Annotated in this window: 35 protein-coding genes (1 of these 35 only partly in view); 10 read left to right on the top strand and 25 right to left on the bottom strand. The window is 31.8% G+C overall.

The window, feature by feature from the left end; all coding sequences use genetic code 11:
* The 6 genes from RBH29_RS01250 to cas6 all read right to left on the bottom strand — a co-directional run.
* A protein-coding gene (locus RBH29_RS01250; RefSeq protein WP_306694556.1) for a coiled-coil domain-containing protein crosses the window boundary here: on the bottom strand, window positions 1-1,184 show its 5' portion. 3,196 nt of this gene lie to the left of the window's left edge; only the first 1,184 of its 4,380 coding nucleotides appear in the window; it begins with the start codon at window positions 1,182-1,184; its stop codon lies off the left edge, out of view.
* A 57-nt stretch (window positions 1,185-1,241) separates the two neighbouring features.
* Window positions 1,242-1,928: a DUF6063 family protein gene (locus tag RBH29_RS01245; RefSeq protein ID WP_306694554.1), complete on the bottom strand. Its 687-nt coding sequence runs from the start codon at window positions 1,926-1,928 to the stop codon at window positions 1,242-1,244.
* Window positions 1,925-3,589, bottom strand: coding sequence for a hypothetical protein (locus RBH29_RS01240; RefSeq protein WP_306694552.1), 1,665 nt, complete (start codon window positions 3,587-3,589; stop codon window positions 1,925-1,927). Before RBH29_RS01240 ends, RBH29_RS01245 begins: the two co-directional genes overlap by 4 nt.
* A 200-nt stretch (window positions 3,590-3,789) precedes the next feature.
* Complete coding sequence (locus tag RBH29_RS01235; RefSeq protein WP_306694551.1) at window positions 3,790-4,044, bottom strand: hypothetical protein; 255 nt, start codon at window positions 4,042-4,044, stop codon at window positions 3,790-3,792.
* Window positions 4,045-4,417: 373 nt separating this feature from the next.
* Window positions 4,418-4,873 (bottom strand): ferritin family protein, encoded by a 456-nt coding sequence (locus RBH29_RS01230; protein ID WP_306694549.1) that lies wholly within the window; start codon window positions 4,871-4,873, stop codon window positions 4,418-4,420.
* A gap of 354 nt (window positions 4,874-5,227) precedes the next feature.
* Window positions 5,228-5,359, bottom strand: a complete 132-nt coding sequence (gene cas6 / locus RBH29_RS01225; protein ID WP_306694547.1) for a CRISPR system precrRNA processing endoribonuclease RAMP protein Cas6 — start codon at window positions 5,357-5,359, stop codon at window positions 5,228-5,230.
* Window positions 5,360-5,514: 155 nt separating this feature from the next.
* Here cas6 and RBH29_RS01220 point away from each other — a divergent pair, with 155 nt between their 5' ends.
* The 3 genes from RBH29_RS01220 (at window position 5,515) to RBH29_RS01210 (ending at window position 7,818) form a co-directional block, all read left to right on the top strand.
* Window positions 5,515-6,024, top strand: coding sequence for a DUF6036 family nucleotidyltransferase (locus RBH29_RS01220; protein ID WP_306694545.1), 510 nt, complete (start codon window positions 5,515-5,517; stop codon window positions 6,022-6,024).
* Entirely contained in the window at window positions 6,017-6,358 is a 342-nt protein-coding gene (locus tag RBH29_RS01215; RefSeq protein ID WP_306694544.1) for a hypothetical protein, read from the top strand. The genes RBH29_RS01220 and RBH29_RS01215 overlap by 8 nt, the downstream gene beginning before the upstream one ends.
* Window positions 6,359-6,717: 359 nt before the next feature.
* Window positions 6,718-7,818 (top strand): GGDEF domain-containing protein, encoded by a 1,101-nt coding sequence (locus RBH29_RS01210; protein ID WP_306694543.1) that lies wholly within the window; start codon window positions 6,718-6,720, stop codon window positions 7,816-7,818.
* Between the two features lie 224 nt (window positions 7,819-8,042).
* On the opposite strand, the gene RBH29_RS01205 is transcribed toward RBH29_RS01210, so the two are convergent.
* From RBH29_RS01205 to RBH29_RS01195, 3 genes are all read right to left on the bottom strand, one after another.
* Window positions 8,043-8,279: a hypothetical protein gene (locus RBH29_RS01205; RefSeq protein WP_306694542.1), complete on the bottom strand. Its 237-nt coding sequence runs from the start codon at window positions 8,277-8,279 to the stop codon at window positions 8,043-8,045.
* A 174-nt stretch (window positions 8,280-8,453) separates the two neighbouring features.
* On the bottom strand, window positions 8,454-9,644 hold the full coding sequence (locus RBH29_RS01200; protein ID WP_306694541.1) for a M24 family metallopeptidase: 1,191 nt from the start codon (window positions 9,642-9,644) through the stop codon (window positions 8,454-8,456).
* Window positions 9,645-9,839: 195 nt separating this feature from the next.
* Complete coding sequence (locus RBH29_RS01195) at window positions 9,840-11,474, bottom strand: class I adenylate-forming enzyme family protein (protein WP_306694540.1); 1,635 nt, start codon at window positions 11,472-11,474, stop codon at window positions 9,840-9,842.
* A 522-nt stretch (window positions 11,475-11,996) separates the two neighbouring features.
* Between RBH29_RS01195 and RBH29_RS01190 the strand changes: the two genes are divergently transcribed.
* On the top strand, window positions 11,997-12,776 hold the full coding sequence (locus RBH29_RS01190; RefSeq protein ID WP_306694593.1) for an aldo/keto reductase: 780 nt from the start codon (window positions 11,997-11,999) through the stop codon (window positions 12,774-12,776).
* 162 nt (window positions 12,777-12,938) lie between these two features.
* Here RBH29_RS01190 and RBH29_RS01185 read toward each other — a convergent pair whose 3' ends face one another.
* From RBH29_RS01185 to RBH29_RS01130, 12 genes are all read right to left on the bottom strand, one after another.
* Window positions 12,939-17,021: a PKD domain-containing protein gene (locus RBH29_RS01185; protein ID WP_306694539.1), complete on the bottom strand. Its 4,083-nt coding sequence runs from the start codon at window positions 17,019-17,021 to the stop codon at window positions 12,939-12,941.
* A 117-nt stretch (window positions 17,022-17,138) separates the two neighbouring features.
* On the bottom strand, window positions 17,139-18,992 hold the full coding sequence (locus RBH29_RS01180; protein ID WP_373463283.1) for a fibronectin type III domain-containing protein: 1,854 nt from the start codon (window positions 18,990-18,992) through the stop codon (window positions 17,139-17,141).
* Window positions 18,993-19,092: 100 nt separating this feature from the next.
* Entirely contained in the window at window positions 19,093-19,251 is a 159-nt protein-coding gene (locus RBH29_RS01175; RefSeq protein ID WP_306694536.1) for a hypothetical protein, read from the bottom strand.
* On the bottom strand, window positions 19,248-19,481 hold the full coding sequence (locus RBH29_RS01170) for a hypothetical protein (RefSeq protein WP_306694535.1): 234 nt from the start codon (window positions 19,479-19,481) through the stop codon (window positions 19,248-19,250). The genes RBH29_RS01175 and RBH29_RS01170 overlap by 4 nt, the downstream gene beginning before the upstream one ends.
* A 308-nt stretch (window positions 19,482-19,789) precedes the next feature.
* Entirely contained in the window at window positions 19,790-38,221 is an 18,432-nt protein-coding gene (locus tag RBH29_RS01165; protein ID WP_306694533.1) for a fibronectin type III domain-containing protein, read from the bottom strand.
* Between the two features lie 673 nt (window positions 38,222-38,894).
* Window positions 38,895-39,398: a GNAT family N-acetyltransferase gene (locus RBH29_RS01160; RefSeq protein ID WP_306694532.1), complete on the bottom strand. Its 504-nt coding sequence runs from the start codon at window positions 39,396-39,398 to the stop codon at window positions 38,895-38,897.
* Between the two features lie 172 nt (window positions 39,399-39,570).
* Entirely contained in the window at window positions 39,571-40,419 is an 849-nt protein-coding gene (locus tag RBH29_RS01155; RefSeq protein ID WP_306694531.1) for a stalk domain-containing protein, read from the bottom strand.
* A gap of 126 nt (window positions 40,420-40,545) precedes the next feature.
* On the bottom strand, window positions 40,546-41,715 hold the full coding sequence (locus RBH29_RS01150; protein ID WP_306694530.1) for an iron-containing alcohol dehydrogenase: 1,170 nt from the start codon (window positions 41,713-41,715) through the stop codon (window positions 40,546-40,548).
* A gap of 144 nt (window positions 41,716-41,859) precedes the next feature.
* Window positions 41,860-46,278 (bottom strand): chromosome partitioning protein ParA, encoded by a 4,419-nt coding sequence (locus tag RBH29_RS01145; protein WP_306694529.1) that lies wholly within the window; start codon window positions 46,276-46,278, stop codon window positions 41,860-41,862.
* Between the two features lie 4 nt (window positions 46,279-46,282).
* Complete coding sequence (locus tag RBH29_RS01140) at window positions 46,283-46,996, bottom strand: DUF6063 family protein (RefSeq protein ID WP_306694528.1); 714 nt, start codon at window positions 46,994-46,996, stop codon at window positions 46,283-46,285.
* Window positions 46,996-48,564, bottom strand: a complete 1,569-nt coding sequence (locus tag RBH29_RS01135; RefSeq protein WP_306694525.1) for a hypothetical protein — start codon at window positions 48,562-48,564, stop codon at window positions 46,996-46,998. Before RBH29_RS01135 ends, RBH29_RS01140 begins: the two co-directional genes overlap by 1 nt.
* A complete protein-coding gene (locus tag RBH29_RS01130; protein ID WP_306694524.1) occupies window positions 48,545-49,582 on the bottom strand; it encodes a Wadjet anti-phage system protein JetD domain-containing protein in 1,038 nt (345 codons plus the stop codon). Before RBH29_RS01130 ends, RBH29_RS01135 begins: the two co-directional genes overlap by 20 nt.
* An 803-nt stretch (window positions 49,583-50,385) precedes the next feature.
* Between RBH29_RS01130 and RBH29_RS01125 the strand changes: the two genes are divergently transcribed.
* The 5 genes from RBH29_RS01125 to RBH29_RS01105 all read left to right on the top strand — a co-directional run bounded on the left by RBH29_RS01125 (window position 50,386) and on the right by RBH29_RS01105 (window position 54,772).
* On the top strand, window positions 50,386-51,168 hold the full coding sequence (locus RBH29_RS01125; RefSeq protein WP_306694522.1) for a sensor histidine kinase: 783 nt from the start codon (window positions 50,386-50,388) through the stop codon (window positions 51,166-51,168).
* Window positions 51,169-51,191: 23 nt separating this feature from the next.
* A complete protein-coding gene (locus RBH29_RS01120) occupies window positions 51,192-51,839 on the top strand; it encodes a response regulator transcription factor (protein WP_306694521.1) in 648 nt (215 codons plus the stop codon).
* Between the two features lie 150 nt (window positions 51,840-51,989).
* Entirely contained in the window at window positions 51,990-52,925 is a 936-nt protein-coding gene (locus RBH29_RS01115; RefSeq protein ID WP_306694518.1) for an ABC transporter ATP-binding protein, read from the top strand.
* Window positions 52,926-52,947: 22 nt separating this feature from the next.
* The gene (locus RBH29_RS01110) at window positions 52,948-53,721 is read left to right on the top strand and encodes an ABC transporter permease (protein ID WP_306694516.1); all 774 of its coding nucleotides are present in this window, start codon (window positions 52,948-52,950) and stop codon (window positions 53,719-53,721) included.
* Window positions 53,711-54,772 (top strand): ABC transporter permease, encoded by a 1,062-nt coding sequence (locus tag RBH29_RS01105; RefSeq protein WP_306694512.1) that lies wholly within the window; start codon window positions 53,711-53,713, stop codon window positions 54,770-54,772. Before RBH29_RS01110 ends, RBH29_RS01105 begins: the two co-directional genes overlap by 11 nt.
* Window positions 54,773-54,783: 11 nt before the next feature.
* Here the strand turns inward: RBH29_RS01105 and RBH29_RS01100 are convergent, their stop codons facing one another.
* Entirely contained in the window at window positions 54,784-55,284 is a 501-nt protein-coding gene (locus RBH29_RS01100) for a nitroreductase family protein (RefSeq protein ID WP_306694509.1), read from the bottom strand.
* A gap of 223 nt (window positions 55,285-55,507) precedes the next feature.
* On the opposite strand from RBH29_RS01100, the gene RBH29_RS01095 reads away from it, so the two are divergent.
* Window positions 55,508-56,026: a hypothetical protein gene (locus RBH29_RS01095; RefSeq protein WP_306694506.1), complete on the top strand. Its 519-nt coding sequence runs from the start codon at window positions 55,508-55,510 to the stop codon at window positions 56,024-56,026.
* Window positions 56,027-56,058: 32 nt separating this feature from the next.
* Here the strand turns inward: RBH29_RS01095 and RBH29_RS01090 are convergent, their stop codons facing one another.
* The 3 genes from RBH29_RS01090 to rsmD are packed head-to-tail and all read right to left on the bottom strand — an operon-like array spanning window position 56,059 to window position 57,606.
* The gene (locus tag RBH29_RS01090; RefSeq protein ID WP_306694503.1) at window positions 56,059-56,496 is read right to left on the bottom strand and encodes an ATPase; all 438 of its coding nucleotides are present in this window, start codon (window positions 56,494-56,496) and stop codon (window positions 56,059-56,061) included.
* A gap of 24 nt (window positions 56,497-56,520) precedes the next feature.
* A complete protein-coding gene (gene coaD, locus RBH29_RS01085) occupies window positions 56,521-57,000 on the bottom strand; it encodes a pantetheine-phosphate adenylyltransferase (protein WP_306694501.1) in 480 nt (159 codons plus the stop codon).
* A 39-nt stretch (window positions 57,001-57,039) separates the two neighbouring features.
* Window positions 57,040-57,606 carry a 16S rRNA (guanine(966)-N(2))-methyltransferase RsmD gene (gene rsmD, locus RBH29_RS01080; protein ID WP_306694500.1) on the bottom strand — a complete coding sequence of 189 codons (567 nt, stop codon included), beginning with the start codon at window positions 57,604-57,606 and terminating at the stop codon, window positions 57,040-57,042.
* Window positions 57,607-57,671: the final 65 nt, after the last annotated feature.

Below are 57,671 nucleotides of genomic sequence, written 5' to 3'. Positions count from 1 at the left end.
ATCTTTTTATTTATATTTTTAAGTTCACCATCAACTTTAACACATAAAAGCTGTTTTCTTTTGTACTCCAAATCGTCCATCTGTTTTTTTAGATTATCTATCTCAATATCAAAACCCTCTAAATCATCTTTTAATTCCTTTAAAAACCCTTCTATTTTATGATACTCTAAAGAAATCTTTTGGTATTCAAGTTCTTTTATATGCTCTTCTATATTTTTTATACTCTCTAAAAGCTCTTCTCTTTTTACATGAAACTCTTTAATGCTCTGATTTACAAATATATAAGCATTTCCAAGCTGGTACTTGTTGTCTTCAAGCCTGTCCATTATATCTTTATACTCTTTAAGTTTTTCTAAAAGATTAGATGACTTTTCCTTAAAGCTTTCAAAAATTTCTCTTTCCCTTATCATACTTTCATTTTTCACAATTTGTTCTGCATGATTTTTTATAAGCTCTTTTATGTTTTCTATAGAGTTTCCATTTCTATTAAGCTGCTCTTCTATTGTAGGTATAAACCACTTTTTAATTAAAGAACTTGTAGTTTTACAATCATTGAAAAAAGAAGTTAGACCTGCCTCTGACTCATTAATTTTTACCATAAGGTTTTTCCATTCTGACTGATTAATCTTATATGATAAGAGTCTTTTTGAATACTCTTTTTTGTCATCTGGTAAATTCCATCTAAACAGCCATACATTTTCCCCTTCTTTTTCTGCGTTAGATAAATCTCTTATAACCTTCTCAAAGTCAATTAACTTTACAATACCTCTCTCTTCTTGTAAAAGTTCAATGTTATTTATATCAAAATCACTTTCTTTTTCATACTCCGAAATAAAGGTAATGACTTTGATATTTTCTTTATCTGTACCCTCTCTTTGACTTATTATTTTCTTAATTCCAATGCCTGTCATAACTCTTTTAGAACTGCCGTCTAAAATCCACTCAATCATTATATACACAGGCGCTTTAGAATTTTTAAAATAATTTTTAAGTGGCCTGTCCTTAAGCTTTTGCTTTGGTACTATGGGCTGGAGCATCATCTGCACTAATACCGTCTTACCCCCACCATTTTGAAGGTTTAGCAAGGTATTTTCTCCATTATAGAAATCAAATGTCTCATCATAAATATGACGATTGTCATTGTATGTGAAATTTATAATTCTTATTTTTCCTATCTTAGCCATCTCAAACTCCTCATTTCTAGTTTACAAATAATAACTACTTACCTTCAAAATCAGGTTTTATCCTAGAATTTCTTCTATAATTTCCAGTCTTGAATTATCTAAAAAGTTATACGTCATAAAGTTTGTAAATTTAGCAGAAGGCCTAATATCTTCCTCCACTGTGTCGAAAATTAAAAGTCCATGCTTTGCTAAAAATGTACAAACACTTCTTATATATCCATACTTGGTTTTCCTCTTGCCCTCTTCGTCTATTTGAAGAGCACTCCAATGCTCATACATTCCGGTTATATTAAATGCAGCCTCCTGTTGCTCACTTTCTATATCCTTTTTAGAATTTGCATATTCAAGCCTTGATGTAATAATTTCTTCAAGCTCACCTACTCTTATGAAATCCCTTGATTTTACAAAACTTCCTTTCCCACTATAAAAAACCGTTATAATAACTATTATTATATACTGTGATAAATAAAAGTCAATTTTACGGGCATCATAACTTAAAACTTTCTGCAAATCCATATCTTTGATGCCTAAAACATCATTATCTTCATTTGGAATAAGGTACACTACCTGATTATATTTTTCTATTAAAACATTACTCTCTTTTGCTAAAATCTCTAAAATGTCTCTCACTTCACTGTCAGAGTAATCTAAATACAATTCTTTATTGTTGTCAAAAGTAAGCTCTCCCTCTTTTAATAGAAAATAATAAATTCTCATTGCCTTTTGCAAGTTTATCTCATTCAAATTTCACTCACCTCAATTTTAAACAATATATCAGGACAATTTAGCCCAGCTACTTTTTCAAAGCTAGAATTTACTGTGTCTTGCTCCTCTTCAAAACCTTCATGTTCACTTTCGTCTATGGACTTTTCAGGTATAAACACCTTATTATTTCTTGATAGAAGAATTTTTAATTTAGATATTTTATTAAAACTTTTGTCTTTGTCTAACAAGCTAACAACACAGTATTTTACGTCAAATGCCTCTGAAGGATTAAATACAGTCTTTGCACTTTGAGCACTTATTTTTGAAAAATCCACTTCCTTAATGCTGCTAAGTTTAATAAGTACATTTGTTAAAACTTTTATATCAGGTACAAACTTACTATATTCATCTTTAGAATCAGAAATAAGATTTGACAAAAGTATCTCTTTTTTAGAACTCTCTAAAGCCCTCTGGCATATTGTCTCAAATATATTGAGATACATTTTATTTGCTTTTCTAATCATTATATCCTTTTCACTTTCACCTCTAACAAAATATTTGTTAGACATGAGTATATTACTTCCCTCAGTCTCAGCTTCCCCTCCTGCTATTCTCTGTTCTTTTAACACTTTGCTTAAATTAAACATTTTATTTAAGTCAGGTTTAAATAGAGGTCTTAAAAGCTTAATAAGAGGATATGCCAGCTGGGGGTTCTTTTCCATTTTCTTTGTTACAGTTTCCTCAAAATTCAGCCTGTTTTCAAAACCAATATAAAGTATATTATCAACTGCTTCATTATATATTTTTTGAAGTTCCTGCTGTTTTAAAAGAAGGTTTGCCTGCTCGCTTATAATAAATTTAAGCTTCCCCTTGATATACGATATGTTTTCAATTTCTTTTTCTAAAGTCTCTTTATCTATTCTTGTATAGTCACTTTCTAAAATTGAATTTTCTACTTTACCTATTAATTCATACAAGTTGTCATAGCCTTCCTTTTGTTCATCAATAGATGAAAAAGTAGCATTATATATTTTTTCATATTCTTCAGTACCAGTGCTACTAATATCTTCTTTAACTTTTTTTATAAAGTAATTTATTCTCTGTATTTGGGTTTTGCTTATATTAAAAAGGCTGTCCACATTATTTTTGGCAGCATTAAAATTTCTTTTCTTTATAGAAAGGCTCAATTTAAACTGTTCAATTGAAACCTTTAAGGAATCTTCTATTTCTAAAGTGTTGAACATAAATTTATAGCCCTGGGGAGTCATATAATATGAATAGGTGCCTTCATTTCCTAAAGGCACTCTTCTATCGTCTATAAGTTTTACATTAATTTTTTCTTCTTTATCAGTCTCAAAATTATAGGTTTTAAAATAGTGAGGAATACCACTATTTTGAAGACAGTCCTTTATTACAAAATCAGCTATTTCAAAATACCTATCATCATCTATGTTCTTTTTAAAATATTCAATGTCTAATCTTCTTATAAACCCTGCCACATCATCTTTAGTACAAGTCTCTTCTACCAATGATTTTTCCATAATAAAACATAGTACAAGCATCACAAGGTTAATTGACTCTGCACTGTCAAAACCATAATCTCTAAGTTTTAATTTTCTAGAAGTTCTTGTTGTTATATAGTCCACTATTGCAACTATTTCAGCCCGCCTGTGAAAGTCTTTTAAAAAGTCATATATCAAGTTACATCCCTCTTTAATATTTCTATTTTATACAAACAGCATTATATCATTTTGATAAAAATATTAAAACCCCTTTTTAGCTTTAGCTAAACAAGCTCACTTAGGAATGCCTTAGAAATAACTTCATATTCTAAAGTACAAAAAAACCCGATGTTTTTACGAGTTTTGGACGATGAGAATTGGATGTTATTTCTTAGCCATTACTTAGCTTTTTTTAACTCCACTATGTCACTCCAATTTTTAGCAGTCACTCCTTCTATGGTCAAAATATCTCTTCTTAATTTATCTATTTCAGTAACTATTTCAATGTGTCGGTTAGCTTTTTTTGCTTCATGTTCTTCAAATTGACTTTTGAAAGTATTCAAAGTATCTTCAATTGTGTCAAGTTTCTCTAGTTTAGATTGCATTTTTGAAAACTCAGCAAGTACTTTTTTTTGGAAATCAGTATTATCCATAATCAACATCCCTTCAAAAATTATCTTCTATATAATAATATACGTTTTCAGATAAAAATATCAATACATATAAATCTTCTCTTCTTCATAATATTTATAGATATATACCATTCTTCTTGAAAGGATTGCTTCTTTTACTCTGATCAGATTTCACCTAAATATCCACTCATTGGTATCTTGTTTCCTGTCCTGCCAGAAATCCTGACCCATTCATATATTTAAAAATTGTATTTTATTGTTTAATTTTTTTGAACTTTCCATGATTTGGTCAAGCTTTAATCTGGCATCTATTTTATAATGATAAAAAAGCATTAACTTTTGAAACAATTTAAATGGCATTTTTTGTTGCTTCATTATGCTTATGTAGTAAATTCTAGATAAATTTTTTTAAATTTTCAGCATGCGTGTCTTCAATTTTGATTAGCAGAGTTAGTAGTTCAATCAAATTAACATTACTTTCGGGAGTAATTTCTAAAATTGATTTTAACACTTCAGAATTTTTTTCTTCATAGTAAATAGCTAATTCAATTAATTCTTTTTCATTTTTAAATGCGTCTAACTGGAGAGTTTTTTTAAATTCATTAACTATATCTCGAGCTTTTTCGTATATTCTATCTTCTATTATGACTTCATTAAGATATTGATATTTTTGCAAAAAATCCCTATATAATTGAGCATGTCCTTTTTCTTCCCTTGATAAAACCAACGCAACTGTTTTTATTTTAGAAATATTTTTACCACTAAACACAGAAATATTTTTATAAAAATTACTAAAGTTATCTTCTAATTTTATAAGAAGATAAAAAACCTCTTTAATATTTCTATCCAACGTTTAACACCTTCTTTACAAATCTGAAATCTCAATTTTTAAATACAATGTAATGATAAATAAATTCAACCATTTACTCTACATATAATGTTTTTAGTCGTGATATGTCATCAGCATTTATTAATTTAAATAATCTAATATAACTTTTGAAAACTCAGATTGCATTTTTCAAAAATTATCTTCTATATAATAATATATCGTTTTCAGATAAACATATCAATACATATAAATTTTTTCATCTTCATAATATTTATAGATATATACTATTTTTCTTGAAAAGATTGCTTTTGAGCAACCTTTTTTACTCTAATTAAATTATACCAAAGGTTTTTATGAAAATTCCAAATCCTTACATTATCTTAATATATACTTACCCATTCCAAGGCTGCCCCCATTACCTCTATGAAGAATTTCGCCTGTCCTCAACAAAGACATAAAAGATGTCAGTTCTCCTACAAATGAAATCTTGCCTACATATCCGCTCATTGATATCTTGTTTCCTGTCCCGCTCGAAACTCTGACTTCGTAATATATTTTAAATTATCTTTTATTGTTTAATTTTTTTAAAGACAGCAATAATAGGCTGTTTTTTCACTAATACATAATGTATAATATAGATACAATAAAGTTAGGTGATGAATATGAGTAATTACACAGAATTGTATGAAATAATTAAAAATATGAGTATTATTGCTAAAGCACTTGGAGTTGAACCTTTTCCAATATATTTTCTAGGTGGCTCAGCCTGTATTCTTGGAAAATACAGTGATCGTCCAACAAGAGACTTTGATATTATTGACCTGAATTATCCTGCAAAGCTTGGAATGGTGCTTAGGTATTTAAGTGATTTTGATATGTTGGAATACGAAAGCACATTATTATCACCAGCATATCAGAAAAGGGCGTTGAGGCTACATGAATTTGATTATCTTGAAATATTTGTTTTATCCAGAGAAGATATTGTAGTAAGTAAAATTGTAAGGATGGAACAAAAAGATATTGAAGATATGCACGAACTTATGCCAAAATGTGATAAAAAAGTTATAAATATTATTATAAATGAAATTTTAAACCGTAATGACCTTTTTAATAGTAAAAAGAAGGCTTTTTTAAATAATTTGACCGCATTCAAGGAGAGATATAATGTATAGAGTGTTTTGCGAAAGCTTTCCCAACATGATAAACAGCCTTGATAAGAATTCTACACGTTTTATGGTGCTAGAGCCTTTATGGCTTCTTCTGACTTCTGAACAATACCACATAGAAAAGGAGCTGTGCACTGAAAGATTTAAAAAAGTTTCTACTTTGCTGCATTACATGGAAACACATAAGGATACATTCCCAAAATTCAAAGCATTTCTCTGGACACTAGAGCCTAGAGGCATATACGGCAAATATTATGATGTTTCAACGGAAGAGGAATTATCCGAACAAGCCAAAGGGGTAAATATGATTTTAAGTTTAATGTACTGGATGTCCTCATGATTTCCTGCCATCTCGGATTTGTGCTGTCCGAATGCTTTAGGATTCGCTATCCATATAAACCAGAATACGCATTATTTAGAACTCTTATCTGTTGTAGCTTTCTGTCAATTTATATATTATAAAAAAAATCAATTCTACAATTGGTTATAGTAATCTGACAACAAACATAGATAAAAGTAAGTAATTCTAGTTAAGTTTTCTTTAAAGTTTACCGAAATATACTCAAATAAGCAAAATCTACTGAATTAATTTTACTTATATTAATATGAAAAAATAATCAATTATAAAGACGCTTGAAACTCACATCTGTTATATTTTTGAACTTTTTGCCCTTTTAATTAAATTAACAGGAGGTTAAAATGGATTTTCCTAAAATAATAAACCCTTATAACAATAATATTTCCAAAAATGATTTAAGGTTTTATTTATTTTCAAGTCATTTATATATACTTTGTATAGTAATTCATGTGGCACTTTTAATGTTATTCTTTTTTATTGAAATATATTTAATGGCAATTTTTAATATTTTTAGCTGTGTAATATTTACATTAAACTTAATACTAAATAAAAAAGGTTTTTTAAATTTAGCCTATCATTTTGCTATAATTGAAATAACATTACATGCAGCACTTGCTACATTATGTCTTGGGTGGGAAAGTAATTTTTCCTTTTATTCTGTTGCAATCTGTAGTGTTATAATGTTTTCTACCTTTTTAAAACTACACATAAAGATTATTGAAGTAGCATTAACAAGTTCTTTATATCTATTTGTCTTTGGTTATATACTTAATAATTCTACTCTTTATGATGCTAATGATCTAGCTGTTCAAATTATTGGATTTATTAACATTATAGTAATAATTTCATTGCTAACATCAATATTTTATAAATTTTATTTAGAAACATATATTCTAAATAAAAAATTAAAATCAGCTGCTGAAACTGACAGTCTTACTGGAGTTTATAATAGAAGTTTTTTTAATGAATATGTAGAAATTGAAATTAAGAGACTCTTAAATGAACTAAATTATAATACTCAGGCTAAACAACAAGTAAATCTTGGTATTGCCATTATTGATATAGATAATTTTAAAAAAATAAATGATACTTATGGTCATTTAACAGGTGATAATGTAATAGTTCAAGTTGTGGAAATTATAAGAAAGAGTGTTTTTTCAAGAGATTTAATATGCAGATATGGCGGCGAAGAATTTGTAATATTGTTTAACAGAACTTCTAATGACGGAGCTATAAATACCGCTGAACGAATTCGTAAAGAAATTGAAAAGCATAAGTTTATTTTTAATGATACGGTAAAAAACGGGAAAATTACTATAAGTATCGGATTTGCATCTTTTGATGAAATTAAATCAGATAGTATAGAAAGTTTACTAAATCTTGCTGATACTCGGCTATACAAAGCTAAATCTTCAGGAAAAAATCTATTAATTTATAATTGATTAAGAAGTCCTATTTGATTATAATATTGGACTGTTCTTATGTATATATCCATCTTTTTTGTAATTTCTACAACTGTTAATAATTTATTTTCTTTTTTCATTTTTATCACCTCTTGATTACATAAGAGTCCACTCAAAAAGTCGAAAAACTTGAATAATTATAAAAAAACACATGGTTTCTAACGAACTTATGCATGATTCAGCCATTATATATTTATAATAATTCAGCATATTCGTGTTTTCGAGTGAACTCCTAGTGCTTCCTCTATACTTTCATTAACTTTTTCTTCTAAGTCATTAATGGTAATTATACGCTCCTCAATACTATCTTTTGCAATTTCCGCTACACTTTCTAACTCTTCAATCACCCACCATAGGTGTTCTATTATACTCGCAACATCAGGCTTATATTTTACTATCCAATATAATTGTTCTGGATTTATTTCTTTGTTATATAGCACTAAAAATATTAACCATAGAATTTTATTCTTTATATATTTCGGCAAAAATATTTTTATCATTAGAAAATTACAAGAGTACTTATCCACATTTTTTTACATAGAAGTGTCTATAATTTTAACTTGTCTGCCCTTTTACTATATCATTTGCAGCATTTTTTAACCTTAGATTTTTCTCTAAAATACAGGTATCACCCCAGGGTTATCCCCTGTTATGCATACTCCCCCCTCATTAGTCACCTTAAAAGTGTTCTCAATTCCTACCATACCTACATTCTCAATACCTTTTTTAGGCTCTAAAGCCAATACCATTCCCTCTTTTAGTGGCTCTTCAAAACCCTCTGCAATGACAGGCATCTCATCAACATGAAGACCTATTCCATGTCCTAAAAACTTTACACTTCTTTCACCAAACCCCATAAAGTTCTGTTTAAATTCTGGACTAATACCATCCATTACATCTCTATAAATATCAGCCGGAATGGCTCCGGGTTTTAACATTGATGCAATTTTATTCTGTATATCAACACAACTTTTATGCTCTGCTATTACCTCATCAGGAAGGGATTCGCCAAACATATATGTCATTGTCTTATCCGTATGGTAGCCGTCCACTCCACATGCTGCATCAACAAATACCAAGTCACCCTTTTTGAGCCTTCTTTCACGACTTCCTAAAAGTGGCACCCCAGGGCTCATTCCGTAATTGCCCCCGGGTCCGTTAAAATATGTTGGGTAAATAGAACTCTCCCCAAAACAAATATGTCCAACAAGTATTTCGGTATCTAGCATACTAAAACGTGCTACCCCGTGGTGTCCTTCCTCAACCATTATTGAATACAACTTTGTTGCAAACTCAGCTTCACTCATTCCTTCCTCAAAAATCTCAAGAACACAATCTTCAAGTACCTTTTTGTGAATAATCCCCGATTTCTCCATTATATCAATCTCATACGGGCTTTTAATTGATCTAAGCTTAGTAATCTGCCTGTCTAAAGGTTTAACATTTTCAAAAGTAAAATGCTTTTGAAATCTTTTATAAAAAGCAAGGGGAACAAACTCAGTCTCAAGATATATGGTATCTGGAATGTTTAAAAAATTTTGTGCTGCATCTCTAAAACTTTTCATTGGCTTAATCAAAGGAAAAAACGATTCTTCTACCGCCCTCTCAAAGCTCCTACGAACCCACAAAACTGCCTCATCACCACGTGGAATCAAGAGCATCCCCTCTGGCATAGTACCGGTAAAATAATAAAGGTTGACCTTGTTAAAAATAACTGCCATTTCCCAGTCAGGATTATACGCATCCATTATCTCTCGGAACCGTTCCATACGAGATTTTAGTTCAGTAAACGGTACTTTTTTCATTTAAAATCCTCCTAGCATTTATCTTCTTCTAAAACCTCCACTTTCTAAAAGGTAGAGTCCCTTTTAGAAAGCTTCAGGTGGAGTTGAGTCTCCACCTGAAGCCCCAATGTTTAGCTTTAGATATATCGTTCTTTTCTCCACCATAACAACAGATAGAATTAAAGGGGGCATTTGCCCCCTTATGTATGCTCACTATTATCTTTCAGTTTGAGTAGCAACTAAACCTTTAGCACCATACTTTTCCCTCAAACGTGGTTTTTCAATCTTCCCAGTAGGGTTACGGGGAATTTTATCAAAAATAATGTTCCGTGGACGTTTATAACGTGGCATTGATTTACAAAAAGACCTTATTTCTTCTTCTGTACACTTTAAGCCTGATTTTAGCTCTATAATAGCAGCTGTTATTTCACCTAGACGGTCATCAGACAATCCAATAACTGCTATATCCTTAATTGCTTCATGAGAACGAAGAAAATCTTCGATTTGTACAGGATATATGTTTTCACCACCACTTATAATTACATCTTTTTTTCTGTCAACTAGATAAATAAATCCTTCTTCATCCATTTTAGCCATATCTCCAGTAAACAACCATCCATCCTTAAGTATTGCTTTTGTTGCCTCTGGATTGTTATAATAACACTTCATTATACCTGGTCCTTTAACAGCCAGTTCACCAACTTCTCCTTGATTTACAACACAACCATTTTCATCAACAATTTTAGTCTCCCAATTATATCCAGCTTTCCCAATAGCCCCAACTTTATGAATGTTATCAACACCTAAATGAACACATCCTGGACCAATGGATTCACTAAGTCCATAGTTGGTGTCATAGGAATGATTTGGAAAATATTTTTTCCATCGACGAATCAGGCTTGGAGGAACTGGTTGAGCACCAATGTGCATCAATCTCCACTGTGAAAGTTCATAATCTTCCAACTTCACATCCCCTCTTTCAATGGCATCAAGAATATCCTGTGCCCAGGGAACTAGAAGCCATACAATTGTAATCTTTTCCTCAGAGACTGTTCTAAGTATCCAATCCGGTTTAATTCCACGAAGCAGCACAGCTTTGCTACCCGAAAGTAAGCTTCCAAACCAATGCATCTTAGCACCTGTATGATAAAGGGGCGGAATACATAAAAAATTGTCTTCACGGGTTTGACCATGGTGATTTTGTTCTGTATAACAAGCCGACATTAAACTTTTATGGTCATGCAAAATCGCTTTTGGAAAACCAGTAGTCCCTGATGAAAAATATATTGCCGCATCATCGTCATCAGTAATTTTGATTTGTGGATCTTCCGATGAACAATTAGCAGTGAGACGATCATAACTTTCCGCAAAAGACGGTCTGTTTTCTCCTGCATAAAAAAGCATTTTTATCTGTGGTATTTGTTCATAAATATTTTCCAACCTTCCAATAAATTCAGGACCAAAAATCAAAGCAATAGATTCTGATAAATTCAAACAATATTTTATCTCTTCAGCTGTGTAGCGAAAATTCAAGGGCACTGCTACAGCACCAGATTTTAATATTCCAAAATAAATAGGCAACCACTCTAAACAATTCATCAAAAGAATAGCTACCTTATCCCCCTTTTTTATACCTCTTTTTAACAACAAATTGGCTATGCGATTTGCTTTCTCTTCAAAAACACGCCAAGTCATATTCCGACGGTATTCACCTGCAGGATTGTTTTCAATAAGTTCATACTCTTTCCAAATTACATTGTGACTTTCCTGAAGATCTAGATTTAGCTCAGTCAAGCAAATTTCCTGTCCATACATATCTGCATTACGTGACAATATTTCAGTAATAGGCATTTCCTTTTCCTCCCCATCTTTCCAATACAAAATACTATTTATTTATACAAAAACCCAAACTATATAAACACATATTTTGCAATATTTGTTTTGCGTATTGCAAAATCATGTTCCTTTATTTATGAATTGCATGTAAACCTTATCTTATCCTAAAACTACAACCTAAAGCCTCAATGTTTAAACTAACTTTATGAATAATATTTATGCAACCCATATATAAAACACCTTCTATATTATAAAACATTATAATAACTTAATCAATATTTTAGAATTGTAATAGAATAGTCTCCGCATACAATTTTTCAAAGAAACGTGTGAAGGAAGTTCCATTGATTTTTATTTAGATAAAATATAATTTTTTATTTTTAAATCTATGATAAGATGGTATATAGTTAAATAGAAATATTTTATAAAACAAATAAGTTTTGTTTTTTGTACTTATACTAAACAAGAACTTTAATTTAAATTTTTCAAAAGGAGTGAATTAAATTGAAAACTGTCACATTACATAATAATGTCAAAATGCCCCTATTAGGTTTAGGTACCTATAAGTTAGAAAACAATGAAACTACTTCAGATTTAATTGTCAAAGCTCTTGATGTTGGATACAGGCATATTGACACCGCGTCTGCTTATGGAAATGAAGAGGCTATAGGAGAGGGCATTAAAAAAAGTCCTGTTTCAAGAAAAAACATTTTTCTTGTATCAAAAGTTGCTAATTCAGACCAAGGATATGATAATACAATAAAATCATTTAATGAATCTTTGAAAAGACTACAAACAGATTATCTTGACTTATATTTGATTCATTGGCCTAAAGATTTAAGCAATGAAACTTGGAAAGCCTTTGAAGACCTCTATAAAGAAAATAAAATCAGAACTATAGGTGTCAGTAACTTCCTAATCAATCATCTAGAAGATTTATTGCTCAATGCAAAAATAACTCCTATGGTAAATCAGGTAGAATTTCATCCTTACCTTGTACAGCCAGAACTTTTAGATTATTGTTCTAAAAAAAATATCAAAGTTGAAGCTTGGAGTCCACTTATGAGAGGTGAAATTCTAAATATTGATTTAATTGATAAATTGGCAAAGAAGTACAATAAAACTCATGCACAAATTGTGCTAAGATGGAATATACAAATGGGCGTAATTACAATACCTAAATCAGCCAATATAGATAGAATTAAATCAAATTTTCAGATATTTGATTTTGAACTTTCAAAAGAAGATATGTTAAGTATAAACCAGCTTGATAAGGGACACAGAACTGGCCCTGACCCAAATAATTTTGACTTTTAGTAATGGCTTAGTTGTCAGGTTCTATTTTAAAATTGGCTTTCATCCTCTATTTAAACCATAGGATGAAAGCCAAAAACTGTAAAATTAAAAGAGAATATTTTATACTATCTCCTAAAGTCTTGACATAAAAGAGTCTTACACCAACTGTAGCTGAAATAAAATCTAATTTACAGGCATAATCCCCTTTGCAGTATTTTCACTATATACTGTAATAATGCTTCCATCACTATCTTCACAAATCATATATGCTCTTGCATACCATCTCTCACCTTCTAGGACATTTATTTTACGGACATAAAACTGATCTGTAGAGTCATTATTTATTCTTCCTCTAAGAATTCCTTCAGTCTCTAATGTAATTTTATCTTGATAATCATCATTCTCTTCTAGAAGAATCATTCCACTTTCTAATAGCATATAATCCTCCCTAATATTTCTATTGGCTATAAAAATCATTGTTTTATCATCAGTGTTTGTAACCACATCATCTAGCAATGTTATAAACGGTGTTGTATCAATAATTTCAGTATCTTCAACAAAAACGGCAGTTAATACTGTATCTCTTTTTGGCATAAAGAAGGAAATTTCAGAATTTACACTTATTCTGATGCCATCTTGTTCCCAATGGCTAAACTTCATTCCCTCTTCATTTTCACCTGCTATTACATTAACTGGCATATCAAATCTATATTCTCCTGTTGTTTCTCCTGTATATAAAGTTCCTCCTTCAACTGTTATATTGTACTTATCAGGCAATCTTTCAAATACAGGAGATATCATCATATTTGACACTACATTGCTATAGTCCTTATCCCAGCCTATAAATTGATATCCAGACATAGTAGGATCTTCAGGCGGTGTTGCCGATTGATTTTTAGCTACATTAGTTGATTGAAGTATTCTTCCACTTCTATCTTTAAACACAACGGTAAATTCCTCAGTGTCTTCTGTTACTTTTTTGTGAAATATTGCTTTAATGTTTTTTGCTGTAACAAATGTAGTTTCATAAACAGGATTAGTAGAAATAAACCTTCCGGTATTACCATCTTCCCAATATGCAAATTCTGAACAATTACCTGCTATAGCAGTTAATTTAATTTCTGTTCCATAATGAACACTATTCTTATAGTTTTCATTAATATTTTCACCATTAAGCTTTACCGATCCATCACCACCAGTAAAAACTTCTAATAGTCTCTTTGACTTTTGTTCTGTAGTAAATCCAACCGCAAAGTAACAAGAGTGATTATCAACTCTTCCCTCAAATATCATAATGCTTTTGTCATCTTTTACTTCATTTCTGGTGCTTTCAGTTATATCTGTGTAAATTCCGTCTTTTATGTGATAAAGTCTTAAACTGTCTTTATATTCCTCATATCCTGTTATGTCATAACTTATTTCTACCAAAGAGTTTCCTTCAATATCTGCTGTAGTTGTAATCCCATAGTAAACAGGCAAAAATGTTTTATCTTCTGTTTCTATTTCTTTTAAATTATCATGTACAGTAATAACTGTATTTCCCGGATGATTAACTTCGTCCATGATTACAGATATGTCTTCTCTCTCTGTTACAACATGTGTTCCTCTGTTTGTTACCAAACGGTACTTATAAATATGACTTGGTATCGTTTTAACAGTAGTTGGTATTTCTACCCCTCTTTTTTCTACATATGAATTTGTTAAAACATAATAATGCCTTGATGGATCACCTTCAAAGTCAATTATTGTTGAATAGTCAAGCCATATACTGTCTCCAGGCATTAGTATCGGAACCTCTATTGTATCTTCTGCACTAACTTGGTGTATTTCATTTGCTTCAATGCTCTCTTCTGATATTACATGTAGCTCAGGTAAATGTTCTACCGTATCAGCATAAGATTTTCCATCAACTTCAAAATGCAGATTATATACAGGAAAATCTGATGTATTGGTCAGCTGAAAGAATACATAATACTCTTCTCCTATATAAGCTGAATCTTGAGCTAATACATTTAAGTGCATTGCATCTCCTGCAAGTACTTCTAATGGCTCTTTTGCCTTAAATATTGCATTTACAGGATCATTAAATGGCATTAATGTTCCATTAAAGTGAGCTTTTAAGTCATAGCTTCCTTTTTCATCACCACGGATAATCCACTGTACTTCTTTAGTCTCTCCTCCTTCAATTGAACCTATATCTATCATTAGAGACTGCTCATCTCTAGTTGGAGCTAAAGTTAAACCTTCAGGCAAGTCTAGTGCGGCACTAGCATCTTCTATTACAAACTGAGCATCTGCCATATTTGTCATTGTAAGGCTAACTTCAAAGAACTCTTTTAGCCAGCTTACTTCTCCTGGAATTACTAGATATGCAATTGTAGGAGGTACATCAGGTCGCTTGTGAGGTATAACGGTAGGGTATAATCTACCGCCCCCGTTAAATCTTATAACGTCTCCACTTCTTCCTGCAAAACTAATATTGTAAATATGTCCAGCACCATTTGTAGTTATATTAATCTTAGGAAGTTTTCTTCTCTCAAATTCCAATGTAACTTCAAATTCATATACATACTGATTTTCTGGTGCAGTTACATCAATTCCCGCTTCTATTATTTCATCTAGTTCCATACGCCGTACATCTAATTCACCTACAACAAGCTCTCCTTTTTCTATTCCTATTGTTACAGGAGAACTCTTATATTGATTTAATTGAGCATTTATCTCTTTTGGTAAATATCCTTCTTTATATGCAGCAATGTTGTATCTTCCTGTTTTTCCAACTATATGGACTACTCCCTGGCTGTCAGCTGTAAATCTTGATGGGGTATCATCTGGAAAGTCTACGTAAACACTTGCTCCACCTACAGGTTCTCCTGTAGCATCATCAATTACTCTTACTTCCATTACTCCAACTTCACTTAGGGAGTGAACTTTTACATTAATTGTATCTGTATCACTGTTTCCAGCTGGATCAAATACAGTTAATGTTACCTCATAGACTCCTTCTTCGGTATAGATATGTGAAGGTGTAGCTCCCTCTCCTTTTGTACCATCGCCAAAATCCCATATATAGCCTTCAATACGATCATTATCACTTGAACCTCTTCCATCAAGTATTACCTCCATACCTACAGTTACAATTCTATCTTCTCCTGCATCAGCTGTAGGAGGATATGGATCATTATCTCCAGGAATAGCTGATACTTCATTACTTCTGCTTATATTACCATAAACATCAACAGCTTTTACAACGTAGTAATAAGCCTGCCCTGGCGTAAGCATCCCATCTTCATAACTTGTATTGCTAGTATCAGTTATAGTTTTTATTCTTCTATAGGAGCTGCCTGATACAGTGCTTCTATACACATAAAAGCCTGCTAGATTATCTACACTTCCTGTTGTCCATGACAAATTAACTTTCCAGTCACCTGGTACAGCAGTTAATTCAGGTGCTATTGGCGGTTCAACATATAAATTATAGCTTATATAATAATACTTACTTTCATTGCCTGCCTTATCAACAGCTTTAGCTCTTAAATCATATCTTCCATTAGTCAGCCCATAAGTGTCCCAGTTAAAAGATGCTACTTCACTGTAAACATCCACTTCTTCACTTCCTATTAGTACCCACTCATCACCAGCATCGTACTCTAAAGTTACTTGTGCCAGTTTATAATTATCTGCCGCTAACACGCTTATTGTTGGATTTACTGGCAAACTAGAACCCTCTTTAGGTGATACACTAATAATTTCAGGTGGCTTATTATCAGCATCTAATTTAGCTTCCACAGCATTTGATTTATCACTTTCATTTCCTGCCCTATTAATGGCAGATACTCTGTAATAATAGGTCTTATCCATTTCTACATTACGATCTATATATCCAAGTGAAGAAAGCTTCCCTCTCACCAAAGTATATGAACCTTCTCTGTCTTCACTTCTGTATACATTATAGTACATGATGTTTGTCTCTTCACTTTCATCCCACACTATAGTAATTTCTCCTTCTGTATCTTCTACTCTAACACCTGTTGGAGGCATAGGTGGAGTATTGTCAATTCTGTATTCTACAAAGGATTTACATATGGAAACATTACCTGCCTTATCATAAGCAACTGCTCTTACATAGTATACTCCGTCATTATATGAAGAAATGTCAAAGTTGTAACTTACATTTGCAGTTTTAGGTGCAGGGTCAAGTTCTATTCTTTCAATATCACTCCAATTTTCCATATCCTCTGATATCTGAAATACGAAGGAAGTCACTCCTACATTATCAACAGCACTTCCACTAAGTGGTATTTGATCACTATAATATCCAGCTTCAGGTGCTAATGACTTTATAACCGGTGGAATTGTATCCTCTGTTGTTGTAACTTCTAATTAATCCGAGTACTCTCCCTTGTTTCCATAAATATCATAAGCAGCTACTCTAAAGTAATAAGTTGTTTCCGTCTCTAAATCAGTAACATTCATTCCTAATGTATCATTTACAGTACCAACTCTTTCATAGGAACCGCCCACTGAATTCTTTTTCTCTACTAGAAAATATGCAAAATCATCATCAGATACATCATTCCATCTTAAAAGAATATTTGTAGCATAAGGTGATGCATTTAAACCTGTTACTTTTTCAGGCTCTTCATCTTTAATATAGTATGTGCGTACAGGTGTTCCGTCACTTATGTTTCCTGAACTGTCCTTTGCAATTGCTCTTACCTTTATTTCATCACTAACTGGAATATCTTCCCACACAAAGTTTGCTACCCTTGATGTTTTAATTGTCTCAATGTCTACCCAGTTGTCTTTAGAATTATCAAAATATTGAAGTGTCATGCTGGAAACAGCTATATTATCCTCTGCTCTTACTGTTATCTGTGCACTTTTACCTAAAGTTGTTTCATCCACTGGTGATATCCCCATGACCATTGGTGGAATAACATCTTCACTTGTGGTAATTTCAACAACTTCAGATTTAGTACTTTCCTGTCCAAATATGTCTACCGCTGTGACATAGTAGTAATAGGTAGTTTCTGCTAAAATGCTGTTGTCAATATATGAAATTGTAGAAGGGTCATCTATTCTTTTTAGTAAACTAAAAGATTCTTCATCATTTACAGAACGGTATATATTGTAGTGGCTTACATACCCTTCTGTAGCCCCATCCCATGTAAGGATTATTCCCGTTGATTCTGATAACACATTTAAGTTTTCAACCATGTCTGGGGAAGTACGGTTAACAGTATATGAAGCTACATGCTCATCAGTATTCCCATCAGCATCATAAACTGTGTATCGAACCATATAATCTCCACTGCTTAATGGTTCTAAATCCCAATCACTATAAAAGTTAATAAGATTTTGTCCTCCTCTTTGTCTCCTATATGGTCCATGAACCATGCCTTCAAATTCTGTCCATTTAGAACCATCTTCTGAATATTCAAAAACAGCATCAGAACCCTGGATATTTCCACTATCCACAAAGTATACATGCATTCTATTGGATGTGCCTCCAACAGTCTCTTCATTTGCAGGGTCAGTTTCTGTAATTCTTGGGATCATTGGAATCCCAATTATTTCACTACTTTTATCTGAATAGTTTCCTGCAGCATCAAATCCTTCTACCCCCACATTGTCAACTGATGCATTCCAAGTAAGGGTTATAGAAGAACCTGTTTGGGATGCTACTCTAAGTTCTTTAGGAGTAGTTGGTGGCTCATCATCTACAAAAGTTTCAACAGTTACAATTTCACTTCTTTCTGACAAGTTACCTGATAAATCTCTTGCTTTAACAAAATAAGTATATTCAACCATAGGCTCTAATGATTCATCCTTATAACTTAAATCTTCTAAATCTGCTACTTTGATGCCATCACGATATACTTCATATTCCAATACACCTATATTATCAGACGACTCTAACCAATTAAGTGTAACTGAAGTGGCTGTAGCCTCAACAACAGAAATTTCTTCCGGAGCTGTAGGAGGTTCATTATCATATATTATTTCACTGCTTTTATCTGATATATTGCCTGAAGCATCGTAAGCACTAACCGAATAAACATAAGTTCCCGGTTCTAAATCAGTATCAGTATATCTTGTATTTGCTGAATCTGCTATATGAACTCCATTACGGTATATTTTATATCCTGTCACTCTAGCATTATCTGTTGAGCGTGACCATGACAGTGATACTGAACTGTCTGTTCTTGAAGATTTAGTTAAGTTTTCTGGTATTGTAGGCGGCTCATTATCCTCCTTTGTTGTAGCACTTATCGATTCACTATGTTCTGAATAGTTTCTAGCCTGATCATATGCTCTTACAGTATATGTATATTTAGTGTTTGGTAAGATTTTGATCTATATACCTAAGAGTCCTTGAACTTCCTACTCTTATACCATCTCTGTATATAATATAACCTTCTACTTTTACGTTATCTGTAGACGCATCCCACTCTATAGCAATAGTGGTTAAAGACTTTGATGTTACAGTCAAATCTTGTGGAATTGTAGGAGGTTCATCATCGTTATAATGACTATCTGAACCTGGATATCTTCTTCAATATCATTATGTTTTTCTTGCTTATCTTTTGTAAATTCTTCACTGATATTTTCCTTCAAATCATTATTTTCTGCTACTTGTTTTGTTTCACTTTCTTCTGCTTCATTTGCGTAGACTTCCATGTTTTGACCAAAAAAACTTACTGCCAGGACTGACTGCACCATTAGAAAAACAAACAAAATAAAACTTAACTATGAATTTAACTGAATTGATATGCAAAACATTTAAAAAATGCATTAAACATTTTAGTGTATTGAAACGATATTAGTTTAGATAAAAACTATGTAGAATTTATTGTTTTGTGTGCGTTATTGAAATTAACATTAGTACCATTATATACATATTTTTTAGAAAAATCAATCTGTTTTTTTAGAAAAAGGAACTTAAAAATGCAAAAAAACTCGCTTAAGTTTATTTTAAGCGAGTTTTTTATTAACATGTTAATAATCATTGCTAAAATCTGAAAATTCTTCTACCTAACTATAGCTGACATTATGTCTCCAAATGCCCAGTAATCTTTATCTACATCACTAAAGTAAGGTTCTTCATCTAAAACAGGTTCAATACCTAATATTCTATTTATCAGACTTACACATTCTGAGCGTTTAACATTATTGTCAGGTCTGAAGGTATCATCAGGGTATCCTTTAATGTGTCCTCTACTTACAAGTCTATTTATAAAGTCTTCTGCCCAGTGTCCTGTTATGTCCTCAAAACTATAACTTTCATGTACATAAGTTTCAATCCCCATATAGTTACATAAAACCACTGACAGTTCTGCCCTTGTAATGTGCCTGTCTGGTCTAAATGTATTATCTTCATATCCTTTAAAATATCCCTTATCTGTCGCATAAGATATTGCCCAGGATGCCCAATGCTCATTAGAAACATCTTCAAACTGTACTTCTTCTAAGTAATCTTTTGATGCTTCATCTAAATTTGCAAGTATCACAGACATTTCAGCACGGGTAATGCCATTTTCGGGTCTGAATGTATTGTCTTCATATCCTCTGATATACCTTATATCTCCAGCAGATGGCATATCAGGTTCTGGCTCTTTAATGTCTTTTTTATCTTCTTTACTTTCTGATTCATCTGGAACTACATCTTCATCAGAAGTATCTTCGTCGTCATCATCATCATCCTGATCTGGTGCTGGAGCCGGTGGTGCCGGACCTGAAGGTGTTGAACCTGATGGGGGTGTTGAGTCCCCTGGCTCTTCTGATTCATCTGGCTGCTCTGGTTCCTCTGGCTGTTCTGTAACATTAACGCTTCTTAAAACAGTAAAATCAACATTGTTTAAATAATTAAATTCATCTTGTTCCACTTCCACTTTAGCATATATAAATTTCATATCTAACTCTTGTTCTAATTCTAAATCAAATTTAACTCTTTTCTCTTGTTGAGGCTTTAACTGATCAATTGTTATGGAATCAAAAATATTATCAAATTCACTTTCTGTTGATAAATATACTTTAGCATCTCTAATATTGCTGTAACCTGAATTCTTTACATCAACATATATAACACCTGTATTATTTGTATAAAGCTCATTGTAAACTCCAGTTATTTCTGCATCGGTATATGAAACATTTAATTTTGCAGTGTTATTTGAAAGGTTGCTGTCCTTTTCTAATTCAAGTACTGCTTTTAGATTCAATCCATTACTATCTTCTGATACAGTTAAATCCAAATCTATACTCTTAGACTCTCCATGACTTAAAGCAGCATTCTCAATATCTTTAGCACCTATCAACTGCTCATCATCATATAAAGAAACTGTAAAGCTGTCTACCGTTACATCTCCTAAATTCACAACCTCAACTGTTGCTTTTGCATCTTCACCTGGAAGAGGTATATCTTCTTTAAAGTATATTCCATCTTCTAAAATAGCCAAATCAGTTTTGCGTCTATACAATGTAGAAGTCAGTGAAGAAAATTCCTGATAATACATTTCATTTTCTTCGTCAAACTTATATGGAATTATATTGTAAACAGCCATCACTGAATCTTCAAATTCAGCTAAAGTAACACCCTTTGGTACTTCCATAGAATCAAACTCAATTTCAATTCCCTGTGTCCATGTTGAGCTCCCTTCATCATAAGTACTCACATAAAGCCTGTACTCTCCATCCATTGCATTTGTCCATGATAATGCAGATCCATCATCTGTGTCTGTTACACTAAGTTCTAAAATACCACTTGACTGTCTTGAATCAATTATTTCCTGTGCATCATCTGGTTTTTCAAGGGATGATTTGTATATTGATTCTCCATTTTGCCAAAATACCACTGGTTCATTATTCTCTAATGTTATTACAGGATGAGAATCTTCTAAGCTGTTATCAATAATCCCTACTGGATCAGACCAGCTTGAACCATCAAAGGTAGTAAGATAAAGTTTATATGTTTCATCCTCTGAATAAGCATTTGTAACAAATACATAATATGCTCTATCTTTATGCATAAGCAAATCACTTTGATAGACATTACCTGCATCTTTAACAAAAATATCAGCCTCTGTCCATCCATCTCCATCATTATATGCATAGTATACATTATCAGGATTTAAGGTGTTTCCTATTGAAAGCTTACTTTTATTATTGACCCATGTCACCATTGTTTCGCCATTCTTTGTTGCAATTTGTGGGTGTTTGTTTACACCATCTATCCTTTCAGAGTAAATGTTTTCCCAATCCTTACTATCTTTATTGTACTTAGCTGCTGTAACCCCCATTTTACCTAAGATATTTTCTGTAATATAGTTCTCAGTTATATCATCTGACATTTCTCCAATTTCCTCTGACATATCAAGCCATGTAGCATATATATCTTCTCCATCTACAGCTAAATATGGCAATGCATCTCCTGTTCCGTCATTATCAATTTGTATCGGCTCAGACCACTTTTTGTCACTGTATATTGAAGAATAAACAGCTGTTCTGTTGTTATCAGTTCTTTCACTGTCATCACCTGTAAATATCATTATCAAATCGCCTATGCTCTCATCTACAGGAGATATTTGAGCATTTGAATCAGGATATGCAGCTTCAACAATAAGCTCTTCTCCTATCCACTGTTGATGCTCTAAATAATCACGTGGTCTGCTGTTAAAAGTAAGCTCTTCATCTTCTATAGAAAGTGCTGAAAAGTCAAAACTACTCATTGTCCCAGCTTGTCCTGATTCATCACTTCCTTCATTCAACACCCAGGTTTTTGTACCCCATGTTGTTGAATTTGAGAAAAACCAAAGGTAACCATATTTGCCTCCATATGATAAAGTAAGTTCCGTTCTCCATGAAGGAATAACACTACTTAATTCTCCTTTTCCAAAAATCTCCCCAGAAGCTAATCCATATCCTGTCTGAGCCCCAACAGCTAACCTTAATGCTATTGATAACGTAGTTTGTATTTCGGGTATTAAATCACTTAAGCTTTCTAACGTCGAAATGTCTAAATTTGAAATATCAGGGTTACTCATACTTGTAACGTACTGTCCCTGAACTTTTACCTCTGCATATGCTGAAAGTAATAATCCACCAAATTTCAAATCCGCCGGTACTGTGTACTTAAATGAAATATCTACAGTTACACCACTTTCAGATGTATAACTTATTGATTTTATTTCCCACCTTGAGTGTATACTATTGTATATAGTATCTATAGACAATTCACCTTTTGACTCTGGTGTTATTCCCATAGAACCCTTACCACTTCCACCAAGTTTGGGAAATTCAAAATCTAAAAATTGTCCTGATAAACCAACATTTAAACTATTTTTATTTTTAAATGTTGCACTTGCATTATAAAAGTCATAATTTACAGAAAAATCAGTCTTTATTTGAGGTGGCTTTAAACTAATTGGTTCCCATATTTCACTATCGCTAGGAAAACTCAAATCCAAATCTTTGCCGCCAGTTAAAAATTTATATAATCCACTAATGCCACCTAAATTTAAATTTACTCCATTTTGCCTGCTTCCTTCTAAATCATCATCCCACTCGATTCCATTTAGAATATTTAATTCACAAACGGTTGTCAATTTAGTGTCAACATAATCAGTTGTGTACTCTCCATAAGTTCCCATTGTTTTAACAGCAAAATGCAGTTTGTCTCCTGAAGTCATCATGCTTCTTATATTAGAAATTGTTATTGAATCTCCAGTAGCTGCAGTTGATCTTTCTGTTTTTATGTTTCCATATTTATCAACTACTCTATATAAGTAATCAGTAACATATCCATCACCTTTTAAATCAGTATTTATTTCAAACTTAATTGGCCCTGATAGAAGATTCAAAGGAACCATTGAGGCCCTTCTGTCATTGCTGTTAGAGTAGGCAGAACTAATCTCTCTTATTTCTGGAAATTGACTTAATTCTATTCTTATGTAAGCTCCATCTCTTAACTCAACTTCTTTAACCTTTTCATGAAAACTCTCTGCATTTACCGTTAATTCATTATTATTTAAGTTAATACCTTCAAAGCTAAATCTCCCATCTACATCAGTAACGGTAGTATTAGAACCAATTAATACACTCGCACCACTTACAGGCACATCTTCATCTTTGTCCCAAACTATACCTGAAACATCCCCCTCTCTGTCTTCTTCTGGGTCATCCGAACCATCTGAAGGAGGATTAACTGTAGTAGGTATTTGCATTCCTCTTCCATCAATAGAGGTATTAGTCAACACATAATAATGCTTTGATGGATCACCTTCAAAATTGATTACAGTTTCATATTCAAACCATATGCTTTCTCCCGGCATAAGAGTTGAAACTTCAATTATATCCCCAGGTCCAATATGTTGCGAATCAGTCTCTTCCCCTGTTATTCTATGAAAATTAGGTGTATCCACTGGCTCACCGTCAACTTCAAAGTTCAGGTTATATACAGGGAAATTTGAAGTATTAGTTAGTTGGAATGTAACATTATATTTTTCTCCAATATAAGCCCTGCCCTGGGGTGTTACACTTAAGTGAAGGGCATCCTCTGCAAGCACTTCAAAAGGTTCTTCGGTTTTAAATATTGTATTCACTGGATGGTTAAAAGGCATTAGTGTTCCAGTAAAATCAGCTTCAAGATTATAACTTCCCTTTTGATCTCCACGAATAATCCATTGGGCATCCTTTGTCTCTCCTCCTTCAATCGATCCCATATCTACTTTAAGACTCTGTCTATCTCTGGTTGGAGCTAAAGACAACCCTTCTGGCAAATCTAATTTTACACTAGCATCTTCTATTACAAACTGAGGATCCGCCATATTTGTCATTGTTAAGCTAACTTCAAAAAATTCCTTTAACCAACTAATCTCGCCTGGGATTACCAAATATGCAATTGTTGGAGGAATTTCAGGCTTTGAATTAGGTATAACCTTTGGATATACTCTACCTCCACCTGGAAGCCTAAAAAATCCACCACTACCACCTGCAAAGCCAACTCTTAAAATTCCGCCATGACCATTTGCAGTAATATTTAATTTAGGCAACTCTCTTCTCTCAAATTCCAGTTCCACCTCAAATTCATATACATACTGATTTTCAGGTGCATTTATATCTATTCCTGCATTTACTATTTCATCTAATTCCATACGACGAACATTTAAATCTCCTACAACCAATTCACCCTTTGTAATTCCTATCGTTACAGGGGAATTTTGATGTTGATTAATCTGCAGGTTAGTGTCTCTTGGAAGATACCCTTCCATATATGCAGCAATATTATAGTTCCCCGAATTCCCAACTACATTGGCTCTACCCTGGCTGTCAGTAATAAACTGGGATGGCTGGTCATCAGGAAAGTCCACATAAACACTTGCTCCACTTATAGGCTCTCCGGTAGCATCATCAATAACTCTTACTTCCAGTACACCTACCTCATGCTCCTGACGTACAGTTACCTTTATTGTATCTTTATCACTATTGCCTGAAGGATCAAATACAGTTAATGTTACTTCATATGTTCCCTCTTCACTGTAAGTATGTAAAGGCGTAGCTCCTACACCTGTGTTACCATCTCCAAAATCCCAGTGATAACTCTCTATACGATCATTGTCACTTGAAGCCCTTCCATCAAAAAGCACCTCTGCTCCAACAGTTGTAATTCTATCTTCCCCTGCATCTGCTACAGGAGGATATGGATCATCGTCTCCGGGAATAGCTGCCACTTCACTGCTTCTACTTACATTCCCAAAAATATCTATAGCCTCTACAACATAGTAATAGCTTTGTCCCGGCATTAGAAGCGTGTCTGTAAAGCTTGTATCTGTTAAAGATTTTATTCTACGATGTGATCCACCAGACACAGTACTTCTGTACACATAAAATCCAGCTAAATCCTCTTCATTTCCTGTTGTCCAGGAAAGATCCACCGTCCAATCTCCTGGTTCAACAGTAATTTGTGGAGTCATAGGTGGTTCAGTATTTAGTTGATAGTTTACAATATAGTACTCACTTTCATTACCTTCACTGTTTACCGCCCTAGCTCTTAATGTGTATGCTCCATTTGTAAGATCTGTTGTGTCCCAAGTAAATGCTACTACTTTACCATATACATCAAGTTCCTCACTTCCAATAAGTACCCAGTCATCACCATCATTATACTCTAACATAACCTCAGACAACTTGTAATTATCCACTGCCAAAATCTGAATGGTTGGGTTAGCTGGTAAATTAGAACCATCTGACGGAGACATATTTATAATTTCTGGCTCTCCTGTATTTTCATTTAACCCAGCTTCGATAGAATTTGTCTTTTCACTCACAATTCCTGTTGCACTAATGGCAGATACTTTGTAATAATAAGTTTTATCCATTTTTACACTACGATCTATATATCCAAGACTAGATAGCTTTTCTGCTATTACTGTATATGGCCCTTGAGAGTCTTCTGCTCTATATAATCTGTAGTACATAACGCTTGTATCTTCACTTCTATCCCATGCGATAGTGATATTTCCTTTATTGTTCTCTATCACCATCCCACTAGGAGGTTTTGGAGGTTTACAATCTATCCTGTACTCTACAAATGATTCACAAGTTGATACATTCCCGGCCTCATCATAAGCTCTACCTCTTACATAATATGTTCCGTCATCATAAGAAGAAACATCAAAGTCATAACTTACATTTGCAGTTTTAGGAGCATCACCAAGTTCTATTTTTTCAATATCACTCCAGTTTTCCATATCCTCTGATATCTCAAATACAAATGCCGTCACTCCCACATTGTCAACAGCACTTCCTTCAAGTGGTATAACATTGGCATAGTATCCTGGTTCAGGCTCTAATGATGCTATAACAGGAGGCTCTGTGTCTTTTGTTGTAGAAACTTCAAGTTCATCTGAATATGTTCCCTTATTTCCATAAACATCATAAGCAACTACTCTGAAATTGTATGTAGTTTCAGTATCTAAGCCTGTAACATTCATTCCTAATGTATCATCTACAGTTCCAACCTTTTCATAGGAATCATTTAAAGATTCCTTTTTCTCTACTGAAAAGTAGGCAAAATCATCATCAGATACATCATTCCATCTTAAAATAATGTTTGTTGTGTAGGCTGATGCATTTAAGCCTGTTATTTTTTCAGGACCTTCTGTATCAATGTAATAAGTTCTTACAGGTGTGCCATCACTTATGTTACCTGATGTATCTTTTGCAATTGCTCTTACCTTTACCTCTTCACTTACAGGAATATCACTCCATGTAAAGTTTGCTACTGCTGATGTGTCAATTGTCTCAATATCTATCCATTCCTCTTCTAAATTGTCAAAGTACTGCAAAGTTATACTTGAAACAGCTATATTATCCTCTGCCCTTACTGTAATTTGTGCACTCTTGCCCATAGTTGTTTCATCAACTGGTGATATTCCTAAAATTGTTGGCGGTACAGTATCTTCAACTGTAGTAGCCTCAATAACTTCAGAATTACTGCTTTCCTGTTCAAATACATCTACAGCTCTAATAAAATAATAATAATTAGTCTCAGGCAAAATATCACTATCTCTATAAAAAACAGTTGTACGCTCATCTACTCTTTCTAATAAAGTGAAAGAACCCGGTTCATTTACTGAACGATATATATTGTAATAGCTTACATCCCCATCTGCTGCAATATCCCATGTAAGAGTTATCCCTGATGAATCAGATACTGCATTTATATTCTCAACTTTTTTAGGTGATGTGCGGTTAACATTATATGAAACTACCCTTTCATCATTATTTCCATCATCATCATAAACTGTGTATCGAACCATATATTCTCCACTGCTTAAAGGTTCTAGGTTCCAGTCACTATAGAATCTTATTATATTTTCTCCTTCTATACGTGTCCTGTATGGACCATATACAATATTTTCAAATTCTACCCAAGTGGAACCATCTTCTGAGTATTCAAAAACAGCATCCGACCCTTGCATATTTCCACTATCCACAAAGTATACATGCATTCTTTTGTTTTCCCCACCAATTGTCTCTTCATCAACCGGTTCAGTTTCTATAATTCTTGGCATCATTGGAATTCCAATTATTTCACTGCTTTTATCTGAATAATTTCCTGCAGCATCAAATGCCTTTACACTATAGGTATAACTTGTGCCTGCCAAAAGCTTCTCATCCTTATATTGCAAAGTCTTGGATGTTCCAATATATTCATCATCTCTATAAATTTCATAACCTTTTACCCCCACATTGTCAACTGATGCATCCCAGGTAAGGGTTATAGAAGATCCTGTTTGTGATGCTACTCTAAGTTCTTTCGGAGTAGTTGGTGGCTCATCATCTATGTAAGTTGATACAGTTATAGATTTGCTTGGTTGTGACACATTCCATGAAAAATCTTTCGCTCTAACAACATAAGTATATTCACCCATAGGCTCTAATGTATTATCTTTATAAGTTAAACTATCTGTTACCCCTATTCTGACACCATCACGAAACACTTCATATTCTAATACACCTATATTATCTTGAGACTCTGACCAGTTAAGTGTAACTGAAGTAGCTGTAATATCAGCAACTGAAACATCTTTTGGAGCTGTAGGTGGTTCATTATCATATATTATTGCATTACTGCTATTAGATATATTCCCGGATGTATCAAAAGCTTTAATCGTGTAATGATGTGTTCCAGGTTCTAAATCGGTATCCGTATATCTGGTGTTTTCCGAATCCCCTATATGGATTCCATTTAGATACACTTTATATCCTTCAACTGGTACATTACCTGTTGAAGGTGACCATGACAAAGATACAGACGTATCTGTTCTCGAACTTATAGATAAATTTTGAGGAACTTCTGGTGGCTCATCGCCAACGTTAGTAGTAATACCTACAGATTCACTGTGTTCTGAATAATTCCCATAAACATCGTATGCTTTTATCGTATAGGTGTATTTAGTATTTGGCATAAGCCTTTGGTCTATATATCTGTTAGTTCTTGAAGTACCAACTCTAAGACCGTTCCTGAATATCTCATAACCTTCTACATCTACGTCATCTAAAGATATATCCCATTTTAAACTAACAGTAGTTATAGAGTTTTCTATAACTCTTAAATTTTGCGGCACTGTAGGTAGCTCTCTATCTGAAAAATCTTCAATTAGAACATTCCAAACAGGTATCGTATTAAACCTGTATCCTTTTTCCATAGGCTTTGTTATAACAAGTTCATTAAATTGTGAACCTCTTGGATTGTTAAATGTAATTCTTTGAATTTCTGAACCACTTAAAATAGTCCTGTGGTTTTTATTTGCCTTAAAATTTTCTGTACTCGCACCAGACCATGAACCTCTCGATTGGGTGAAGTCCCCCTTTATTTCTAAAGTACCAGCAGTAAGATAACCTCTTTCCTGATTTCTACCATGTGCTACAAAGTCTCCTCCTACATAAATATAATCATCATCATTATTCATTCTTAACTCACCAAAACTATCTTCATAACTTACATCGCCATCATCATCTATATTTTCTCTTTGTATCCGATAATCACCTTTTACAATAAGTTCTCCTCCATCTATATCCAACGTACCTCTTTCATGTATCAGATTCCCCTCTACCTTTAAGCTATATCCATTTAAACTAACACTACCTCCATCTATATACAAACTACCATTTATTTTCATGTCTTTTTGTAAATCAAATGTTTTATTTATAGCTATATTATATTTCAAGTTATCCCAATTTAACTGTGTGTTTTGTCCAATATATATCTTCTTTCCTCCCGATATTGGTGTTGATATTTCTTTCATTTCTCCAGTTATAAATACATTAGAAACAAATTCAACTCCATCTTCAGAAGTATTTCTTATTTCAAGATTATTAATATGACTGTGCGATGAGTCGCTAGAGCTTTCAAAATTAATTTTTTGCAAGGCTTCCCCACTTAATATTAATTTATGATTTTCTGAAGCTCTAAAGTTAGCATTGTTATTATATCTTATTTGTGTAAAATCTCCTTTTACCTCAAAGACTCCCTTTGTAAGATAATTAAAATGATTCTGGTTACTTTCAGTAACAAAATCACCTTCTACCTTTACATAATCATTTTGGTCAACCATTTTCAAATAACCATTACTATATGTATAAAATTCATTTCCCTCATCATCTTCATTTTTTGTTTGAAGTCTGTAATCTCCCTGTACATTAAGATTACCTCCTCCTAATGTAAGTTTACCTCCTGACTGTATCAAATCACCAGCTATTGTAAGCTTGTTTCCATTTAAGTCAAGCTGACCTAAATCAAGATACAAGTCCCCCTCATACACTTCGTCTTCTGTAAGTTTCCATCCAACAACTCCTAATCCTGGATGCTCAAAATTACATTCATTATCAATAAAGCTCTGTAAATTTAATAATTGATTAAATATAACTCCTTCATCTGAGTAGTTTTGCAGTTCTAATACATTAAATCCCGAATCGGAAGAATCAAAGTTCACCGTCTGCAAACCACTACCACTCAAAAGTGTTTTGTGGTTTTCTGTTGCAACAAAGTTCCAATTACTGTTTCTTTTTTGTGCAAAGTCACCCTGTATTTCTAAAAGTCCTTCAGTAAGTCTACCACTATGGGAATACCAAGATTCTGTGATAAAATCTCCTTCTACCAGAATATAATCCTCTTCTTTTGTCATGTTTAAATATGCACCTGAAGACCAAAATTCTATTTCTCCATCCTCATTCACATTTTCTGTTTGTATACGAAAATCACCTTTTACAACAAGTTCTCCACCATCTATATCCACAATTCCGTTTGAATGTATCAGGTTTTCATTTACAGTTAAATTGTAGCCATTTAACTTAAGAGTTCCATCCCAATATATACTATCCACGTAAAGACTTCCATTTATAGTTATATCATTTTCTAACTTAAAGTTTTCACCTATACTCAAGTCACCTGGCCAAACTTTATAGCCTAATTTTGTATTTTCTCCAATACTTATATATTTACCTCCAGTTATTGGGGTTGATGTTTCTTTAATCTCTCCCTTTACAGCTACTTTTGATATAAACTTTACACCTTCTTCAAAGGTATTGGCTATTTCAAGTATATTAATACAGCTTTCATTAGAATAATCTGAATTATCAAAACTTACTTTTTGTAAATTCTCTCCACTTAGTAGTAATTTATGATTATTAGTTGCTTTAAAATTATTCCTTTCACTATGTGTAATTTGTATAAAGTCTCCCTTTAACTCTAATACTCCGTTTGTAAGAAAGTCTAGATGACTTTTATTGCTATGGGTGATAAAATTACCCTCTACCTTTACATAGTCACCTTCATCTACCATTTTTAATATACCATTACTATACTTGTAGTTTTTATCTTCCTGTTCATTTTCTACTTTAGTTTGAATTCTATAATCTCCCTTAACATTAAGTTTACCGCCACTAACATCAACTATTCCAGCTGATTGTATCAAATCACCTGTTATTGTAAGATTATATCCATTTAAATTAAGTATACCTGAGCTAATATACAAGTCTCCCTCATAAATTTCATCTTCTGCAAGTTTCCATCCATCAGCTTCTTTTGGAAAACTTACTTTACAATCATTATCTATTAAAGTAATTGCATTTAAAGTGTTCTGTTTAAATACTATACCTTCTTTAGAATGGTTTTTTAGTTCAAGTATATTAAATCTTGATTGAGATGTATCAAAGCTTATCGTCTGTAACTCTTCACCACTTAGTACAGTTCTATGGCTTTCTGTTGAATTAAAATTACCATCTTCCCCTGTTTTCTGAGTAAAGTTGCCTTGTATTTCTAAAAGTCCTGTAGTAAGCAAATCAAAGTGATTATTACTTGACTGCATAACAAAATCTCCTTTTACAAATACATAGTCCTCTTCATTTGTCATATTTAAATATCCATTGCTGTTTGTGTAAATAATTTCTCCTTCATTATTTACATTTTTACTTTGCATAAGATAATCTCCCTTTACAGTAAGCTCTCCACCATCTACTTCCAAGGTTCCACCTGATTGTATCAAATCTCCTGTTACCGTAAGAGAATAGCCATTTAACTTAAGTTCACCTAAACCAAGGTAAAGATTCCCCTCATATACCTGATCTTCTTTTAACTCCCACCCTAAAACTTTGGAATCTGGTAATTTTATAACACATCCATTGTCTATAAAAGTATCAGCTGGAAGACGATTTTCGTTAAATTCTATGCCTTCCGGGGAATGATTCTTTACTTCAAGTATATTAAATGTTGAGCTAGATGACTCGAAACTCACTCCCTGTAAATTATCACCACTTAGTACAGTTCTGTGATTATCTCTTGCATTAAAGTTTCGCCAGTTACCACTCTTTTGTGAAAAGTGTCCTTTTATTTCCAATACACCTTCAGTAAGTCTATTACTATGATTGTTTTCAGATTGTGTAATAAAGTTTCCACCTACATATACATAATCATCTTCATCGGTCATATTTAAAATACTGTCACTTTCTTCAAACTCCCCATTAGAGTCCATACTTTGCATACGGTAGTTCCCTTTTACAATGAGCTCACCACCAACTATATCCACAGTTCCATCAGAATGAATAAAATCTTCTTCTACCACTAATCTATATCCATTTAAATTAAGAGTTCCTTCATTTGAGTACAGGTTTCCTTCTATAGTTAAATCATTCTCTAATACAGCACCTTCTATAGTTAAATCATAAGGCCAAATGTTCCAATTCAGTTTAGCATTTTCCCCAAAAAGTAAATTTTGAGCATTTTTCAAAGGTACTGATATTCCTGACAGTTCTCCATTTACTACTGTCACAGTTCCAAATTCTATACCTTCATCAGATGTATTTACAATTTCAAGTATATTAATACAGCTATCATAAAAACCACTACTTGCACTTTCAAAACTAATTTTTTGTAAAATTTCTCCACTAAGGAGCAATTTATGATTTCCTGTTGCTCTAAAATTATCACTTACAGAATGTTCTAATTGAATGAAATCTCTTTTCACTTCAAGCACTCCATTTGTAAGATATCCCAAGTGACTTTTATTACTATGAATAACAAAATCCCTCTTTACATTTACATAATCACTTTCATTAACCATCTTTAAAATTCCAATGCTGTATTCATTATTCTCCCTTTGAATCTTGTAATCTCCGTTAACATAAAGTTCTCCACCATTTATATCAACCAGTCCTCCTGATTGTATCAAATCACCTTTAATTGTAAGGGTATATCCATTTAGGTTAAGCTGCCCCCCCGCAAGATACACATTTCCATCATACACTTCATCTTCTGTAAGTTCCCATCCCACTACCTGTGAACCTTTTATTTCAAATATACATCCATTATCTATAAAGGTATGTGAATTTAATGTATCATTAAATTCAACACCTTCATTTGAATAGTTTTGTAATTCCAGTATATTAAATCGTGATTCAAATGTTTGAAAGGTTACAACCTGCTTCTCTTCTCCACTTAGAATAACCCTGTGCATTCCACCTGCATCAAAGTTCCTTGAATCTGATCTTCTTACATTTTTTTGTATAAAATCTCCCTTTATCTCCAATATTCCATCTGTTAACAGATTGCTATGATTACGCCTTGAATTCATAACAAAGTTTTCGTAAACCTTTATATAATCCTTTTCATCTGTCATTCTTAAAGACGCATATACTGCCTCTCCTCCTTCTGATTCTATTATATAGCTTCCCTTTATTTCTAAATATCCACCTGACACACTCAGCGTTCCTCTAGTCTGTATTATATCTCCTTCTACAATTAAACTAAAACCTTTTAAATCAAGACTCCCATCATGTATGTAAAGGCTGCCTCCAATAACCAAATCTTTATCTAAATCATAACTTCCTTCAATCCCCAAGTCATATGGCCAATACTCCCAGTTCACCTGTGCATCTAATCCGAGACATAAATACTTCCCTCCTGATATTGGAGTTGATGTTTTCATCATTTGTCCGTTAACTACTACATTTGAAGTGAATTCCACTCCTTCTTCAGAAGTGTTTGTTATTTCAAAATTATTAATGTATGACCTGAAAGCTGAAGAACTTTCAAAACTTACACTTTGTAAGACATCTCCACTCAATATTACTTTATGATTTTCTGCTGCATTAAAGTTATCCCATGCATTATTTCTTTTTTGAGTAAAATCCCCTTTCACCTCTAAAACTCCATTTGTAAGATAGTCTGTATGACTTCTATCACTATATGTAACAAAGTCTCCCTCTACCTTAATATAATCACTTTCATTTGCCATTTTTAAGTAACCACTGCTATGTGAAAAACTTATATTTCCCTGTGCATTCTCATTTTTTGTTTGAAGCCTATAATCTCCCTGTACATAAAGCTCACCACCTCTTACATCAACAGTTCCACCTGATTGTATCAAGTCACCTGTTATCGTAAGAGAATATCCATTCAAGTTAAGATTTCCTGCACCTAAATACACATCTCCTTCATAAACTTCATCTTCCGTAAGTGTCCACCCTACAACTTCTGAGCCTGGAAATGTAAATTTGCATCCATTATCAATAAAAGTATCCGCGTTTAAAGCCTGAGCAAATTCTACTCCCTCTTCTGAATAATTTTTTAGTTCAAGTATGTAAAATTGTGATTCTGTTGATTCAAAACTTACATTTTGCTTCCCTTCTCCGCTCAATATAACACTGTGGCTTTCACTTGCATCGAAATTTTCTCTCGACCATGATGTCCTTCCATTTTTTTGTGTAAAATCACCTTTTACTTCTAATATACCAGCAGTTAAATTATTATTTCTTTGCCTTGAACGCATAATAAAGCTTCCATAAACCTTTATATAATCATCTTCATTAGTCATCCTCAAATTTGCATTTACACATTCATTATCTTCTGTTTCTATGTTATAATTTCCTTTTACACTAACCTCTCCACCATTTAAATTCAAAGTTCCACCTAAATGGTTAAAATCTCCATATATATTTATACTGAATCCATTTAAATCAAGAGTTCTATTGTGTATAAATAAACTTCCATTTATAGCTATATTATCCTCTAAAGTATAATTTTCACTTATACCTATATCATATGACCAATCATCCCAATTTATCTGTGTATTTTCGCTAATAGATAAATATCTTCCTCCTGTTATCGGCGTTGAAGTATCCTTTATCTCTCCTTTTACTACCACTATTGATTCAAATTCTACTCCATCCTCTGAGGTATTTGTTATTTCAAGTATATTTATACAGCTATAGCCTGAGCTGCTTGTGGAATCTTCAAATCTCACTTTTTGTAATTCCTCTCCACTCAATACCACTTTATGATTTTCTGTTAATCTAAAATTATCCTGTTCATCGTGTGTTGAATGTATAAAGTCTCCTTTTAGCTCTAACACTCCATTTGTAAGATATCCAGTATGACTCCTGTTGCTATTGTTTATAAAGTCACCTTCTACTTTTACAGAATCATTTTCATCCATCATCCACAGCCGCCCATTGCTGTATGTATAGTTTATATTTTCAAGATCATCCTCATTCTTAGTTTGAAGCCTGTAATCTCCTTCTATGTGAAGGCTACCACCATTTATATTAACTGTCCCTCCTGATTGAACCAGATTCCCTTCTACTTTAAGAACATATCCATTTAAATTTAGTTGACCTGCACCAAGATACAAATCCCCCTCATGTACTTCATCTTCTGTAAGTTCCCAGCCAGAAACCTCCATGCCTGGTAATGTATATTTGCATCCATTGTCAATAAAAGTGTCTGCATTTAAAGCTTGATTAAACTCTATGCCTTCTTCAGAATAGTTTTCTATCTCAAGTGTGCTAAATCTTGATTGTGGTGTTTCAAAACTTACCATTTGTAGGGCTTCTCCATTTAATACTGTCCTGTGGGCATCTGTAGCATAAAAATTATCATCATCTGCAAATCTATTTGTAGATTTTTTTTGTATAAAATCTTCCCCTACTTTCAATACTCCTGCAGTAAGGCTATCATAATGACTATAACGTGTCTGTGTTGCAAAAGTTCCTTCTATACTTACATAGTCATTTACATTAGTCATATTTAAATATCCTGTACTGTCCCCATATACCACATTCTCTTGATTATCAATACTCTCCGTTTGTATACGATAATCTCCTCCAACAATAAGTTCTCCTCCATTTATTGTCAAGGTTCCTCCTTCTTGTATTAAATTTCCTTCTATTTTAAGGCTGTGACCATTCAAATTAAGACTTCTTCTGTATACGTATAAACTTCCTTCTATAACCATATCTTTTTCTAAAATACGATTTTCCTCAATTCTTAAATCATATGGCCATACGTCCCAATTTATCTGTGCATTTCCACCAAGGTACAGATTTTTGCCTCCTGATATAATTGTTGATGTTTCTTTTATTTCTCCGTTTATTCCCAACTTTGATACAAATTCCACACCTTCATCTGAGGTATTTGTTATTTCAAGTATATTTATATTAGAATCTGCATCCCAAGAGCTCAAAGATTCAGAAGTTTCAAAAGTTACTTTTTGTAAAACATCTCCACTCAATACTACCTTATGATTTTTTGCAGAGTTGAAATTGTCTCTTGCATAATGGCTTTTTTGTACAAAATGTCCCTTTACTTCAAGTATTCCATTTATAAGGTAATCTTCATGGCTGTGCTGGCTGTGAGTTACAAATTCACCTTCTACTGATACATAATCAAACTCTTTTATCATTTTTAAAAAACCATTGCTATATGTATAACTTTTGTTTCCTTCTTCATTCTCTATTTCTGTCTGCAATCTATAATCACCATCTATATATAGTTGTCCACCATTTATATCTACTACTCCTCCTGATTGTACCAAATCTCCCTTTACCTTTAGCACATGTCCATTTAAATTTAAATCGCCACCACCAAGGTACAAATCTCCATCATAAACTTCATCTTCCGAAAGTTCCCATCCAACAATGCCGCTTTTTGAACCTGCAAATTTTAATATATTTCCGTTATCATTAAGTTTATTTGTATTTAAAGGACTTTTAAACTCTACACCTTCATCTGAATCATTCTCTATTTTGAGTATATTAAACCCAGACTTTGATGATTCAAAACTTACTGTCTGCAAACCTTCCCCATTAAGCTTTGTAATATGCTTTCCAGTTGGACAAAAATTATAATTACTGGAATTATTATTAGTTATATTTTTTTGGGTAATGTCCCCCTTTATTTCTAATAAACCATCTGTTAGTAAATCACTATGATTGTAACGTGTATGAGTTACAAAGTTCCCTTCTATAAGCACATAATCTCTTGAGTTGGTCATATCAAAGTAGCCCCTGCTATTTCCATATGATACTTCACCTTCATTATTAACACTTTTACTTTGTATACGATAATCGCCTTTTACAATAAGCTCTCCACCATTTATTTTGAGAGTTCCCCTTGAATGTATCAAATCTCCTTCCACAATAAGTTTATAACCATTTAAGTCAAGATAGTCATTTTCAATATACAAATCTCCATATACAGTATCTTCTGTCAGAGACGTTTCCGAATCAATAATTGTTTCGCCTCTTGGTGTGAAGATAGTTATTTCATTGGTTGGCTCTGAAATATTTCCCTCCACATCTTCTGATCTTACTGTAAAACTATACTGTGTCAAAGGTATGAGATTATCTATTGTACATACACTATCTTCTGCATCTACACTTTTAACAATATCATCACCATCATAGACATTGTAATGACTAATATTAGTACCATCTACAGGTTTTGTCCATGACAAATTTACCGTTGTACTTGTCTTTGATATAATCTCAAGATTTTGAGGTGTTAGATTTTCAGTATCATCTGAAAGTTCTTTATCTATACTTTCACTATCTTCTTTTTCTTGATTAAATACAGCAACCTCTTCTTTATCATCGTATTTAGACATTTCTTCGTCTACAATTTCTTCCTCTTCAGCATCTTCTTCTTTTTCAGACTCAATATCTTCTTTATCTTCGTATTTAGACATTTCTTCGTCTACAATTTCTTCCTCTTCAGCATCTTCTTCTTTTTCAGACTCAACATCTTCTTTATCTTCGTATCTAGACATTTCTTCGTCTACAATTTCTTCCTCTTCAGCATCTTCTTCTTTTTCAGACTCAATATCTTCTTTATCTTCGTATTTAGACATTTCTTCGTCTACAATTTCTTCCTCTTCAGCATCTTCTTCTTTTTCAGACTCAACATCTTCTTTATCTTCGTATCTAGACATTTCTTCATCTACAATTTCTTTCTCTTCAGCATCTTCTTCTTTTTCAGACTCAATATCTTCTGCTTTAATGCTTAAATCTTCACTTATCATATCAGCATAAATATTGCTTTTTTGATATAAGTCTCCCACAGAAAAATTCAAATTAATAACTAGAATAATAACTAGAACAATCGCTGTTCGCTTTTTAAAATCACTCACAAATAATACACTCCCTTTAAATATTTACCCACACGAAGAAAATTTTACTGAAGCCTCGATGTTTAGCTTTAGCTAAACGAGTTCACTGTAAATTAAATAAGATTAAAATATTGACTACTTAAAAATGAATTGATAATTTAACATCAATATTATGTTAGCCAAAGCTCGAGCAGGATTTAAAAACTAATTTATATTTTTATATCAATTTAGCATCAAATTCATTATATCCTCATCTTTTCTTAAAATCAAACCATATTTTAGAAGTTTTTTGCCTATTCCCATTATCTTTTAGCTTTTTACTACACCCCTCTGCCAAAATAATAAATGCTAAGCATACAAAAAGTCCTTTCTTGGATGACATTTTACAAGAAGTTATATTAATGTTATGTAATTTATTGAGATTTGGTATTTACAGTAGATAAGTGCCTAATATTACTTACCACTATATTGTGCTAAATTGAGTCTTAAAATTTTGAGGTGCAATAGACTCTCCACCTGATGCCCTAACTTTAGATTTAGCCCTCAACGAGTTAAAACTAAGTCTCAAAGAAAGTTCGCTATGGCTTATGAATTTTCTTGTTCACTAGGGGTTCCTGCCTTTAAAAAATAGACCTAGGCTTATAAAAACCTAGATCTATACGTACCTAATTATGTTATAAAATAAAAATCATAATTAATACTGATCTGACTTTACAAAGTCATGTACCATAAGATATTCTTCTTCAATTTCTTTAACTACTTCAAAACCAACATTTTTATACATCTTAACTGCATAATTATCCTTTTGAACTGCTAAAGATGTTTTTTTATATCCACAATCTTTTAGTAATTTTAGCATGCTTTTCATAAGTGCAGTTCCAATACCTTTGCCTCGATACCCCTTGTATAAAGAAACTGCAAATTCAGGAGTTTTGTCATCAATATTTCCATAGCCCTTTACTTCTCCTGATAATATTCTCGTCCATACTGCACCAACAACCTTCCCATCAATTTCAGCTACAAGGCACAAGTCATCGGGTTTACCAAAATCTTCAATATAAACTCTGACATCTGGTTGGTTTATAACACTTTTTGGCAGTGGAGTATCCTCATCCTTTTGAAAAATTGCCTCATAAATAAAATCTTTTAAAAGATATATCTCTGAATCTTTAATTTCTCTAATTATATATTCTGACATCCTAATCCCCTCGACTTTTTAATAACTATTTTAACCTTATCATACTTAGCTATGATGATTTAATTACCTCACCTTTATAAGACCTTGAATTCATGCTCTTCTTTTAATCCGTTAGTTTGTATCAATTAAGAAGGAGTTGTTATTTTATTTCAACAACTCCTTCTTATTATGCTTATCCTGTAAATAGCTGAACCCAGTAGTGCCTGTACCCTTCATTTGACTCTGTATAGCCAATTGCCATTTTTTCAAATGAAGGATTTAGTATGTTTTTTCTATGACCTTCTGAATTCATCCACTGCTCAATTACCTCTGAAGGCTCAGATTTTCCTGCTGCTATATTTTCTGCACACGTCCTGTAACTTACTGAGTACTCCTTTAAAACAGTAAAACAAGAAGTTCCATCCGGTCTTGTATGTGAAAAACTAGATGGTAATTCATCAGATCTTACCTGTGCAGCCGCTCCTAATGCACTGTCATATTCTAAAGGGTTTAATCCAGCACTTTCCCTTATTCCATTTACAAGATTCAACATTTCCGTTTGATAATCAACATTAGATTCAATTTTCTCATTTCCTGAGTCTTCATGCTCTTTAATTGTATTTATATAGACCATCCTGTATAAGCTGTCCCAATTTACTCTTGCCCCAAATTCCTCACCTATAAATCTCACTGGCACAAAAGTTCTATCTCCCTTTAACACTGCTGCCGTATCCATCTGTCTCTTTCTTCTGTTAACAGTATAACTTCTTCTTCCTATTACAATTTCTATCTTTTTATTATCTAATGTTATTGTAACTGTTTTTGTACTTCCATCCCATTTTACAGATGCACCTAATGCTTCAGTTATAAACCTTACAGGAACTTGAGTTCTTCCATTGCCATCTATAAATGGCTTTGCATCAGGAAAATTAATACTTTCTCCATTTAGCATTATATCAATCGGTGCCTGAGCAGATATTGTTGTCGCAAAAACTGTCATCATAATTAATATTGCTGTAGTAAGAAAAGATATTTTTTTCATACTTTATTCATTCCTTTCTTTAGAAATAGGAATACCTTACTTATAGTGCAAACTGCTCAATAACAATAAAATCCTCTACATGTTTTTCAATAATAGATTTACAACATTTATTCACTATTAATTCACTCATATAGCCAATTTTAAAATATTATAAACATCATCTTTATTTAACTTCATGAAATTTCCCAAAGTAATTTTTCCATTCATTGTCGCTTTTGATGCCATTTCTTCAAGTCTTTCATCTCCTATTTCCATCTCTTTTAATGTAACAGGAAGACCTATCCCTCTAAAAAACTGAGTAGTTCTTTCTATACCTTCTAATGCAGTCTTTTCAGGATCTTCAAAATTCATTTCCACATTCCACACTCTCACTGCAAATTGAACAAATCTATTCACATTATTTTTATAGACATACTTCATCCAAGCTGGAAAAACAACTGCTAAACCAGCTCCATGGGCAACGTCATAAATAGCACTTATTTCATGCTCTATACCATGGGAAGCCCAATCATCCACTCTTCCAGTATTTAAAAGCCCGTTATGTGCAATGGTACCTGCCCACATCACCTCTGCCCTTGCATTGTAGTTCTCAGACTCATTTAGTACAATGGGAGCATTTTTAATAATAGTTTTTAGAGTACCTTCACAAAGTCTGTCTGTCAAATCTACATGTGTAGTATTAGTAAAATATCTTTCTAAAATATGTGCCATCATATCTGATGCACCACAAGCTGTCTGATAATCTGGAAGAGTATAGGTAAGCTCTGGATTTAATATTGAAAATACAGGTCTTATTAGTTCAGAGTACATTCCACGCTTTAACAATCCTTCCTCTTTAGTGACTACAGAGTTTGGACTGGCTTCACTTCCAGCTGCTGGAATGGTCAGAACCACTCCAACAGGAATAGCTTCTTTGGCTTCAGCTTTTCCATCATAAAAGTCCCATACATCCCCATCATAAGGTACACCAACAGCTATAGCTTTTGCAGAATCAATAGCACTTCCTCCACCTACAGCTAATATAAAATCTATTTTATTGTCCCTGCAAATCTTTATCCCTTCATTTACAAGTCCAAGTCTTGGATTAGGCATAGCCCCAGCAAGTTCTACAAATTCAATTCCTGATTTTTTTAATGAATTAGTTACTTTATCATACAAACCAGTCTTTTTTATACTACCTCCACCATAGTGTAGCAATACTTTACTGCCCTTCCCTTTAATTTCATCTCCAACTTTTAGTTCAGTTTCACGTCCAAAAATTATTTTAGTAGAATTTTGAAAAGTAAAATTTTCCATGAATATCCTCTCCTTTTTTTAACAAGCTTTATAATTTGATAGGTACATGTTATTTATTAGATACTTTCATTATACCCTCAAACAAAGAGTTTTACCAACAGCCTTTTTAATACAAGGGCTGTATCCTTTCTATAAATCTATAAGCTAAAACAGTGACATCTGCTCTTGCTGTACCTTATAAAATGCCGACTCTAATCCTTCATGAGATTTAACCAACTTTGACTGTATAACACTCATATTCATGCCTGTAAGTGTTCTATGAATAAGGCTGTACACCACATCAAACTGCATGTATATATCAACCTGTAAATGACCTGTAAGACAAATCATCTGAGTATTTGTTGATCTTGCCAAATCAAAAATATATGAAAGAAGATAGTTTGCATTTGCCTGCCCAAAAGGATTGTCAATCCATATTACTTTTGATGACTCTTTCCAACCTGTTTTTTTGTATCTTAAGTATGAAATAATCGAAATAAACATGGCGAAAAATCCAGCAAGTTTTTCTCCACCAGACCAGTTTACAACAACTTCCCATCGGATATATCTTGATGCTCCAACTGTGGATTCAGGCTTAAACACCTTAATTGAGTATTCATTTAGGCTGGTTACTGCATCTAAAAGCCTCACTGGGGACATTATCCTTGATACTTCTCCATCAATTTTAGCTGGATCGTATTTTCCCTCTTCCTTCATTTTTTCTATTTCACTTATTGAAGATTCTATATAATGAGCCATTAACGCCTTACCTTCTTCTTTGTGAAGTGTGGGCATTTCAATTATTACAGTTTTTCTGCTCTTTCCTTCAAAATTTATTTTAGAAAAGCTATCAACTGATTTAAGTTCCTCATAGACAGATTCCGCCTTAGCATAACACCTCTCAACTATCTCTTGCTTATCCCTTAAAGACTCCTCTAATTGAAAATTAGTTGCCTTTTTCATATTTTCAACACTTTGTAACATATCTTTAAAAAGATCTTTTACAAAAGTATAATTATACATGTCTTTTTTAATTATCTTTTCTAAAATCATTCTTACTGTAATATTTTCAGCCCAGTCCGATTCCCTATAAAGATTATCATAACTTTCTTCAATATTTGACTTTGCCTCTTCTAGCTGTTTTTTTAATTCCCTATATTTTTTTCTTTGATTATTAGCAATTACAGCAATTTTTTCAACAGGAAGCTTTAGCATATCCCACATTGAAATGGTTTGCTCCTCATATGAAAAACTGTCCATATTTTCCCTTGAAGTTGTCTTTATTCCTATATCATTTTCATTTATATAATCTTCAAGCCTATTTTTATATTCTAAAAGCTTAGTTCTTCTCTTTTCTAACTCCCCAAGTTTTTTTATATTTTTATTTTTCTTTCTATTGTATGCCTCAATACCCTTATTAAAAGTTTCTTCATCAACACTTTCTAAAGATTCAAAGTTAAAGGGTTCTAAATTGAATTTTTTAATTATACCCAATTCAAATTCCTCTGCCTTACCTTTTAGAACACCAAGTTTTACAGATAGCTCCCTTTCCTCTGTGTCTAAATTTTCATATTCTTTTTTAATCTTCTCAAACTCTTTTTTAGCCCTTTCTAAGTCCTCCTCTTTATAAGTAATGCTCAAATTTTCAAAATCCTTCTCATTAAAACCATTTGAATATATTCTCTTTAGATGTTTTTCTTGATCTTTTTTATAACTGTCAATTCTCTCTTTTATCTGTTCTGCTGCACTGTCTTCAATTTTTCTTTCAAGTCCTTTAGCCCTTGAAAGTATATCCTGTAGTGTCCCTGTAATTTTTACAGTTGGCTTCTCTATATCAAGCTTTAATAATATTTCATTTAAATCTTCTGCCTTTTCCTGATTATTTCTCTTAACATCTTTTAAATTATCCTTTACGCTCTCAATACTCTCTGATAGCTTTCTAACCTTTTGATTAATTGTGTCTATTTCATCTTCAATTTCACTTTTACTCTTTTCCTCTTTTTCACGTTCTTTGTTAAGCTTGTCCATTCTACTTACAACTTCAATAAATTCTTTTAAATTTTCTATATCCTTTTCTTTTTCTAAAATAGCCTCTTCTGTAGATAAAACAGACTTATTATTTTTATTTATTAAATCGTTATATGCTATTCTTTTTTCTTCTAATTCTTTTAACTCATTTTCTTCCTTTCTAATACCATCTTCTATAGAATGTAGTTTTTTCTCATTCTCAGAATAATAATTTTTTGGATATAGATTTTTAAATTCACCACACCTTTCTAAAAGACCTGTTATCTTCTCAACATCAATTTTCATTAACTGATGTTGTTCTTTTGTATTTTTTATTTTTTCATCAAGGCTCATTAAATAATCTTTAAACTTATCCGGCTCTACTGAAAAAATACTGTTTTTAGAAAATACAACATAGGATTCTACACCACTTAATCTGTCAATCCCTTTTGCCATTTCATCTTCTTTTTCACTTGTAATTATTCCCTCTGGCGAATCCACTATAAATGTTACAGGGTAGTTTTCAACCAGTTCAAATATTTCTGAAGATATATTATTTATAAGTTCAATTTGATTTTTCTGTATAATAATCGAATGGCACAAAAGAGGATTTTTATGCAAAAGCCCATACCTTAAACCTTCTTCTTGGTTTTTTAGCCACAAAGAACCTGGGATACAATTTATATCTCGCTCTTTTAATAATTCATACACTTTTTTAATTTCTATATCTGGGATATAGTAGTCACATCCCTCAAAAAGATACTTCCTCTTTACAAGTTCATGATATCTTCCTAAAACATCTCCTGCTAAGTTGTCCAGTTTAAGCTTCTTAGCCTTTAATGCTTCAAACGCCTCATTACTGTAGACATTAGCTGTAACTTCATGCATTGATATTTCATTATTTATTTTAGAAAGCTTTTCATTATATGATGAAATATCTTCTTCAATATTCTTTTTCTTCTCTGAGCAGATTGCCAAAGCTTCTTTTTTTCTTCCCTTTGTTATATCAATATCTTCTATTTTCTTTTTTGTCTTTTCAATTGTATCTTTTAATTGTGCTGCTTCATTTATCAAATTTTCTTTTTCGCCTGAAAGTTTTTTAAGCCCATCATCAGCATCAACTAATAGTGTAACATCCTTTGCGAAATATCCTGTTATTTTTGAATGCCTTTCTTTTAAGTCCGTTAGCTTTGTATTAATTGAGGACAAAACATCTCTAGTCTTATCTCTTTCTTTATTTTTTTCATCAAGATTTTTATAAAGATTATCCCTTTCTTTAATTTGAGTTTGATATTTTTCATCTAAAAAACTTATATTATTTTGAAGTTTTTCTATTTCCTCTGTCAAAAGCTCTTTTCCACGATAAATTAAATTTTGATATTCTTCTTCAATTTCGTTTCTCTCTTTTGAAATGGTTTCAAGCTTTGCAGTAAGATTTAAAATCTTACTTTTGCAATCTGACATTTCCTTATAGGAAAAACTAGACTCAATAAATTTTATTTTTCTTTCACAATTTGAAACTTCTTCTTTTATCTTAGACACTTCCATTTGAAGCTTCTCATGCTTTACTTTTAAATTTTCCATTTCGATAATCTTGTTTTGGTAAATAAAACTATCTTTTTTGTATGAAAGTTCTTCTATTTTTTGCAAGCACACCTCATTGTCTTCCTTTAGAACCTCACCATCTTTATACAGTCTATCTACAGCAATTGATATAAGGTTTTCTAATGCTAAAATATCCCGACTTATATCGTTTATTTCTTCTACCTCTTTGCCATAGTCTTCAAGTTTTAAAAGAAGTCCAGATGCCTTATCACAAAAAGCTTCATATGTTTTAATGCTGTATTGATAAAGTGGAATGTTTTTCAAATTCTCTAAATGCTTTTTAAATGTCTCTGCCAATATTCCAGCACTTTCTCCCTCTGAGATAGGAATGTTTGGAATTATAAGCTTTTCAATAACGCTTCTTGACTTTCTTGCATTTTCAAAAAATTTATCTATTCCTCCCTCTGATTGGTTTATAGTCTTAATTGCCTTAAATTCATCACTATAGAGATTAAATGTATATATTTTATTTTTATATTCTCTCTGTCTGTCCCGTGAATAAACATTAATATTAAGCCTTCTTTCAGAAGACAGCCTTTTTAAATAATTGTAGTATTCTGAAAAATTAGTCACCTGCTTGTCCTTATTTACAACCTCAATAGATTTAATATCTAAATCATGGGGCAGAGTATAATTATGAGTATATGTGAAAAACCTTATTCCATCTGCATTTTTAGAAACACATATACCTGTCAAAAGATACTCTCCTCTTGTTCCGTCAAGTTTCCATTCAACTAGAATATGGGTAGGTGATGCTCCTACCTTAAAATAATTTGAAAAATTCCTACTTCCCATACTTGCATTTGGAAGTACCACTTGAAGTGCCAACTGCAATATAACACTTTTACCTCCACCATTTTCAAGGTTTATGAGAGAGTTTTTAGTATCAAACTCATATAATTCATTTGCAATGTACTTTTTATCATCATCATACCTAAAATTAACTACTCTAAATCTATTAATTTGAGGCAAAAAATCACATCCTTTCAAGAAAAGATAAAATTTCTTTTTTTCTCGTACTTTCAGGATAATAGCTTATAACAAGTGTATCCATCTTATCTGTAGTATATATTTCACTGTCTTGATCAAGATTTACTAGACCCTGATCTTTCAAAAATCGTATCGTTCTCATTATATAGCTTATTTTTGTGCCCTTAGACTGACCTAAGCTTTTAATCTTTTCATCATATGTAGGAAGGTCAAGCCAAAGTTTTGAAACTTTTCCAAAATTAAAACTTAAAGCTTCATCAATTTCTTCTTCATTTTCATTTGACTGGGTAGACTGCATTTTCTCTGTTATGTAAGCTTCTAATTCTTCAACTTTTAGCATTGAACGAACTTTATTGTTATAATTTTCACCATTAAAAAACTTTATAATAATAGACAGTATTATTATGTATGATATATAAAGCTCAGTATTATTTGAAAATCCCATTTTATCCCTTAACTCTTCATTTGTAAATCCAAAAAATTTGTTGTCTGTTCTAGGTGTATAATAAAGGGTATCACCAGATCTTAATATCATTATTTCAGCTTCCTCTTCAAAAATACCTGTTATAAAAGATATTTCTGCATCTTCAAAATCCTCAAAACTTTCACTATTTTCTTTTTTGGTTATTTTAGATTTTTCTATAAGATCTAAATATAATCTAAACGCTTTTCTCACCGACTCAGGAGATAAGTTTTCCATTATTTTTCACCTCTAATTATAAAATCAGTTATTTCATTACCATTTTCAAAAGTAATCTTCTTTTTAGTTGATATAAAAATCAACGACTTTAACTTTTTAAGATTGGGGTTTTTATTAAATATCCTATCAAAAAGATAATAGACATTTATATTGTATGAAGATGTATCTCTTACCATCTTATTTAATATATCATCTAAATCTTTAAAATCTATATACTTATGCTGATGAAGAATCATAATTAAGCTATAAAAGTCAAAGTCATATGAAACACATTTTAAAAGCTCCTCATGAAGACGTTTTATAGCCAAACTAAGATTTGACTTTTCCTTTTCAAAGACCTCTTTTAGTATTGCCAAAAGATAGGCCTCTATCTTTTCATCTCTTTTTTCACGTTCTTTTTTCTCCTCTTCTTCTTTTATTAATAGTTGCTTCTCAATATCAATTTTTTCTCTCTCTTCTTCCTCATCTTCATTTTTAACCCTTTGATAGTCCAATGCTTTAAAGGGGTTAAATGCTTTTTTTGATGCTTTGTCTACAAGAAGGGGCGATAAAATGCTTTTTAAAGACTCAAATTCTGAGTTTTTTGAAATAAGCACATCAAAAATATTTTTTTCAAAATCTATATATTCACTTACACCTTGGCGAAGCCTTATTTCAATTGTCTTTAGGTACTCTCCTACAATATCAAGTTTTTCATTAAAAAGCCTGTCATGCTCTGAAGTCGCTATATTAAGCTTTGTAGAGAGTATTTTTATCTGCTCTAAATTTTTTAGTTCTCTTTCTTTCAAATCATTATAATTTATCTTTTCAATGTTTATCCTCTGTTCTTTTAAAATTCTTTTAATGTTTTTAAATTCTCTTCTTTCTGTTTCAAACTGCTCTTTTATCTTTTCAAAAAGCTTTTTTAAATCTTCAAAATCAATCCCCAAAACATTTTGCCTTATATTTAAAAGAAGAGTTTCAAGCCTTTCTCTAAGCTGTCTTACCTGAAGGTTTAATTCATTTACAGTTTGCAGAGCACCTGAAAAAACTCCTTTTTCAATCTGTTGTTTTAAATACATCTGAGTTACATTTATTCTAAATTCAGAGTAAATCTCTCGTGTCTTAAAAAGCATTTCCATTCCCTGATCTGTAAGTTTATATCTAGCAGACTTTTTTATTTCATAATAAGATGTATCTATAAGCTTTAAAGGAATTGCCTCGTCCCTTTTAGTCTCTAGATTTTTAAACTTAAAATCAACCACCTCTCCGCCACTTCCAGAAATAGAGTCCCGTATGTAAAATGCCATTTCTTTAGCTTCTTCCTGCGTCAAATTAACTTCATATGAGTCCTTTATAACCATTTGAAGAAAGTTTGCTATATCGTCAATGCTGCATTCTTCACGACCTATAAGCATGTTTTCCAAAATAAAAAGAAGCACTGAAAAGCCAACCGACACCATATCATAATCTTCATATTTTTGAACTGCCCCAAGCTTTTTTCCTAAGTGAATAAAAGGTGCCAAATTTTTCATTCTCTCTTTAAAATCTTTTAGACAATCCATACCTTCATAAATTCTTTCTTCCAAAATTCAACGCCTCCTGAGGAATGTACCTTTTATCATAAAGTATTTTAATAATTTTTTCTCTGCTTTCATTATCAAAATTTTCAATAAACTTATCTATTGAAATTTCTGATTGACAAGTCTTTAATGGTGGTGGATTTTTCGCCTCACTTAAAAGTTGTTTGTAAAGTTTAATATGAGGAACAATGGAATAATCATGGTATTTTAAAACCAGTGAATTATATATTCCTATCCCTTCAAAATCCAAATCACCAAAGTAGTATATTTTTTCTATATCAGTTCCTGCTACTATCTCATTTATAAATTTTAAACTGTTTACTATTTTCTTACCCTCACCATATATTAACATATCAATTCTAATTCCGCAAAGTGACTTACATCCACTTCTTTCAAGATATTTTAAAATAGAAAAAAACGTTTCTTTATTTTCAATTATCAATACATTGAGTTTTTCTTTTATTTCAAATAGAATATAGAAAAAAGCCTCTAATGCTTTGTAGCAGTTTAAATCATCTAAGGAAATCCCTAATCTTTTTAACAAAACTCTTCCCTTTTTGTCCAAAAATTTTTCATCATTAAATATTTCAAAAGATCTCTCATTCATAGTACATCTATGATTTAACCAGCTGGATTTTTCTATGTCTGAAAGATATTTAGACAACTCTAATATATAATTTCTATCTTCTTTATATGCTTTAGAATTTCGATGGTAAAAACTCTTATCAAGCTTTGGATGAAATGAGTTTAACTCTTCTAAATGAGTGCTGTCATACTCTTTTTTTAAAATAATTCTATATTTATTATAAAGTAATGGATTTCTTCCATTTGTTTTAGAGGTCTTTACAGGATAAAGTATTCCTTTTTGACAAAAATCATATATAGCAAATGCAAAAGCTCTGTATCCACCTTTCAGTTCAAAATCATCACTTTTAAAGTGCTTTTCTACTTTTAAAAGCAAGTCAAATATTTCTATACTTTTTTTAGGGTGATTGTCTATCAATTTATATATAAAATTGTCCATTTGAAAAACATACTCCCCTTCTCTATCTCTTTTTTTGCATTACTTTTCTCTTTTAATTATATTACAAAGATATCTTAAGTCCAACATTTTTTTAATATTAAATGTAAGTACACTGTGAAATATAAATCAACTATTATAACTTTCTCCACAATGTTTCTACCATAATAAAAAAGTCGGCTTCGCCGATTTAAGGCTAGGGTAATCCTTTAAAGTACAGCCTTTCGGTAGACTTTTTTGATGCCAGAAAGCAATGTGCTTTCTTAGCCATTAAAAAAGTCGGCTTCACCGATTTAAGGTTAGGGTAATCCTTTGAAGTACAGCCTTTCGGTAGACTTTTTTGATGCCAGAAAGCAATGTGCTTTCTTAGCCATTTAAAAAAAAGTGACTTAAGTCACTTTTTTTTAAAAAAATCTGATATAATTGTGTTGATAAAATTTATAAAAATACTATGTAAAGGAGTCATTTCTTTGAGAATTGAGGTTTTTATTAGATTATTTATAGTTATTATTTCTATTATATATGCTGTATACAATAAAGAAATAAGTAATTACGAATACTATACTCTTTTATTTCTGCTATTTATTTTTAATAGTCAATTAAGATTATTTCTTCAAAAAGATAAATATATTACATTATCTTTAGTAGTGGATTTTATTCTCTTTTTCCTTTTTGCTATAACACTTTCCACAAAACCTTACTTTCTCATTTTTATAAGTTTAACTGACATTGGTCTACTTATTCAAAATAAATACAAATTACTGCTTTTTATGTTTTTTATTCTGTTATTATATTTATTAAAAAATATGAATTTAGAAAACACTTTTATTTTTACATCTTTTTCTTTACTGCTTTTTTTGTTTTCTTATCGAATAAAAAAACTTGAAAATATTATAAAAAAAACTGAAACCTTATACGATCAAAACAGAAGTTACAGCTACCAGCTAGAAGATGCTAAGAAAAAACTTGAAATATATTCCAAAAAGATTGAGTATTTATCTCAAGCAGAGGAAAGAAACAGAATATCAAGAGAGATACATGATACACTCGGACATAAACTTGTTTCAATTTTAATCCAACTAGAAGCAGCTATAAAAATAATTAAGATAGACAATGAAAAAGGAAGAAACATTCTAAATTCCGTTAGAGATAATTTAAGAAATTGTACAGAAGTACTTAGGAAAGTAGTTAAAAAAATTAAACCCGAGGAAATTCCATACAGAATTCAATCAATTGAACATATGATTGAAAATTTTAAAAAAAGCACAGGAATTATAATTAATTTTAATATTAATGGTCAATATCAAAAATTATATCCTAGTACCCAGATTGTAATATATAAAAACATACAGGAAGCTATAACAAACTCTGTACGTCATGGTGGGGCAAACCATATAGACATAACATTATCTTATTTTATGAATAAAGTTGAACTTTCAATAGAGGATAATGGAAGAGGATGCACAAAAATAAAAAAAGGAATGGGGATTACAGGTATGGAAGAGAGAGTTTGGCTTTTAGGAGGTAAACTAAAAATTACAACAAAAAATTGTTTTAAAATAACAACAATTATACCAATTGATTCTTAATTGTATAAAGAGGGGGATTTACATTGATTATAAATGTTTTGATTGTTGATGACGATCAGTTACTAAGGGAAAACCTTAAATTAATTCTTGACTTAGAAAATGATATAAATGTAATATTTGATTGCAAAAATGGAGATGAAGCATATAAATTAGTAATTAAACATCCTGAAATTGACGTAATACTTATGGACATTAAAATGCCAGTATGCAATGGTATAATTGCAACTAAGAAAATTCTTGAATTTAAACCCGAAATGAAAATTCTGGTATTAACAACATTTGACGATGATAAATATATATATGAAGCCTTAAAACAGGGAGCAAAGGGTTATGTACTGAAAAATTCATACCCTGAAAAAATAATTTCTGCCTTAAAAACTGTTTTTAGTGGAAATATTTTAGTAGGCGAAAATGCTGCAACTAAATTGCCTAATTTATTAAATTCTCCAGATGAAATTTCTTTTGATAAATATTTTTTATCCGATACAGAAATTGAAATAATAAAACATATAGCTAAGGGCATGACAAACAGGGAAATTGCAGATTCTTTATTTTTAACTGAGGGTACTATAAAAAACAAAATATCAACCATTTTAAATAAACTTAATCTAAGAGACAGAACTCAAATAGCAGTATTTTATTACAATAATGGCAACGCTAATAATTTTTAAAAACATGTTATATAACATATTTTTAAATTAAAATCAATTACTTTAGTCAATGAATTATACATTAATATTAAATTAAAATATTAATATAATATTTTCTTAAAAACTATTGCTTTTTAAGAAAACAATTAAAAAAATATTATGGGGGTTTTTATGGATATAATAAATATTTCAAATCTTGTAAAAAGATTTGGGAATATTATTGCTTTAGATAATGTAAATCTTAATATACCAAAAAATGAGATATTTGGTCTTATAGGTGCAAATGGAGCAGGAAAAAGCACCATCATCAAAATACTCTCAGGTCTTTTAAGACCTGACTCAGGTAATGTCCATATCTTTGGTATGGATATAATAAATAATGCTCTTAAAATAAAAAAGAACATTGGTATTGTCCCTCAGGATATAGCAATTTATGAGAATATATCTACTCGTGAAAATTTAGAGTTTTTTGCAAGCCTTTATGGAATTAGAGGAAAAACTTTAAACACTAGAATAGGAGATGCTTTAGAATTTGTGGATCTTTTTGACAAACAAAAAGATAAACCTAAATCCTTTTCAGGAGGTATGAAAAGAAAACTCAATATAGCCTGCTCAATTCTTCACAAACCCGATATATTAATAATGGATGAACCCACTGTAGGTATAGACACACATTCAAGAAACCAAATTATAAAATCTGTCAAAAAATTAAATAGCCAGGGTATGACCATTGTATACACCACTCACTATATTGATGAAGCAGAGGAATTATGTAACAAGGTGGGGATTATTGACAACGGAAAGGTAATTGCCTGCGGCAACAAAAGCGAATTAAAAACCCTGACCGATTCAAAGGAAACTATAACAATTGATACTGTAAACTTAGAGCAGAAAGCTATAAATGAAATAAAAAAACTTAAAGGAATTTTAAATGTTGCTTCAGATAAAAACTTTCTCAACATAGTAACAAGCAATTTACAAAATAATCTTCAAGACATACTTTTTATACTCTTTCAAAACAACATTACAATAAAAAATGTCAACATTGAACAGCCAACTTTAGAAAGTGTTTATCTAGCTTTAACAGGAAAAAGTTTGAGGTGTTAATATGTATATATATCAATTTTTTATGTTATCTAAAAGAATTGTAAAGTTCTTTTACAAAAACACTGCATTATTAATATTTATAGTGGTAATTCACTTTATACAGTTAATATACTCACGAAATGCATATGACAATTTTGTTGGTGATTACAAAGGAGCTTTATCTGGATTGTGCCAAATGATTATACTCGATGATTATGATAAAATAAATTCTCTAAATTTTTATGGTGCATCAATATTAGTCCAGTTAATTTTTACATGCGGAGTTATAGTGGCCTCCTTCATTGCTTCTGACAAAGAAAATCATACTCTTTCTAGGATACTCATGTCACCTATAAGAAAAATCCAAATACTTGCTGGCTATTTGACGGGATTTGTTTTTTCAATAATGATAGTTTCAATAGTATACATTGTAATATCATCAAAACTCTTAGAAGTTTTTTGGGGTTATTCTATTTTTAACCTTTTGTTTGTTACTTTTATATGTGTATTGTCCTCTGTTTCTTTAGCCATGTTAATTTCAACCTTTGTTCATAATACAAAACTTGCCGCAGGTATTATGTCAATACTAATTATTTTAATGACTTTTTTAAGCGGATCAACTTCTGCAACTTTACAATATAGTAAAACCAGCTCCTTTACTTTATTTAAATGGGCTTTTGAAAGCTATCTTAATAACATGGATGGAAAAGTTTTAAAAGAGTCTTTTGGAAATATTTATGTTTTGCTTATTTCATCTTTAATCTTTTTAACGCTATCAATATTGTTTTTTAGGAGGAAAAGTATTTATGATAACTAGTTTAAATATTGCAATAAATAACATAAGAAGAATTATACGAGAGCCCATGGCCCTATTTTTCTTACTTGTATTTCCTATTATAGGTAGTTCTATAGGTATAATAATGGTTTCATTTTATGATAAAGTTGAGGTTGCAATAAACATTCCTTTAGATGAAGGATATAAGCTACCTAACACATTTAATAATATTGATAAATTTAATCTAGTTTATTATCCTTCTGATGCTATTGAAGATAAAATAAACACTAAAGAAATAGATGTAGGAATTGTATTCCCAGAAGACTTTGAGTACCGACTAAAAAACCAACTAAAAACCAACGTAAAAATAATAAGTCTTAAAAACAATGCTAATGTTATACATGTAAGAATGCTAGTAGAAGAATATATAAGAGCTTCTACCTTAGGAACAGAAAACGCTGATATACAAATCTTAAGAAATGCTGTCAATAATATTGGAGGCCCCCGTTTATCAATAAGCTTTATGTTTATGTCAATACTTGTTTTTGTGGGTACTATAATGGAATTAGTTTTAGAAGATAAAAAGAAAAAGACATTCACAAGATTGTTTTGTGCTCCTGTAAAAAACTATGAATTTATTTTAGGTACACTTATTTCAGTTCTATTTCTTGGAAGCCTAAAAATTTACCTTTTTCTTTTGATTACTAAATTAGGTTTTGGTTTTGACTGGAAAACAACCTTCGGAAATGTTTTTTTAGTATTATTTTTCTTCTTGTTAAGTACAGTAGGAATTAATATAGGCTTAATTGGACTTGTTCGCAATACTAAAGTATATTTAGCTTTTAATGTTATGGTGTCAATATTTTCATGCTTTGCAGGAGGTGCTTTTTTACATTATGATTTTATGGGAGAAACACTCGAAAAATTTTCTAATTTTTTCCCTCAAAAATGGGGAATAACCGCCTACGAAAAACTTGTAGACGGCTATCCTTTAGATAGCATTGTAATAAATTTACTTATTTTAATTCTTTTTGGTGCAGTTTTTGCATCTATAGGTATAAAATCCATAACTCCATCTGAAAACAACCTATAACTTTTCTTAAATCACCAAATATTATAGTGTACACGTTGTTCATTATATCTATTAGCTGGTGGCTTTTCTTCTGCTGGATATCCTATTGAGATAATTGCAAATGGAGTAATACTGTTGGGTATTTTAAATACTTTTTTTAGTCCTTCAACTCTGTCTTCTCTTGGATAAACTCCAAGCCACACCGCTCCAAGACCTTTCTTCTGCACTGCAATGAGAATATTCTGAGTAGCTGCCGAACAGTCCTGTACCCAATATCCCTTATGTTTTTCTAAGCTTTCATCTCCACAAATCATTATTGCAGCTTGTGCCTCTTTTAGCATATTGGCATAGGGATGAACTTGGGTTATTTTCTCTAACATATCTTTATCTGTAACCACAACAAAATGCCAAGGCTGTTGATTTCCCGCTGATGGTGCACTCATTGCAGCTTCTAATAAATCTTTGATATCCTCTTTTTTTACAGGCTCATCTGTGTATCTCCTTATACTTCTTCTGTTTAATATATCATCCATCTTCATCACTCCTTATAGAACTTATGTTTTATTTAATTAACTTATAACTTATATTAGATTCTAACATATTTTTGGCAAAACATTAATGCTTTTATACCAAGAAAAATTATATCTATTAATAAATTTATAATTCTTTTTACAATGATTTTGTAAATGGTATTTTATAAATATCTGTAATAAAATCCTTCTTGATTTAATAAATAACTAAAGAGGTGATTAATTGATGTTTAAAATTAATAAAATGCAACTTAAAATAAGCATTTCACTTGCCTTATTTGCATTTGCTATATTTACAATAACCAATAATACTTTAAATACCGAACCTGTAAATGAATTTAATGATAGTTCCATGGTTGCATTTATGGAGTTTGCAATTTCACTTGATGAAGAAATCAAAAACATTGAGGTTTTTGATATAAGTAAAGGACAGATAATTAATCGTCAGCATTCAAATGAGCTAATACAAAATGAAGCTATTGAATATTTAAAGGGCATAACAGGTATGTACCCTAAAACAAATGCTATTTCGGATAAAGGCTACATTGTAAGGATACCCTTAGAACCATCAGTGTCTGTGAAAAACCAATGGCTTGATGAAATTTTAAATGAAGTTTATATAATTTTTCCCTCTAAAGATAACTGTCCATATCTTCTTATTCTTGACGACAAAAATAGACCTCTGTTTTACACTTTTAATAGCAATACAGACACTTTACTAAAAAATATAGACCTAGAGTTATGAAACAAGAAAATACCCTATATTAGAACTAAGAGCTACTTTAACTCGTCTCTATTAGACTTTATAACTTCCAGAGTTTCTCCTAATATTTCTTCCACTTTGTTTAAAACACTGTCGGCATATTCTTTTGTTCCAAGCCTTATCTCTTTAGCATTTTTTTGAGCATTAGTCACAATCTCATTAGACTGTTCATACGCTTTTTTGGTTATCTCATGTTCATCTACTAAAGATGCAATCTGATTTTCAGCATCTTTAACAATCTCATTAGCTTCCTTCTGTGCTTCAAGAAGAATTCTCTGCCTTTCATCTTTTACCCACTTAGCCTGTTTAATATCATCAGGAAGTTTTAGCCTCATCTCTTTAATGATTTCATGAATCTCTTCTTTGTCCACCATGCATTTCCCTGAAAAAGGCACACTTACACCTTTTTCAACAACATCCTCTAATGTCTCCAAAATTGAAAGTATCTCCATCCGTATCCCTCCTAAGCCTCATAGTTATTTTTTGAATTTTTCCAATACTTTATCCTTTATGCAACAAGGAACAAGCCCATCTATACTACCATTATTTTTCGCTAGTTCTTTGACAGAACTAGAACTTAAAAATGAATAATTTATGTTTGTCATCATAAACAATGTCTCAACATTCAAATCAAGCTTTTTATTAAGCAAAGCCATTTGAAGTTCATACTCAAAATCAGACACTGCCCTTAGACCTTTTATAATAACCGATGCATTCTTATTTTTCATAAAATCTATTAAAAGGCCTGTAAAACTTTCAATTTCAACATTATCAACATCTTTTACTGCACACCTTAGCAATTCCACTCTTTCTTCAAGTGAAAAAGCCGGTTTTTTATTATTATTAACTAAAACAGCAACTATTAACTTATCACATAATTTCGATGCCCTTTGAATAATATCCAAATGGCCATTTGTTATTGGGTCAAAACTCCCCGGATATACATATATACTCATATCATACCTTCTACCTATTTATTAATTATAAAAAATTACTCACGCCTCATAAAAGGAAATAATAGTATCTCCATACTTCTGATGCCTGATTTTTTTAAAATGTTCTACCTCTTGTGGAACTTCATCTTTAAGGTCATGTTCTACTATAACTATTCCATCCTGTTCTATTATATCATTTTCTACCAAGCATTTTAAGGTTTCTTCTACAAGATTTTTATTATAAGGAGGATCTAAAAATATAATATCAAATTTTCTATTTTCTTTAGAAAGCTTATCTAAGGCAACAAATACATCCATATTCATAATAGATGACTTTTCACTGAGTTTAGTATGGGAAAGATTCTGTTTTATTGTCATAAAACATTCTCTGCTTTTGTCAACAAACAGAGCAAAATCTGCTCCTCTACTCAAAGACTCTATTCCTAGGCTCCCAGTTCCTGAATATAGATCAAGAACTCTCGATTTAGCTATAACACCTGCTAGTATATTAAAAACCGATTCTTTGACCCTGTCAGTAGTTGGCCTTGTTGAAAACCCATTAATTGTTTTTAATTTATGTCCCTTTGCACTTCCTGATATTACTCTTAGTATGACATTTTCCTCCATTTTATCTTATTCTAAGGCTTCATCTTCCATAAAGTAGAAATTCTCTTGTAATCTTTATGTAGAGT

The organism is Herbivorax alkaliphila (assembly GCF_030848475.1).
Lineage (GTDB): Bacteria > Bacillota > Clostridia > Acetivibrionales > Acetivibrionaceae > Herbivorax.
The sequence above is the reverse complement of the archived record's forward strand: the minus strand, read 5'-3'. Positions and strand labels throughout refer to the sequence as shown.

Bases quoted from the DNA above. Each gene is read 5' to 3' on its own strand.
- RBH29_RS01235 (WP_306694551.1), bottom strand. From the start codon at position 4,044: ATGGATAATACTGATTTCCAAAAAAAAGTACTTGCTGAGTTTTCAAAA.
- cas6 (WP_306694547.1), bottom strand. From the start codon at position 5,359: ATGAGCGGATATGTAGGCAAGATTTCATTTGTAGGAGAACTGACATCT.
- RBH29_RS01220 (WP_306694545.1), top strand. From the start codon at position 5,515: ATGAGTAATTACACAGAATTGTATGAAATAATTAAAAATATGAGTATT.
- RBH29_RS01215 (WP_306694544.1), top strand. From the start codon at position 6,017: ATGTATAGAGTGTTTTGCGAAAGCTTTCCCAACATGATAAACAGCCTT.
- RBH29_RS01210 (WP_306694543.1), top strand. From the start codon at position 6,718: ATGGATTTTCCTAAAATAATAAACCCTTATAACAATAATATTTCCAAA.
- RBH29_RS01200 (WP_306694541.1), bottom strand. From the start codon at position 9,644: ATGAAAAAAGTACCGTTTACTGAACTAAAATCTCGTATGGAACGGTTC.
- RBH29_RS01195 (WP_306694540.1), bottom strand. From the start codon at position 11,474: ATGCCTATTACTGAAATATTGTCACGTAATGCAGATATGTATGGACAG.
- RBH29_RS01190 (WP_306694593.1), top strand. From the start codon at position 11,997: ATGCCCCTATTAGGTTTAGGTACCTATAAGTTAGAAAACAATGAAACT.
- RBH29_RS01170 (WP_306694535.1), bottom strand. From the start codon at position 19,481: ATGGTGCAGTCAGTCCTGGCAGTAAGTTTTTTTGGTCAAAACATGGAA.
- RBH29_RS01160 (WP_306694532.1), bottom strand. From the start codon at position 39,398: ATGTCAGAATATATAATTAGAGAAATTAAAGATTCAGAGATATATCTT.
- RBH29_RS01155 (WP_306694531.1), bottom strand. From the start codon at position 40,419: ATGAAAAAAATATCTTTTCTTACTACAGCAATATTAATTATGATGACA.
- RBH29_RS01150 (WP_306694530.1), bottom strand. From the start codon at position 41,715: ATGGAAAATTTTACTTTTCAAAATTCTACTAAAATAATTTTTGGACGT.
- RBH29_RS01140 (WP_306694528.1), bottom strand. From the start codon at position 46,996: ATGGAAAACTTATCTCCTGAGTCGGTGAGAAAAGCGTTTAGATTATAT.
- RBH29_RS01130 (WP_306694524.1), bottom strand. From the start codon at position 49,582: ATGGACAATTTTATATATAAATTGATAGACAATCACCCTAAAAAAAGT.
- RBH29_RS01125 (WP_306694522.1), top strand. From the start codon at position 50,386: ATGAATTTAGAAAACACTTTTATTTTTACATCTTTTTCTTTACTGCTT.
- RBH29_RS01115 (WP_306694518.1), top strand. From the start codon at position 51,990: ATGGATATAATAAATATTTCAAATCTTGTAAAAAGATTTGGGAATATT.
- RBH29_RS01110 (WP_306694516.1), top strand. From the start codon at position 52,948: ATGTTATCTAAAAGAATTGTAAAGTTCTTTTACAAAAACACTGCATTA.
- RBH29_RS01105 (WP_306694512.1), top strand. From the start codon at position 53,711: ATGATAACTAGTTTAAATATTGCAATAAATAACATAAGAAGAATTATA.
- RBH29_RS01100 (WP_306694509.1), bottom strand. From the start codon at position 55,284: ATGGATGATATATTAAACAGAAGAAGTATAAGGAGATACACAGATGAG.
- RBH29_RS01095 (WP_306694506.1), top strand. From the start codon at position 55,508: ATGTTTAAAATTAATAAAATGCAACTTAAAATAAGCATTTCACTTGCC.
- RBH29_RS01090 (WP_306694503.1), bottom strand. From the start codon at position 56,496: ATGGAGATACTTTCAATTTTGGAGACATTAGAGGATGTTGTTGAAAAA.
- coaD (WP_306694501.1), bottom strand. From the start codon at position 57,000: ATGAGTATATATGTATATCCGGGGAGTTTTGACCCAATAACAAATGGC.
- rsmD (WP_306694500.1), bottom strand. From the start codon at position 57,606: ATGGAGGAAAATGTCATACTAAGAGTAATATCAGGAAGTGCAAAGGGA.